Genomic DNA, 57,671 nt, shown 5'->3' on the forward strand with positions numbered 1-57,671 from the left:
CAGGGCGAGCTTGGCCAGGCTGTTCTTCGCCACCTTGTACGCGGCGCCGGCCTCGCGCATCTTGGTGCGCAGGGCGGTGGACTGGGCCACCGTCATGCCGAGGTTGCGGGTGACGACCACCACGCCGACCTCGTTGAAGATCGCGCTGAGCTGGGCGACCGATTCGGCTTTCTGCGAACGATCCATGCCGTACTCCTTCACAAATGGCCGCGACGGCGGGGCTGCCGCGGCCGGCTACGCACATCGCGTCCGACACCGGCAGCGGCGGGACGCGCTTGAAGTCCGTGAGGGGGAAGGGACGCACGGCGGCGCCTGAGCACGACGCGGCCCTCGGCGGACCGCAGAAACTCGTCTCCCCGTCTCGGCCGGAAGATTAAGCCGGGGACAGGATCCCGTGGCACCGGCGGTCTCGGACGGAACCGGCAAGCAAAAAGGCCCGCCGGCGAGGCGGGCCTTTAGGCGTTGTCGCGGGCGAGTCAACCCCGCCCGATCGAAACGGTCGACTTACTGCGCCGGGGTGGCGGTCGCGGTGGTCGTGGTGGTGGTCGTGCCGGTCACGCCCGGAGCCGGGGTGGCGGTCGCCGTCGCCGTGGTCGTGGTGGTGCCCATCGCGTCCGTGGTCGGCGTGGCGCCCGGGGTCGCCATCGGATCGGTCGTGGTGGTGCCCATCGTGCCGGCGCCCGTGCCCATCGTGTCGGTGGTCATGGTGTCGGTCGTGGTGGTGGTGGTGGTGGCGGTGGTGTCGGTCGCCGGGTCGGTGTTGTTCCCACCGCAAGCCGCCAGAGCCATCACCAGCGGCAGAGCAATCAAGGCAGTCTTCTTCATGATCAAATCCCTTTCGCGAGGAGTGTGCCACTAAATCGCCACATTTCGTTAGAGTCCCTGAAAGTTTTTGCAAGCGGAAATTGTGCCGCGGCGGCACGGTCGCGTCACGAACCGTGGCGCAGGAGGCCTTTGCCGAACGCGAGAAGCCGCATCCCGGCGCCAACGCCGACGGTGGTGGCGGGACCTTCGGCATTTGCGCGGACGAACGCACCCCTCTCCTCGACCATGCTGACAATGGGGGAAGCGCTCCGGGCGGCTGACGCGGCGGGCAACCGTTTGACACGCGGCGCCAGAGGATTATATGCGCGCTCTGCCGACCGCTTCGAGCGACGCCGGCCCGTGCGCGGGGGCTGGTGACTGGATGGAAGCGGCATCCCTTCACGCGACGCAGCAGCGGCCTCGAGTCGCCGGACCCTGTGGCCGTCCGGCGCTGCCGCGCTGGGTCGCCGGGCCGGCGTCCACGCGATTGCACGTTCACAGCGCCGGCCGACCCGCACGGAGCGGCGGCGGGCGCGGCGAGGAAAAGGTCAGGCACGCATCATGGCAACCAAGGCAAGGACACCCCGCACGGCCGGGACGGCGAAGAAGCGCATCCGCAGGATCTTCGGCGACATTCACGAAGTCGTGCAGATGCCCAACCTCATCGAGGTGCAGCGCGAGAGTTACGAGCAGTTCCTGCGCTCGGACAAGGCGACGGGCTATGTCTCCGGTCTGGAAAAGACGCTGCGCTCGGTGTTTCCGATCCGCGACTTCGCCGGCACGGCCGAACTCGACTTCGTGCATTACGAGCTCGAGGATCCCAAATACGACATCGTCGAGTGCCGTCAGCGCGGGATCACCTACGCCGCGCCGATGAAGGTCACGCTGCGCCTGATCGTGTTCGAGGTCGACCAGGAAACCGAGACGCGGTCGGTGCTCGATATCAAGGAGCAGGACGTCTACATGGGCGACATGCCGCTCATGACGGAGAACGGCACCTTCGTCATCAACGGCACGGAGCGGGTGATCGTCTCGCAGATGCACCGTTCGCCGGGCGTGCTGTTCGACCATGACCGGGGCAAGACCCACGCCTCGGGCAAGCTGCTGTTCGCGGCCCGGGTCATTCCCTACCGCGGATCGTGGCTCGATTTCGAATTCGACGCCAAGGACATCGTCAACGTCCGCATCGACCGCAAGCGCAAGCTGCCGGTGACGGCGCTGCTCTATGCCCTGGGCATGGATGCCGAGCAGATCCTCGACGCCTTCTACGACACCGTGGTGTGGGAGCGGACCGGCGATGGCTGGAAGCTGCCGTTCCATCCCGAGCAGTGGCGCGGCGCCAAGCCGGCCTTCGCCCTGGTGAACGCCGACACCGGCGAGGAGGTGTTCCCCGCCGGACAGAAGATCAGCCCGCGCGCCGCCAACAAGGCGGCCAAGGACGGTCTGGCCAGCCTGCTCATCCCGACCGAGGAGATCTTCGGCAGCTACTCCGCCCGCGACCTCATCGACGAAAGCACGGGGCGCATCTACATCGAGGCCGGCGACGAAGTCACGCCGGACAATCTCGAGGCGCTCGACCGGGCCGGCATTTCCCGGCTGGAGCTGCTCGATATCGACGACGTCAACACCGGGCCCTGGATCCGCAACACCCTCAAGGTCGACAAGGCGGAGAACCGCGACGAGGGGCTGGAGGCGATCTACAAGGTCATGCGGCCCGGCGAGCCGCCGACGAAGGAAACGGCGGAGGCGCTGTTCGAGGGGCTGTTCTTCGACCCGGAGCGCTATGACCTGTCGGCGGTCGGCCGCGTCAAACTGAACATGCGGCTGGGACTGGAGGTCGAGGACACTGTCACCACCCTGCGCAAGGAAGACATCCTGGCGGTGGTGCAGGAGCTGGTCCGTCTCAAGGACGGCAAGGGCGAGGTCGACGACATCGACAACCTCGGCAACCGGCGCGTGCGTTCGGTGGGCGAGCTGCTGGAAAACCAGTACCGCGTCGGCCTGCTCCGCATGGAGCGTGCGGTCAAGGAGCGCATGTCGAGCGTGGACGTGTCCACCGTCATGCCCAACGACCTCATCAACGCCAAGCCGGCCGTCGCGGCCGTGCGCGAGTTCTTCGGCTCCAGCCAGCTCTCGCAGTTCATGGACCAGACCAACCCGCTCTCCGAGGTGACGCACAAGCGGCGCGTCTCGGCACTGGGTCCGGGCGGGCTGACGCGGGAGCGGGCCGGCTTCGAGGTGCGCGACGTGCACCCGACGCATTACGGCCGCATCTGTCCGATCGAGACGCCGGAAGGGCCGAACATCGGCCTGATCAACTCGCTGGCAAGCTTCAGCCGGGTCAACAAGTACGGGTTCATCGAGACCCCGTACCGGAAGGTGGTCGACGGCCGGGTGACGGACGAGGTGGTCTACCTGTCGGCGATGGAGGAGCAGCGGCACACCGTGGCGCAGGCCTCCGCCGAACTGACGGACGAGGGCGCCTTTGCCGACGAGTTCGTGTCGGCCCGTCACAACGGCGACAACCTCATGGCCCCGCGCGAGCAGATCACCCTGATGGATGTCAGCCCCAAGCAGCTCGTGTCCGTGGCCGCCTCGCTCATCCCGTTCCTCGAGAACGATGACGCCAACCGCGCGCTGATGGGCTCGAACATGCAGCGCCAGGCGGTGCCGCTGGTGAAGGCCGAGGCGCCGTTCGTCGGCACCGGCATGGAGGAGACGGTGGCGCGCGATTCGGGGGCGGCGATCGCCGCGACGCGCGGCGGCATCGTCGACCAGGTGGACGCCACCCGGATCGTGATCCGCGCCCTCGGCGATGTGGAGCCGGGCCAGTCGGGCGTGGACATCTACACGCTGCAGAAGTTCCAGCGCTCGAACCAGAACACCTGCATCAACCAGCGGCCGCTGGTGAAGGTGGGCGACGTGGTTGAGCCGGGCGACGTCATCGCCGACGGGCCGTCGACGGACCTCGGCGAGCTGGCGTTGGGGCGCAACTGCCTCGTCGCCTTCATGCCCTGGAACGGCTACAACTACGAGGACTCCATCCTCATCTCCGAGCGGATCGTGAAGGATGACGTGTTCACCTCGATCCACATCGAGGAGTTCGAGGTGATGGCCCGCGACACCAAACTCGGGCCGGAAGACATCACCCGCGACATCCCCAATGTCGGCGAGGAGGCGCTGCGCAGTCTCGACGAGGCGGGCATCGTGTTCATCGGCGCCGAGGTGCATCCGGGCGACATCCTGGTCGGCAAGATCACGCCCAAGGGCGAATCGCCGATGACGCCGGAGGAGAAGCTGCTCCGGGCGATCTTCGGCGAGAAGGCGAGCGACGTGCGCGACACGTCGCTGCGCCTGCCCCCCGGCGTGTCCGGCACGGTCGTCGAGGTGCGGGTGTTCAACCGCCACGGGATCGAGATCGACGACCGCACCCGGGCGATCCAGAACGAGGAAATCGAGCGGCTGCGCAAGGATGCCAGCGACGAACGCGCGATCCTCAACCGCGCCACCTGGAACCGGCTGCGCGACATGCTGATCGGGCAGACCGTCTCCGCCGCGCCCAAGGGCGTGAAGAAGGGCGCGGAGATCACGCCCGAACTGCTCGACGGCGTGGACCGGCACGAATGGTTCAAGTTCGCTGTCGCGGACGACGCCCGCCAGGAACAGCTCGAGGCCGTGAAGAAGCAGTATGACGATGCGGTCAAGGTCATCGACGACCGCTTCGAGGACCGGCGCGAGAAGCTCGAGCGCGGCGACGAGCTGGCCCCGGGCGTGCTCAAGATGGTCAAGGTGTTCGTCGCGGTGAAGCGCAAGCTGCAGACCGGCGACAAGATGGCCGGACGCCACGGCAACAAGGGCATCATCAGCCGGGTCCTGCCGGTGGAGGACATGCCCTTCATGGAGGACGGCACGCCGGTCGACATGGTGCTGAACCCGCTGGGCGTGCCCAGCCGGATGAATGTCGGGCAGATCTTCGAAACCCATCTCGGCATGGCGGCCCGCGGCCTGGGCCAGCAGGTCGCCGCGGCGCTGGAGGAGTGGCGTGCCGCCAATCCCGACGCGTCCGCCGCGCAGCCGCCCGAGGCCGTGCGCGAGCGGCTGAAGGAGGTCTATGGCGAGCCTTACCATGCCGATCTCGACACCCGTTCGGCGGCGGAGCTGGTGGAGCTGGCCGGCAATCTGACCAGCGGCGTGCCGATGGGCACGCCCGTCTTCGACGGCGCGCGCGAGGCGGATGTGACGGCCATGCTGGAGCAGGCGGGCCTGCCCGGTTCGGGTCAGGTGACGCTGTATGACGGGCGTTCGGGCGAGGCGTTCGACCGGCAGGTGACGGTGGGCATCATGTACATGCTCAAGCTGCACCACCTCGTCGACGACAAGATCCACGCCCGTTCGATCGGCCCCTACAGCCTTGTCACCCAGCAGCCGCTGGGCGGCAAGGCGCAGTTCGGCGGCCAGCGCTTCGGCGAGATGGAGGTCTGGGCGCTGCAGGCCTACGGCGCGGCCTACACGCTGCAGGAGATCCTGACAGTGAAGTCCGACGACGTGATCGGCCGCACCAAGGTCTACGAGGCGATCGTCAAGGGCGACGACACCTTCGAGGCCGGCATTCCGGAGAGCTTCAACGTGCTCGTCAAGGAGATGCGGTCGCTGGGCCTCAACGTCGAGTTGAAGAACCTGGCGGACGCGGACGACGAGGATGGCGACGGCCTCGCCATCGCGGCCGAGTAACCCTTCTTCCCTCCCGGCAGCGGGAGGGGCCGGGGGTGGGCCGCCGGCTCACCCGCTCAGACCCACCCCGAACCCCTCCCCCGGCGGGAGGGGGATGAGGATGAGACAAGATGAACGAACTGACCCGTTTCACGAACCAGCTCGCGAAGCCCGAGACCTTTGACGAGATCCAGATCGGCATCGCCAGCCCCGAGCGCATCCGTTCGTGGTCGTTCGGCGAGATCAAGAAGCCCGAGACGATCAACTACCGCACCTTCAAGCCGGAGCGGGACGGGCTGTTCTGCGCGCGCATCTTCGGCCCGGTGAAGGACTACGAGTGCCTGTGCGGCAAGTACAAGCGCATGAAGTACAAGGGCGTCGTCTGCGAGAAATGCGGCGTCGAGGTGACCGTCACCAAGGTCCGCCGCGAGCGCATGGGCCACATCGAACTGGCCGCGCCGGTCGCCCACATCTGGTTCCTGAAGTCGCTGCCGAGCCGCATCGGCCTGCTGCTCGACATGCAGCTCAAGCAGCTCGAGCGGGTGCTCTACTTCGAGGCCTACATCGTCACCGAGCCGGGCCTGACGCCGCTGGAGAAGTACCAGCTCCTGACCGAGGACGAACTCCTCGATGCGCAGGACGAGTACGGCGAGGACGCGTTCAGCGCCGCCATCGGCGCCGAAGCGGTCAAGACCATGCTGATGGACCTTGACCTCGAGGCCGAACGGCAGGCGCTGCTCGACGAGCTGGAGACCACCAAGTCCAAGCTGAAGCCGGCCAAGATCATCAAGCGGCTGAAGGTCGTCGAAAGCTTCATCGAATCGGGCAACCGCCCCGAATGGATGATCCTCGACGTGGTGCCGGTCATTCCGCCCGAGCTGCGCCCGCTGGTGCCGCTGGACGGCGGCCGGTTCGCGACCTCGGACCTCAACGACCTGTACCGCCGGGTCATCAACCGCAACAACCGTCTGAAGCGCCTCATCGAGCTGCGCGCGCCCGACATCATCGTGCGCAACGAGAAGCGCATGCTGCAGGAATCGGTGGACGCGCTGTTCGACAACGGCCGCCGCGGCCGGGTCATCACCGGCGCGAACAAGCGGCCGCTGAAGTCGCTGTCCGACATGCTGAAGGGCAAGCAGGGCCGCTTCCGCCAGAACCTGCTCGGCAAGCGCGTCGACTATTCCGGCCGCTCGGTGATCGTGACCGGGCCGGAACTGAAGCTGCACCAGTGCGGGCTGCCCAAGAAGATGGCGCTCGAGCTGTTCAAGCCGTTCATCTACGCCCGCCTCGACGCGAAGGGTCTGTCCATGACCCTCAAGCAGGCGAAGAAATGGGTCGAGAAGGAGAAGCGCGAGGTCTGGGACATCCTCGACGAGGTAATCCGCGAACACCCCGTGCTCCTGAACCGCGCGCCCACGCTGCACCGCCTCGGCATCCAGGCGTTCGAACCCGTGCTGATCGAGGGCAAGGCGATCCAGCTTCACCCGCTGGTCTGCGCCGCCTTCAACGCCGACTTCGACGGCGACCAGATGGCCGTGCACGTGCCGCTGTCCCTCGAGGCGCAGCTTGAGGCGCGCGTGCTGATGATGTCCACCAACAACATCCTCAGCCCTGCCAACGGCAAGCCGATCATCGTGCCTTCGCAGGACATGGTGCTGGGCCTCTACTACCTGTCCATGGAGCGGCAGGAGCGCACGCCCGAATTCGTCGAAGGCGAGGACGGCACCCGCACCGAGCGTCTGCCGATGTTCTCCGACATGGCCGAGGTGCATCAGGCGCTTGAAAAGAAGGCGGTGACGCTGCACACCCGGATCATCGCCCGCGTGCCGCAGGCCGACGAGCAGGGCACGATCGTCATGAAGCGGTTCGTGACCACGCCGGGCCGGATGCTGATCGGCGAATGCCTGCCGCGCAGCCACAAGGTGCCGTTCGACATCGTCAACCGCCTGCTCACCAAGAAGGAGATCGGCGACGTCATCGACCAGGTCTACCGGCACACCGGGCAGAAGGACACGGTGCTGTTCGCCGACGCGATCATGGGCCTGGGCTTCCGCCACGCCTTCAAGGCCGGCATCTCGTTCGGCAAGGATGACATGATCATCCCCGACGCCAAGGACCGCCTTGTCGAGGAGACGAAGGCGCTGGTCGCCGATTACGAGCAGCAGTATCAGGACGGCCTCATCACCCAGCAGGAAAAGTACAACAAGGTGATCGACGCCTGGAGCCGCTGCGGCGATCAGGTCGCCGACGCGATGATGGACGAGATCCGCGCCCGGCCGGTCGACGAGAACGGACGCGAGGCGCCGATCAACTCGATCTACATGATGAGCCATTCGGGTGCGCGCGGCTCGCCGGCGCAGATGAAGCAGCTCGCCGGCATGCGCGGCCTGATGGCCAAGCCGTCGGGCGAGATCATCGAGACGCCGATCATCTCGAACTTCAAGGAAGGGCTGTCGGTCCTCGAGTACTTCAACTCGACCCATGGCGCGCGCAAGGGCCTTGCCGACACGGCGCTCAAGACGGCGAATTCGGGCTACCTCACCCGCCGTCTCGTCGACGTGTCGCAGGACTGCGTGATTGTGGAGACCGACTGCGGCACCGAACAGGCGCTGGAGATGCGGGCCATCATCCAGGGCGGCTCGACGATCGCCTCTCTGGGAGAACGCATCCTGGGCCGCACCACGGCCGAGGACATCGTGAACGCGGCCACGGGCGAGGTGATCGCTCCGGCCGGCACGCTGCTCGACGAGCAGGCGATCGCGGCGATCGAGGCGGCCGAGGTGCAGGTGGCCAAGATCCGCTCGCCGCTGGTGTGCGAGGCCAAGCAGGGCGTGTGCGCGACCTGCTACGGCCGCGACCTTGCCCGCGGAACGCCGGTCAACATCGGCGAGGCGGTGGGGGTCATCGCCGCCCAGTCGATCGGCGAGCCGGGCACGCAGCTCACGATGCGGACCTTCCACATCGGCGGCGCGGCGCAGCTCAACGAGACCAGCCACCTTGAAGCGATCTCCGACGGCAAGGTCGTGTATCACGACATCCAGACGATCAAGGACAAGCGCGGCCGCATCCTGTCGCTGGCCCGCAGCGGCCAGATCGCCGTGGTGGACGCCGAAGGGCGTGAACGCGAAATCCACCGCGTGCCCTACGGCACGGTGCTGATGCACGAGAACGGCGCGGCGGTGAAGCAGGGCGACCGGCTGGCCGAATGGGATCCGTTCACTCTGCCGATCATCACCGAAACCTCCGGCACGGTGAAGTACCAGGATCTCGTCGACGGCAAGACGCTGGAAGAGCGAGTCGACGAGGCGACCGGCATCGCGCAGCGCGTGGTCACGGAAAACCGCGGCAGCCGGGCCAAGAAGGACGACCTGCGGCCCCGGCTGACCCTGCTCGGCGAGAGCGGCGACGCGACCGAGGCGGCCCGCTACATGCTGGCTCCCGGCACGACGCTGTCGGTCGACGACGGTCAGCAGGTGGAGGCCGGCGACATCCTCGCGCGCGCCTCGCGCGAGGCGGCCAAGACCCGCGACATCACCGGCGGTCTGCCGCGCGTGGCGGAGCTGTTCGAGGCGCGCCGGCCCAAGGACGCGGCCGTGATCGCCAAGGTCGGCGGGCGGATCGAGTTCGTCCGCGAGTACAAGGCCAAGCGCAAGATCGCGATCATCCCCGAGGAAGGCGCGCCGGTCGAGTATCTGGTACCCAAGACCAAGGTGATCGACGTGCAGGAGGGCGACTTCGTCAAGAAGGGCGACACGCTCATCTCCGGCTCGCCCGATCCGCACGACATCCTCGAAGTCATGGGCGTCGAAGCGCTGGCCGAATACCTCGTGGACGAGATCCAGGAAGTGTACCGGCTCCAGGGCGTGAAGATCAACGACAAGCACATCGAGGTCATCGTCCGGCAGATGCTGCAGAAGGTGGAGATCACCGACGGCGGCGACACGACGCTGCTGCCCGGCGAGCAGGTCGACCTCGAGGAGATGAACGCGGTCAACGCCCGGCTCGCCAAGGGCAAGGAGCCGGCCAAGGGACAGCCGGTGCTGCTCGGCATCACCAAGGCGTCGCTCCAGACCCGGTCCTTCATCTCCGCCGCCTCCTTCCAGGAGACGACGCGCGTGCTGACGCAGGCGGCCGTCGAAGGGAAGAAGGACACGCTGATGGGGCTGAAGGAGAACGTCATCGTCGGCCGGCTCATTCCGGCGGGCACGGGCGCGGGCATGAACCGCCTGCGGGTGACGGCATCCGGACGCGACGCCGCGCTGAGGGCGTCGTGGCGGGCATCCCAGGCGGCGCTCGTCGCGCCCAATTCGGCCGAGGAGGAGCACGCGGCCGAGCTGGCGCAGGGACCGGAAGCGGCCATTGGCGATGATCCGCTGGCGATCATGGAGCCCGAAGGGTTCGGCCGTGACGAGGATGCGGGCGACTACCTGCTGACACCGGAGCCGGCCGACGGCGCGGCAGAGGCTGCGGCCGGCAACGACGCCGAGTAGCCCCGGCTGCTGAGCACGATGAAAAGGCCCTGCCGGCACGCACCGGCGGGGCCTTTTTCGTGCGCACGGCAAGTGCCGCGAAGGGGTGCGCCGCGCCGTCGTGTTGCTCGGGCTTGCGGCACTCACTAGCGTGAATACGCGCGCCGGGTGCGGGAGAATGCGTCCATGCTTTACATCGTCGACAACGCCGTCCCCATTCTCGCGGCCGCGCTGGCGGCGGTGCTGTTCGGCGCGGCCTGGTATGGCTGGCTTGATCGGCGATCCGCTCCGCATGGGGGCGCGGCACGGGAGGGGCGGGCCTTCTCGTCCGCGACGCTCGTCCTCGCCCTGCTTGCCGAGGCGTGGATGGCGGCCATCCTTGCGGGCGCGCTGATCCTCGCGCCGGTGGAGGCGGGGCGCTGGACGGTCGCGCTCGGCAGTGCGGGCATCATCTGGGCCGGGTTCGTGCTGCCGGTGGTGGCGGTGACTCACGGTCTGCGCCGGCTGGGGTGGCGGCGTTTCGCAATCGACGCGGTCCACTGGCTCGGCGCGATGCTCCTCATGGCCGCCGTGCTCAGGGCCATCGGCGTGGCGGCACCGGCTGCGGCAGCCACCCTGCCGGCGCCGTCCGCCGCACCCGGGGGCGGCGTGACGAGCCTTGCGGGCGAATGGCGGGTGGCGGGCGTCGACGGCGCGCCGTTCGACGAGCCCTACGGTCTCGCGCTGAGCGCTGACGACAAGGAAATCTGGTGGGAGCCGCGCTGCGCCGGGCTGGTGCGGCGCTACACGCTTGCGGGCGAGCGTCTTGCCGTGTCGATGCCGCCGGCGCAGGCGTCCCGGGCCGCTGCGGCCCCGCCGTCGGTGCCCGTCTGCGCCCTTGCGCCGCCGCCCGCGCTCGCCGGCGTTCGCCGCGCTCTGGATGCGGCGCAGACCGCGCGGCGCACGCCGGAGAATGGCCTGCTGCTGTCAGGCGGCGGACACAGCCTGCTGCTGTTCGCGCAATAGGGCGGGCGCGGCGCTGCGCCGCGTCAGCCGGTGGCGGCGAGCTGGGCGCGGATCTCCTCGCGCTTGCGCGCAACCGCCTCGAGCAGATTGTCGAACGAGGTGACGAACTGCGCCACGCCGTCGGCGGCGAGTTGCGCGGTCATGGCATCGAGGTCGAAGCCCGCTTCGGCAAGGCGGGCCAGCACGGCTTCGGCCTCGGCTGCGCCCTCGTTCAGGCTGGCGCGCACCGCGCCGTGGTCGCGGAAGGCGGCGAGCGTTGCCGGCGGCATGGTGTTGACCGTATCGGGGCCGATCAGCTCCTCCACATACAGGACGTCCGAATAGGCCGGGTTCTTGGTTCCGGTCGAGGCCCAGAGCAGGCGCTGCGGCCGTGCGCCGCGTCCGGCCAGCGCGCGCCAGCGGTCGGTCCCGACCAGCTCGCGGTAATGCGCATGGGCGCGCTTGGCATTGGCGATCGCGACCTTGCCCTTGAGGTCGCGCCATGCGGCCGCCCGTTCGGGCGGGAGGGCGTCGATCGCGTCGTCGACGAGCGTGTCGATGCGGCTGAGGAAGAAGCTCGCCACGCCGGCGATGCGGTCGATCGGCTGTCCGGCAGCGATCCGGTCCTCCAGCCCGCACAGATAGGCGTCGGCGGCCGCCTTGTAGGCGTCGACGGCGAACAGCAGCGTCACGTTGACGTTGATCGCCTCTGCCGTCAGCCGGCGCAGCGCCGCGACGCCGGCCGGCGTGCCGGGCACCTTGACCATGAGGTTGGGGCGGTCGACCGCCGCCCACAGGCGCCGCGCCTCGTCCACGGTGCCGTCCTCGTCACCGGCGAGATGCGGCGACACCTCGAGGCTGACATATCCGTCCCGCCCGTCGAGCCGTTCGTAAACTGGCATCAGGTCGTCGGCGGCGCGCCGGATGTCCTCGACCGCCATGGCCTCGTAAAGCTCGGCCGGGGAAAGGTCGGTCCGGCGAAGCGCGTCGCGCATGGCGGCATCGTAGGCGTGTCCCTGACCCATCGCCTTCTCGAACAGCGACGGGTTGGAGGTGACGCCGGTCACGGCGTCCTGCGCGACCAGCTGGCGCAGTTCGCCGCGTTCGAGAAAGCCGCGCTCGACGAAGTCAAGCCACACGCCCTGTCCCGCCTGAGCAAGGAGAGCAAGACGGCCGGGGCTGGATTCATGGTGTTCGGTCATGGGGGGGCTTTGCCACAGCCGCCTTCCAAAGGCGATGGCAAAGCACGCGTCCACTCGGTTGCCCATGCCGCCTGTCAGCGGCGTCGCAGTCCGTCCCGCAGCAGGCGGCTGGCTGTCCAGGCCACCTCGTCAAGCGGCCGGTCGTCCGACCAGATGGCAAAGCGCAGGCCGAGGAACACGTTCATGCCCATCACCGCCCAGGCGTGCACATCCTCGACATCCGCCCGCACCGCTCCCGCCGCCGCCCCCTGCTGAAGCCGGTCGAGAATGCGCCGCGCCGTGCGTTCGTAATGCGTCCGGTAGCTGTCCGGGTCGACGAACTCGGCCTCGTCGATGATGCGGTAGATGACCTTGTGTTCACGCGCGAACATCAGGAAGCTTTCCAGCGCCGCCCGCTCGGTCGCGAAGGCGTCCATCTCCGGCCGGAGCGCGGCGCCGGCGCGTTCCTTCACCCGTTCGCTCAGATCCTGGACCAGTGTGCGGAACAGCTCCTCCTTCGATCCGAAGTAGGTGTAGAACGTCCCCAGCGCGGTTCCGGCGCGCGAGGTGATCCCGCTGATCGAGGCGTCGTGAAACCCCTTCTCGCCGAACTCCGCCGCCGCGGCGTCGAGCAGCCGTGCCCGGGTGCGTGCGCCCCGCCGCGTGCGCGGCTGCCGCCCCTTGATGACCTCTGCCGCCGCCCCGTCCATGAGCGCCACGCTAACCCAAGCCCCCGCCCGCTCCAACAAGAAGTTGAAAGGGGATTCAGGTTTCAGTAGTGTGCGGGCAAGAGGATGCAGGGAGGATTGACAATGACGCGAGCGGCACAGCGAGTCGGCCACGGGGTTATGCGGGCCGCCATGGCAGGGGTGGCGCTGGCCGGTATCTGCGCGCCGGCCATGGCGCAGACCCAGCCCGAGCCGGCCGGAACGGAACAGCAGGCGTCCGACGCCAACGTCATCGTGGTGACGGCCCGGCGGCGCGAGGAGACGCTGGTGGAGGTGCCGATCGCGGTCACCGCCTACAGCGGCGAGGCGCTCCAGCAGGCAGGCGCGCTCGACATCACCGATCTGGCCCAGACGACGCCCAACACCACGCTGGAGGCGAGCCGCGGCACCAATTCGACGCTGACCGCCTTCATCCGCGGCGTGGGGCAGCAGGATCCGGTGTCCGGTTTCGAACAGGGCGTGGGCATCTATCTCGACGACGTGTATCTCAACCGGCCGCAGGCCGCGGTGCTGGACATCTACGATGTCGAGCGGATCGAGGTGCTGCGCGGACCGCAGGGCACCCTGTATGGCCGCAACACGATCGGCGGGGCGGTGAAGTATGTCACTCGCCTTCTGCCGCAGGATCCCTCGTTCAGCGCGCGCCTGACCTATGGCACCTACAACCAGCTCGACGGCGTGCTCAGCGCCTCGGTGCCGCTGGGCGATCTGGTGCGGGTCGGCGGCGCCGTCGCGCGGCTCACCCGCGGCGGCTTCGGCCGCAATCTCACCACCGGCGAAGACAATTACGACAAGGACGTGTTGGGCGGGCGCCTCAGCTTCGAGCTGGGCGGGCATGGCCAGCCGGTGCTGGTCCGCATCACCGGCGACTACACCAAGGACAACAGCAGCGCCCGTGGCGGCACCCGCCTGATCCCGAGTCTCGTGTCCCGCGCCCCGGTGCTCGACAACGTGTTCGACACGCGCGGCGGGCTCATCGACCCGCGGCAGGAGGTCGAAGCCTACGGGCTGGCCATGAATGTCACCGTGGACCTGTCGGACACGCTGACCTTCCGCTCGATCAGCGCATGGCGCAAGGACGACTCCGCCTCGCCGATCGACTTCGACGCCTTGCCGGCGGTCGATCTCGACGTGCCCGCCTTCTACCGCAACGAGCAGCTCAGCCAGGAGCTGCAGCTGATCTACGAAAGCGGTCCTCTGAACGCGCTGCTCGGGTTCTACTACCTCGACGCGCAGGCCGACACCCAGTTCGACGTGCGGCTGTTCACCACCCTCAACGGCCTGACGGCCTTCACCGAGGCCAATGTCGACACGCAGACCTACGCGGTGTTCGGCGATGTCACGCTGGACATCACCGACCAGCTCAGCGTGTCGGTTGGGGGGCGCTACACCTGGGACCGGCGCACGGCCGACATCCTGCGCCAGAACTATCTGGGCGGCGGCTCGCCGGTGTTCGGCGGCGCGGGGGTGGCGTTCGGGGCGCCGTCGACCGACTTCACCGGCAGCCGCGACTTCAACAAGTTCACGCCGCGCGTGTCGGTCAGTTTCCGGCCTACGCGGGATCACAATTTCTACGCCAGCTACGCGCAGGGGTTCAAGGGCGGCGGCTTCGACCCGCGCGGTGTGGGCATCAACGCCCCGGCCGCCATTCCCGGACGCCCCACCAACGACGAGGTGGCCGCGTTCCTCAGCTTCCTGCCCGAGAGCGTCGACAGCTACGAGATCGGCTACAAGGGGAACTGGCTCGACGGGGCGGTGTATGTCGCCCTCGCCGGGTTCTACGCCGATTACACCGACGTGCAGATCCCCGGCTCGGTGGGCTGCACCACCTTCGTCAACGGCCAGCCGATCCAGTCCTTCTGCGGCATCGTCACCAACGCCGGCGCGGCGACGTTCAAGGGTCTGGAATTCGAAGGGACGGCGCGGCTGGGCCGCGATCTCGCCACCCCCGGCGACCGGCTGACGCTTGCCCTGTCGGCCGGCTACATCGACGCGCAGTACGACGAGTACGTCACCAACATTCCGGGGCGTGGCCCGGTGGACGTGGCCGAGTTCCGCGAGGTCCAGAACACCCCGCGCTTCACCGGCAGCGCGACGCTCGGCTACCTGACGCCGGTGGGTGACGGCGAACTCAACTTCACCACCACGCTCGCCTATCGCAGCCGCACCTACCAGTTCGAGATTCCCAACCCGTTCCTCGACCAGGAAGGCTTCGCGCTGCTCGACGCGAACCTCGTCTACACCGGTCCCAACCGGCGCTGGTCGCTGGGACTGCACGGGCGCAACCTGCTCGACAAGGAATACAAGACGAGCGGCTACACCTTCGTCGTGGCCGATCCGGTGACGGGCGCCATCGCGACCGGGCCGAACGGGCTGCCGATCCCCTCGCTGGGCCGGGAAGGCACGCTGACGGCGTTCTACGGCAATCCGCGGCAGGTGTTCGTCACCGCCACGCTGCGCTACTGAACCGGCCGCCAGGGAACGGTTGTCCGCGCAAGCGGGTGCGTTGCCGAGGCGCAGCGCACCCGCCGCCTCTGCCGCCGGCGTCAGGACGACCGCGCCGAAGCCCGGATCGCCAGCGCCAGATCGCGGTCGAGCGGAACGCAGATCCGCAGCAACCCTGCCGATGTCGTCACCTCCTGCACCGGTCCGGCAACCCCTTCTTCCGTGTCGAAGCACGTCACCCGGTAGCGTCCCTCCGCCAGACCGGGCACGGTGACGGACACGGGGCGGGGCTCGCGCCGCGCAAGCCGTCCATCCGGGCCGACGCCGCTCGTGCGCAGCAGCCAGACCACCGCCTGCGCGGCGTCGCCGCATCCGATGGCGGCCGTGTCGGCGGCGTCGCAATGCAGCCGGGCGGCAAGGTTCCTTCGCCGGAAGCACGTCCAGTCGATCAGCGGGAGAAAGGCGGCGAGGCTGCGCTGCGTGCGGCGCATGCCGGGCGTGAGCACGTGCGGATGGCGGTTGGGCCAGCGCATGCCGCCGCCGGCCCCGCCGCTCGCCAGATGCGCCCATTGCATGTGGCGGAACATCTCGTCGTCGAAGGGTTCGGGCAAGGTGACGTGCCGGTCCTTGAAGCTGTGGATCGGGCCATGCTCGCTGTCATGCACCGGGCGTCCGTCGCTCGCCTCCTCGACGGCGGCCTGCATCAGCCGGGCGGTGGCAAGCGCGGGGGCGACCGTGTCGCGCGGATCGTCGATCGTCCCGGCCTCGTAGAGGTGGGTCGAGGCGAAATCGAGCAGCGGGTGGCGGAAGATCGGGTCCACCGTCGCCGGCTCGTCGATGAGGTGCGGTCCGAAAATCGAGACGGTCTGCGGGTGCGCGCGTCCGTACAGGCGCAGCTCGCGTTCGCGCAGGAAGGTGCCCAGGTCGCTGATGAACGGGGCAAGGGCGGCCGGGTCATCCTCGCCCTTCGAGGTGTGGATCTCGTTCCACAGGTCCCAGGCGAACAGCGCCCCGCTCCCGCCCCAGCGGTCCGTGGCGAAGGCCAGCCGGCGTTTCACCGCGGCGCGCATCTGCGGACAGGTCAGCCACTGCCGCCGTGTCCGGCACGGACCGCCATTGCGCGCATTGTAGGGGTGGTGGCGCCAGCGGTTCGACATGAAGAAGGTGTCGAACGGGGTCAGCAGGACGCGGATGCCCGTGCGCTCCAGCATCGGGAACAGGTCGTCCCAGAAGCGGACCATGTTGGGCGCGAAGGTGCCGACCCGCCGCTCGAGGTAGCGGTGATCCCCTTGCGCGTATTCGAGCATCAGCCGGATGCAGGTCACCCCGTGCGCCGCAAGCCAGCGGAGATGCCGCTCGACCGCTTCGGGATCACGGCGGCGGAACAGCGGCGCAAGTTCCGGCCAGGACACGGCGTCGTTGGCCCCGATCGGCGTCCAGGCGGCGCCGTCCTCGGTGACGAAGTAGGGCAGCCCCGGACGGGTGGTGACCCACGGCATGCCGCCCGGTGCCTGCGCCGCCGGCCGGAGCGCGCCGCGCGCGCCCGGCCCGGCGTCGAGCGGCTTCATGCAGCCGTGGCGCTGGCCCGCGCAGGCTCTGCCGCCGCGGTGCCGCCGCGCCGCTCCATCAGCCGCCGATAGGTGGCGAGCGCCTGCCCCACCACCTGATCCATGTTGTAGTAGCGGTAGGTCGCCAGCCGGCCGACGAAACTGGTCGCCTCCTGCTCCGCCGCCAGCGCCGCGTAGCGCTTGTACAGCGCCTGGTTCTCGTCCCGCGGAATCGGATAGTAGGGATCGCCATCGGCGCTCGGATATTCGTAGGTCACGCTGGTGCGGTCGGCTTCCTGCCCGGTCAGGTGCTTGTACTCCGTCACGCGGGTGTAGGGCACGTCGGGGTGCGGGTAGTTGATCACCGCCACCGGCTGCAGCCATTCCCGGTCCAGCGTGCGGTGCTCGAAGCGCAGCGAACGGTACGGCAGCTTGCCGAAACGGTGACCGAAAAACTCGTCGATCGGCCCGGTGAACACCAGGTGATCATAGGTCAGCCCTGGCCGCGCCTCGTCCCAGTCGACCCCAAGTTCAAGGGTGATGTTGGGATGATCGAGCATGCGCGCGAACATCCGCGTGTAGCCCTCGAGCGGCATGAACTGGAACCGGTCGGTGAAATAGCGGTCGTCGGTGTTCGTCCGCGTCGGCACTCGCGCGGTCACCGCCTTGTCGAGATCCGACGGGTCGATGCCCCACTGCTTGCGGGTGTAGCCCTCGAAGAAGAGGCGGTAGAGGTGTTCGCCGACGGCGGAGACGACGACATCGCGCGAGGTGCGGATCACCGGCACCGGCTCGGCCCTGCTGGCCAGGAACTCCGCCGCTTCGACGTCGCTGGCAAGCTCCAGTCCGTAGAGCCTGTTCAGCGTGGTCCGGTTGATGGGAATGGGCAGCAACTGTCCCTCGACCTCGGCGAGCACGCGGTGCTCGTACGGCCGCCAGCGGGTGAAGCGCGACAGATAGGCGAAGATGTCGGGCGCGTTGGTGTGGAAGATGTGGGGCCCGTACTGGTGGATGAGGATGCCGGCCTCGTCATGGTGATCGTAGGCATTGCCCGCGATGTGCGGCCGGCGGTCGAGCACGAGCACCCGCTGGCCCGCGTCGGCGGCGAGCCGTTCCGCCATCACCGACCCGGCGAACCCGGCGCCCACCACGACCACGTCGTAGTGCCGCGACGGGCGGATCATCGGCATGGACGACACCGCGGACACCGCCGCCTTGCCGGAGGACTGCGCCTTGGCGATCAGCGCCGCCATGGCGCTTTGCGTGGCGTCCCAGCTGTTCTGCGACAGCAGCGCATCCGCTTCGGCGAGCCAGTCGTCACCGAGGCTGCGCGACAAGGCGAGCGCCTCGTCGCACCGGGTGACGAAATCTGCCGGGTCGGCCGCGATTCGTACCGCCTGCGTCTGGCCGTACTGTCGCAGCACGTCGGTGATTGCGGTCGACACGACCGGAAGCCCCGCGGCAAGGTATTCGGGCGTCTTGGTCGGACTGATGAAGCGCGTCGCCTCGTTGAGCGCGAACGGCATCAGCGCGACGTCCCAGCCGCGCATGATGGCCGGCAGCTCGTCATAGGGCCGCCCGCCGAGGTAATGGAGGTTCGGCCGCTGGGGAAGGGTGGCCGGATCGATCTTGACCACCGGACCGACCATGACGATCGACCATTGCGGGCGCGCGCGCGCCAGCTCGTCGAGCAGCTGAAGGTCGAGGCGCTCGTCGATGACGCCGCAATAGCCCAGACGGGGTGCAGGCAGATCGGCCACCTCCGCCGGCACCGGGCCGGGCTGGCGCGCCACGGCAAAGTGCCGGCGGTCGATGCTCGAGGGGAAGCAGTGGACCGAAGGGTGCCGCGACCGCTTTGCATCGTACAGGCTGGCGCCGCCGGTGAAGACCAGGTCGGCCCGCTGGAACAGCTCGTCCTCCAGCGTCAGCATGCCTTCAGGCGCCCCGGCAAAGGCCGACAGCTCGTCCATGCAGTCATAGACCACGCACGACGCGTCCAGTCCGCGGGTGAACGGCAGCATCATGGGGGTGTAGTACCACAGCACGGCAGGGGTGCGCCCCTGAAGCCCCTCTGCCAGCAGACGGGCCAGAGCCTCGTTCTGTCCGGCGGCGTCCAGCTCCTGCGGCAGGTAGGGCGTGAGCACCTGCACCCCCGTCCGCTCGCACCGCGCCCGTTCCAGCCGCGGAGCGGCGCCCGGTTCCGAAAGGAAGATCGGTTCTTCCCAGAACAGGACGGTGTGGTCACGCGCGAAGCGTTCCATGAGGTGCTGAGGCCGCTGGGTGACGAAATTCCAGCGCAGATGGCTGAGGCAGAGAAGAATTGGCGCAGCATCTCCAAGCGGGCCCGAACCCGCCTTCCAAGCCTCAGGTTTCATTGGTGATCCTTCAGAAAACGTTGGATCAACGGCGTGGCACGGGGTTGGTTCCACAGCAGCAAAGAAGCTGCCTGCGGCGCACTTCGCTGCTCGCGCAGGAACCTGCCCGCCAAGCGGCGCGACCTTCGCCGGGCGGGGTCGACACGAGCCGGGTGACGCGCGGCCAGCGCAGCGCACCCGGCCGCCTGAGGCTCAGAGAGACCAGTAGCGCATGCCTTCAGGCACGAGATCCCGGCCGATGAACGAGCGCACGTCGATGACCGCGCCCTGCGGCCGCACGACGCGCGCGAGATCGTTGGCCCAGCCGCGGAACTCCTCGTGCGGCACCGCGAGAACCAGCGCGTCCAGATCGGTGAGAGCGGACGCCTCCTGCAGGCGGATCCCGTATTCCTCCATCGCTTCCTCGGCATCGGCGCGCGGGTCGTGCACCAGAACGTCGGCGCCACCCGCCATCAACGCCGCGATCACGTCAGGCACCTTCGAATTGCGCAGATCGGGCACGTTTTCCTTGAACGTCAGGCCCAGCACGCCGATCCGCGGCGTCGCGGCGGTCTGCCCGACCAGATTCAAGGTTTTCGCGGCGATGTGTCTGCCCATGCTGTTGTTGATCCGCCGTCCGGCAAGGATGACCTCCGGGTCGTAGCCGGCCTTCTCGCTCGCATGGGTGAGATAATAGGGATCGACGCCGATGCAGTGTCCGCCGACGAGACCGGGCGAGAACCGCAGGAAGTTCCATTTCGTCCCCGCCGCGTCGAGCACGTCGCGCGTGCTGATCCCCAGCCGGTCGAGAATGATGGACAATTCGTTCATCAGCGCGATGTTCAGATCGCGCTGGGTGTTCTCGATGACCTTGGCCGCCTCGGCGACCTTGATCGACGGCGCCTCGTGCAGGCCGGCGGCGACGACCGAGCCGTAGACCGAGCGGAGCCGGGCCAGGGTGGGCGCGTCTTCCGCGGCAATGATCTTCACGATCGTGTCAAGGCGATGCTCCTTGTCACCCGGATTGATGCGTTCCGGCGAATAGCCGAGGAAGAAGTCCTCGCCCCGGCGCAGCCCCGACGCCGCCTCGAGACGCGGCGCGCACACATCGTCCGTGACGCCGGGATAGACGGTTGATTCGAACACCACCGCCGCGCCCGGCGACAGTCGGGGACCAAGCGTGTCGCAGGCCGCGAGGACCGGGCCGAGGTCGGGTCGGTTCTGATCGTCGATCGGGGTCGGCACCGTGACGATGAAGAAGGTGCTGTCGGCCAGTTCGTCAGGATCGTCCGTGAAGCGGAGAGTGGTTGCGGCAAGATCGGCGTCCTCGATCTCGCCCGTCCAGTCGTGGCCACGGCGAAGCGCCTCGACACGGCGGGCGGAGATGTCGAAACCGATCACGTGTTCGTGCTGACCGGCGAGCGCCACGGCCACCGGCAGGCCGACATAGCCCAGCCCGATCACCGCGATTTTCTCATCCGCCTTCTTCATGCCTTCCGATCCCGAACGAAGTTGATGTACCAGGGCATCGCGCTGCCGAGGCCGCGCACCAGATCGTGGCTCGGCGCATAGCCAAGCAGGCGGCGCGCCTTGCCGATGTCCGCAAGGCTGTGACGGACATCGCCGGGCCGCTCGGGTCCGTGGACGACATCCGCCCGGCTGTCGAAACCGTGGTGCCGCAGTTCGGCGGCGATCGCCTGCTGCAGGGCGTTCAGCGATGTGCGTTGCCCGAAGGCGACGTTGTAGACCTGCCCCCACGCCTCCTCGGCGGCGAGCGCGGCGCGGAGGTTCGCCTGCACCGCGTTGTCGACAAAGCAGAAGTCGCGGCTTGTCTCGCCATCCCCGTTGATGCGCAGGGGGTCGCCTTGCAGCATCGCCTTGATCCACAACGGGATCACGGCAGCATAGGCTCCCTCCGGATCCTGGCGGGGCCCGAAGACATTGAAGTACCGCAGGCCGATCAGGCGTGCGCCATAGGTTCGGCCGAACACGTCGGCATAGACCTCGTTGAACGCCTTGGTGGCGGCATAGGGTGACAAGGGGCGCCCGATCCGGTCCTCGACCTTGGGCAGGCTGCGTTCGTCGCCGTAAGTGGAGCTGGACGCGGCATAGACGACGCGCGTGTCGCCGCCACGCCGCGCAGCGTCGCAGACGTTGACGAACCCGGACACGTTCACCTCGTTGGTGGTCACCGGGTCTTCGATCGACCGCGGAACAGAGCCCAGAGCGGCCTGGTGCAGGACGATCTGCACGCCCTCGCAAGCCATGCGGCAGATGCCGGGATCGCGGATGTCCCCTTCGATCAGCTCGAAACGGGACCAGGCGTCCTCGCCGACTTGTGCGCGAACCTCCTCGAGGTTGCGCCGGTGACCGGTGGCGAAGTTGTCGAGGCCCCGGACACGCTGGCCGAGGACGAGCAGGGTTCCGGTGATGTTGGAGCCGATGAAACCGGCCGCGCCGGTGACAAGCCATGTCCGCTGCTCGGCCTTGATCCGGTCGGTGAAACCGGGATCCTCCTGCAGCCACTCGGGTAAGGTATGCACGCACGCTCCCACGCTGTTCCGCGGCTGCCTAGGCGAAGGCTTGGGCGCTCGCCAGTCGAAAAGCGGGCCGCGCCGCCACTTCGCGTGCGCGGCATGGTCTCTCCGGCGGAGCCGATGCTCCCCGCCGCTCCCGCCTTCGTTGCGGTGGCAGCGGGCGGCATCTATGGCGGGCCTGACTGGAGGCGCTCGGGATGTGCGGATTAGCAGGATTCGTGACGGCTGGTCCGCTTGGCCCGGATGCCATGACGGCGCTGCGGCGCATGACGGGACGGATCGCGCATCGCGGACCGGACAGCGACGGCCACTGGCTCGACGAGGCTCGCGGCGTTGCGCTGGGTCATCGCCGCTTGGCGATCCTTGATCTGTCGGAGGCGGGGCACCAGCCGATGCGCTCGCCAAGCGGCCGGCTGGTGCTGGTATTCAACGGCGAGATCTACAACCACCGCGAGCTGCGGGCCCGGCTCGAGCGCGAAGGCGAGGCGCCGGACTGGCGCGGCCATTCGGACACGGAAGTCCTCCTTGCATGCATGGACCGCTGGGGCGTGCGCACGGCGCTCGAGCAGGCGAACGGCATGTTCGCGCTTGCCGTCTGGGATCGCCGGAGTGGCGTGCTGACGCTCGCCCGCGACCGCCTTGGCGAGAAACCGCTTTACTACGGCTGGCAGGACTCCACCTTCTTCTTCGCGTCGGAGCTGAAGGCGATTGCGGCCCATCCGCAGTTCGCCGCGGAGGTGGACCGCGACAGCCTGGCCGCCTTCATGAGCTACGGCTATGTGCCGGCGCCGCTCAGCATCTGGAAGGGCATCCGCAAACTTCCTCCGGCGCATCTGGCGGAGGTGGAGCCGGACCGGTGCGGGTCCGAACGGGTCGAGCGTTACTGGGATCTGGCGGCCATCGCGGTGCAGGGTGCCTCGGCGCCATTCGACGATACGCCCGAACTGGTGGACCGCCTCGACGCGCTGCTCCGCGACGCGGTCGGCTTGCGGATGGAGGCGGACGTGCCGCTCGGCGCGTTTCTCTCCGGCGGTGTCGACTCCTCCCTCGTCACGGCACTCATGCAGTCGCTGGCGAGCCGGCCGGTGAAGACCTTCTCGATCGGGTTCGACGAACGCGGCTATGACGAGTCCGCCCATGCGCGGGCGGTGGCGAGGCATCTTGGCACCGACCATTGCGAATTGCGGGTCGCGCCTCGGCAGGCGCAGGAGGTGCTGCCACGCCTGCCGACGATCTGGGACGAACCGTTTGCCGATTCGTCGCAGGTGCCGACGTTCCTCGTCAACGCGCTGGCGCGCGAGAAGGTGACGGTGGCCCTGTCGGGCGACGGCGGCGACGAACTGTTCGCCGGCTACAATAGGCACGTCCTTGGCGCGCGCATCTGGCAACAGGCGGCGCATCTGCCGCTCATCCTGCGACGCGGGATTTCCGCGGCCCTGGCGGCTCCGCTCACGGCTCGCGCCGTCAGCAGTGTGGCGCGTGCGGTTCGCATGGACGGCCGGATTGCCGGCCTCGCCGAACGTCTGCCCAAGGTCGGGGCCGTGATCGCCGCCGGCGCGCCGGGGGATTTCTACACAGCGCTTGTGTCGCAATGGCCGGCGCAGCAGAACCCGGTGCTCGGCGTCACGGACGGTCGCGCGATGACGTCGGCCCCCGCCTTTGCGGACTTCCGCAACACCATGCTCTATTTCGACGCGACAACCTACCTGCCCGACGACATTCTCGCGAAGGTGGACCGTGCCGGGATGGCGGTGAGCCTCGAGGGACGGATCCCGTTTCTCGATCACCGGGTGGTGGAGTTCGCCTGGCGCGTGCCCCTGTCGGCCAAGATCCGCGACGGGCGGGGCAAGCACATCCTGCGCCAGGTGCTCTACCGCTATGTGCCCGCAGCGCTCATCGACCGGCCGAAGGCAGGGTTCGCGGTGCCGATCGGCGCATGGCTGTCAGGCCCGCTGCGGCCGTGGGCCGAAGCGTTGCTCGACCCGGCGGCCATGCGCGCGCAGGGCTTTCTCGATGACCGGCGGGTCACGCAGACCTGGCAGCGGTTCCTGCGCGGTGACAAGCACCTGCTGACCCGCCTCTGGTGCGTGCTGATGTTCCAGGCCTGGCTGCAGGAACAGCAGGACCAGCGCACCCTTGCCCTGCGGGCCGCGGCCTGAGCCGCACCGTGCTCTAGGCCGCGGACAGGCGCGCCTCGACCCCAAGGGCGGCGCGGATGCGGTTGGGAATCTCGGCCAAGGGGAAGCGCCGCCCCTTCGCCGCCGCCTGTCCGCTGTCGGTGAAATAGCCGACGCCGTCATGCTCGCCATTCTTGATCGCGACGAAGGCGACGTGACGGCGCAGATCCTCGATCCTTTCATTGCCGACCGTCACACCCAGTCCGGCTGGAATGTCATTCGGGTAGGTCAGCATGACGAAGAGATCGGTGCCGCGGTTGTCCACCGTGAACAGCGGAACACCGTCATCCGCGCGGGCCATCAGCAAGCGGCGCTCCGCCTCCGCTGCCTCTTCGCGCGAGGCGCAGCACACGAGCAGATCGCGCGACATGCGCGGCTCCACGGAGCGGAACGGGACGCCAAGCAGAGTGAGGAACTCCGCATGCTTGACCAGCCGCCAGTAGAAGGCTGTGCGCCCGTAGGGAACCTGGTGCAGGCCGGTGGCCATCATGATCCGCGCCCGGGGAAAGGCGCGGCGCACCTGACCGAGAATGCGGTCATAGAGCCGGTAGACATCCAGCACGGGATCGCTGCCCGGTTTGACGTACCAGTCCGGATTGCGGTGCGACCCGTCATAGGCGGACGAGTTGAACATGTAGTGGTGCTGGATATGGGCGCCCGCGTTGAGGAAGAGCGACGCGAAATCCGGCTTGTGGCTGCGGACCAGACGGATGAACATGTCCGTCAGCACTTGGTCCAGGAACAGCGCCTTGAACCATGGCTTCGCGCGGGCGCCAGCCACCAGTGTCGCGTAGCGCGCATAGTTCAGCGGCGAGGCGTTCTGCAGTCCGCCGACGAGGAAGTCGAAGGCTGAACTCTTGCTGAGGCCGCCGGACGCGTTGTCGTTCACCGCCTGCCGGACCGCTTCGAAGAAGCGCCTGTCGACCGGACCGGCATGCACGCCCGTGTCCGTCCACGGATCGGGGATGAAGAACGCCGGCGCGCGGAGACGGCACTTCGCGTTCATTGGACTGACGGCGCCCACCTTCAGTCCGGCCCGCTCGTGGCTTTCCCAGATCTGGTCCAGATCCGTTCGCACGATGTCGCCGAGCCGGAACATGCCGTGCTCCGGGTAGGTCAGTCCGGTGCGGGCAGTGACCCACTGGATCCACGGCTCAAGCTCCTCGTACCCCCGCTTCGACTCGGTTTCCTAAGTCGTGACGCGCCAAGACTTCGCCGAAGTTCGGCCGCTCGCCGCGGGCGATGTCATGCTCGAGAAATGCGAAGTTGATCTCGTTGAGTTCGAGGAACAGCAGTTGCGTCGCTGTAGAAACCGAGGGCGTTCCCGTGCTTGCGGCAGGAATGCTGCTCCTAGCACCATCGTCCCCCAGGCAGAAGCGAGGGAAACGAAAAGGCGGCGTGGATCACACAAATCAGCCGAAGCCCATGACCTTCAGCATTCCGTCATTGATGCGGTGCACGTCGAACCGCTCCTCGGCGAGGGCGCGGCTTTCGCGGCCCATGCGCGCGATCAGGTCCGGGTTCTCGAGGAAGCGCCGCATGGCAGCCTCCAGCGCGCGGGGGTCGCGGACCGGCACCATGTAGCCGTTCACGCCTTCCTCGACGGTGTCACGGCATCCCGGCGCATCCGTCGTGATGACCGGACGCGCCATGGCCATCGCTTCCTGTGTGCTGCGAGGCTTGCCTTCGCGGTAGGAGGGCAGCACGAACACGCTGCTGCGCGCGAGCCAAGGGCGGATGTCGGCGACCTGCCCGGGCCACTCGATGACGCCTTCCGCAACCCAGGACGCCACCACCTCGCGGGACAGCGCGCCCGGATTGGTGTCGAGGCCTCCGGCAAGGAGGAAGACCGTGTCGGGATTGGTCGCCTTGATCCGCCGTGCTGCCTCGGCATACTCCACGATGCCCTTTTCCCGCAGCAGCCGGGCGACAAGAATGAAGGTGACGGGCGCCGTCACCGGATCGGCCGGCGGAAAGTGCGCCAGATCGACACCCGATCCCCGGACCATCGCCAGCTTCGCGCGCGGCAGCACTCCGCCCCCGCACAGCACGGCGGCGTCGTCCTCATTCTGGAGGAACACCCTGTGGCAGAGCCGGAAGGCGATGCTGTAGAGCCGCGTGGCCGCCATCCGCAGCGCGCGTCGCTTGAGCGTGTCAGCCGACCCGTCGGAGGTGAAGACGTATCCGAGTCCGGCAACCATGGCAAAGCGGCGCGGCACGCCTGCCAGCGTCGCCGCGAGGGTGCCATAGATCACCGGCTTGATGAAATAGGCAAAGGTCATGTCTGGACGCAGTCGCCGCAAAGTGGCGACCAGCCTCAGCATGTCGACCATGTCGCGCGCCGGCCGCAATCCGGTCCGCTCGAGCGAAATGTCGATCGGCTCCGCGCCGAGCGCCCGGACTTGGGCGCGGGTCGTGGCGTCGTGATCCGGGGCGAGGGCATACACGCGGCATCCGCGTTCCACGAAACGCCGGATCAGCGGTCCGCGAAAGTTCGCCAGTGAACCCGCGCCGCTGGTGATCAGCGCGATCGACCGGCTCTCGCCCTGCAGAACGCCGGGCCGTCTCTGATTGTCACCCATGCCGCGACTCCGCCGCCTGCTTCAGCGCGGCGGCCACGCGCGGGGCCTGCGAGGCAAGGGAATAGGAACGCACCACCTTCTCGCGCCCGGCGGCGCCCATGGCTGACCGCAATCCCCTGTCGCTCAACAGGCGGTCCAGCGCCGAGGCCCACTGGGCGCCGGTCTGCGCGACGAAGCCTTCCTTGCCGTCCGCGACGAGATCGACGTTGACGCCGACCGGAGACGCCACCGTGGCGGCTCCGCAGGCCATGTACTGGATGAGCTTGTAGCCGCACTTCCCGCGCGCCCACGGCTCGTCGGGCAGAGGCATGATGCCGATGTCCATTGCCTGCACTTCGGCGATTTCCTGCTCCTCCGACCAGGCCACCGCGGTGACGCCGGGGACGATCGCCGCGCGGGGGGCGGCGCCCACCGCCCGGAAGAGGGCGCCGTGGTTGCGAACCACCGGCAGGATGTCGGGAAGCACCGGTTCGACATAGCGCCAGGTGCTGGGCGAGCCGATCCACCCGACCACCGGCGGCGCATCGTCGCGCAGCCGCGGAACATACGCATCGGTGTCGACCACTGTCGGGACGACCTCGGCATGGCCCCCGGCCTGCGCCACATAGCTGGCAAGATAAGCGTTGCCGCACAGACAGACGGCGGCGCGGCGCATCAACGGAACGAGCTTGCCGCCGAGCAGGTGCCGGACCGCAGCCGAGCCGGCGCTGTCGTACATGTGGAAGATGGCGTCATCGATGTCGTAGACGATGGGGATCCTGACGAGCCGGGCGAGGATGCCGTCGATCACCGGCAGGAAGGGGAACAGCTCGTACTGGACCCACAACACGTCGAAGGCGCCTGCGGCGGCAACATCGCGCAGGCGTCTGGCATAGGCGGCAGCGATTTCCAGCCGCGGATGCGGTTCATCCACGGCCAGTCGTTCCATGTAGCGGTCGTCGAGCAGCGGACGCACCTCGATCTCGACACCATGCTGGCGGAGATGGGGCGCGAACTGCAGCAGCCGCTGCCGCGTGCTCGCCGCGCGGGCGCTGTATTTCGTCAGTGCCAGAACACGCATGACGAGGCTTACCGCCCGCCTTTCGTTCGCCGGCCGGCCATGTCGGCCAGCAGCATCCTGTAGGCACTGAGAACGGCGCCGGCATCGTCAAGCGAGCGCCGCAGCACCGCCTGGGCGAGGCGGGAGACCGGCTCGACCGCGAGCGTGGCTGCCGCGGTCACCACGAAGCCGGCCGGCGAAAAGTGGCGGCGTGCATAGATCAGCCGGCTGCGAAGGGAATAGAACAGGCGCCGCGCCTTGACCTTCTCGGATGTCCCGCCGCCGTAGTGATAGCCCGTGGCGCTGGCCAGGTAGAAGGTGTCCCAACCCGCCTGTTTGGCTCTGAGGGCGAAATCCACCTCTTCGAAATAGACGAAGTAGCGTTCGTCGAACCCGTTCAGCTGCTCGAAGAGCGGCCGCCTGACCAGGAAGAAGGCGCCGATCACCTGGTCGACCACCCGGCTCTCCAGATGATCGAAGCTGCGCATGAAATGGGGCGTGAACACGCGCGGCAGCCGGTCCGCCAGGCCGAGCGCCTGACCCACATAGGTCGACGGGTCGGTGAAGTTGGCGCAGTGGCGCTCGACCGCGCCGGTTCTGCCCAGCAGGCGCACGCCGCAGATGCCTACCCGCGCACCTTCGGGCGAGGTCATGAAGCGCAGCGCCTCGGGCAGGCCGCCGGCAATCAGCTGCGCGTCCGGATTGAGGAACAGGATGAAGGGCGCCGTGCACCGCGCGGCGCCGCGGTTGCAGGCTGCGGCGAAGCCGAGATTCTCGCCGGCGGCGTCGAACTCGATCCAGTCTTCCGCATGGCTCTCGGGAGCTAACGATCCGTCGGTCGACCCGTTGTCGACGACGATCACCCGGTCCACGCCTTCACGGTTGGTCCTGATCGAGGCGAGGCACTCCGCCAGCAGGTGTCCGGAGTTCCAGTTCACGATCACGATGTCCGCCCGCGCGCTCATGACCCGAGCGTTCCTTCGACCGTGGCGCGGTAGGTGAACCACAACCCGTTCACCAGCAGCAGGCTTGGCATCACCAGCGCCATCAGCGGCGTGGTCGGGCGAAGCGCATAGAACAGCGTCGAGAACAGCAGCAGCTCGCTGAAGCGGAGCGCAATGACCGGCGAGTCCCTGAACACGAACAGCGCGGCGATGCCGCCGATCGACAGGAGCAGGAAGGTCCGGCCATACGCTCCCGATTGCGGCACACGGAAGTAGAAGCCGGCCGCGATGGTGAGCATGAAGAGAATGTTCGACACCGAGAAGGCGTTGATGCTTTCGGATGCATTGGCGTTGTCGATGTAGCTGAACACGAGCGGATTGAACTGCGCGAAGAGCTGCGCCAGATCCTGTCCGCCGATGCTGTAGGCCAGCAGGAGAACCCCGCCGATCGCCGCCGCGCCGATCAGGGCAACGCGGCCGGGCAGGAGCATCAGGGCCAGGCCGAGCGAGGTGAGGATCACCGTGCTGGAGTGGAAAAAGAACGCCGCCACCGCCAGCAGGACCGCCACCACGAACCGCCTCTGCCAGACGAAGTGGATGCTGGCGTAGCCGAGAGCGATCGCGAGCGACGCCCGGATCTGCGTGTATTCGAGGATCGGGTAGAACAGCAGGATGTAGATCAGGGCGGCGAGCAGGGGATAGCGGAGGTAGCGCTCGAACAAGGCGAACTTGATTGCGAGGGCCACGAAGGCGGTCACCGTGTAGAAGGTGGGAAAGCTTGCCGAAAGCGGCACGGCGAAAACCCAGGCGGCGATCTCGTAACCCAGCTCGAAGCGGGATGCGCCGTAGAGGAAGGACGGCGAGATCAGGTTGTAGGCGGCGTAATACTCCTCGTAGTCACGCCCCCAGCCCAGCCAGCGGTTGCCTGCGGCAAGGGCGAGAACGACTGCCAGCGCGGCGAGAACCAGGCGCCTGACCATCACCGCCGTGCGGTCGAGCACCTGATCTTCGGCTTTGGGTTGAAAGGGTTCTGAGCGCAGCATCAACATGGTGGTGTCCGGCTCTCGGTCTTGCTCAGCCGCTTGCGCACTGCGCGCGTCAGGCGCCTCGCGAGTGTGATCGCCAGTGCCGGGTTCGGATAGTGCGCAAAGGCCGACAGCAGCAACCGCGCGGCCCGTGCAGGACGTCTCTCATTTAGATGGATCAAGCCGATGTCCGTGTACACGTTCGCCCGCGCGCGGCGTCGTAGCGGAGGCTGCACGAGCGTGTCGACCACTTGCAGACATATCTTGAGCTGCCGGTCGGTATTCCGATGAACGCCTCCCGCGTGGAGTCGATACCGACACAACACTATGTCATCAATGAACTCCATTTTGACGTGGTGCCTTGTCGCGCGCTCGGCGATCCGCAGAAAGGTTGGCCAGTCGTCGAGAACGTTCTGATCGCCCCATGCTCCAGCGCTCCGCAGCAGGTTTGCGCCAAAAACGGTCGACTGCAGCAGAAGAGGCTTGGGAAACGAGAGGCTCAGCAGACGCAAGCGCTCCTGCGGCTCTGATCCGATCAGGTCAGCCGTCTCTCGGCCATAGACAGGTTGCCCGTCGCGTTCCTCCATATATGCCGCCTGGCATATCCAGCACAGGTCATTTGCAGGCTGCGCCACCAGCCGCCGAATGCACTCGTCGAGACCGGAAGGCACATAGCAGTCGTCAGACGCGATGAACGCGACATAGTCGGTTCGCGTCTGCTTCAGACCAAGTGCCAGAGAGTCGGTCAAGCCGGCATTGGCTTTAGTAAAGATGCGAACGAACAATCGCGGGTCAAATGTTCGTTGCAAGAAAAACTCATCCGATCCGTCGCGAGATCCATCGTCAACAATGATGAGTGAAATCAGATGCAGGTAATTGCTGTTCTCAATCGATTGAAGAAGTTCGTTAACGTATTCCAAATGATTGTACGAGCACAAAACAAGCGTCAGAATGCGCTGATCTTGATCTTCTCCCACCATCCGGGCTGGTTGCGGAGAACGAGGTGAATCCTGCCCGCTTTGTCCGTTCGCTGTCATACGTTGCTCAGCCGCGTTTGTGAGCCGGAATATCGGACAAGCACGATGTACCACATTGCCCCAAGATACAGGATGTAGCTGATCAGATATGCCGCCGATGCGCCCTCAAATCCCATAATACCCGTCAGAGCGACAGTCAGCATCCAGAGGGCAATGGCAAACAGTGTCTCCGTTACGATGAAGGTCTTCACCATTCCGCGACCAAGCATGACGAACGAAATGACCCAGCTCGCGATCTTGACGACATCGCCGGCTGTTTGCCACGCAAACAGTTGACGCATGGGAGCAAACTGATCCGTGAACAGAACGGAGATGATCATGTCACGCGACAGGAAGATTGCTGCCGAAAGTACTGCCGACGCCGGGACGACGATGCTGAAGGTCTTGAGGATCTCTGTTCTGAGTTCGTCTGCAAGTCTGATTTCGGCCAAACGGGGAAGATAGTATAAAGTAAGAGTGGCCGTGATGAAGGAGAGATAGATGGTGCTGATCCGGTTCACCGCATCCCAGAAGCCGGCGTAGTCCAGGCCGAATTCCTGACCCAGGTAATTGCGAATGGCGATGTGGCTGATCGGCGTCACGACAGCCGTCGTCCCAGCCATCGCCACAAACCCGAGCAATCCGCGAAAGTGCGTGACGCTGAACGGGCCGAACAGATCGGTCCATCTGAACCAGGACGTTGTCGAAATCTGTTGCAGAGTGACGATGATGACGACCGCTTGATTGATGCTCAGGGCGATCAGCGCACCATAAAGACCGTTCGTGTAGGCAAGCGCGCCGGTCAGGCACAATCCAAGGATCGAGCCAGCGATGTTGCTGACCACGTACCGGCGGACCTCCTTTCTGCCGTTGAGGATGGACAGCAGGAGGGCATTGAAGCTCAGGAAGAACAAGCCTGCGGCAAGCCACAGAAAAATGCTGGAAAAATCCTCGCTGTGCAGAAGTTCCTGAGCGAGCCAATGACGGGAGAAGATCAGGACTATTGCTGTCGCAAGTGTGGCGCCGAGCGTCATGATCGCTGCGGTCCGCCAGACAGCCCTCTGTTCGTGTTCTGAATCGAAGAACTGCGCGGTAAACTTCGTCACTCCCGTTCCGGTCGCGGCGGTTGCGAAGGTATTCGCCATCGAGATCAGATTCTGGAACTGGCCGATCACCGCATAGCCCGCTGGTCCGACATAGACGGCGAGTATCTTGTTCAGCAGGAGCGCTGTGCCCATTCTGATCGCGACAGCGGCGCCGTTGAGAGCACTGGTGCGGATCAGGGTCATGTGCGCAACGTCTTAGAATTTGCGGATCGTCTTCACGACGTGGTCGACATCGGCCTCGCTCATGAAGGGACTGATTGGCAGGCTCAGCACCTGTTGGTGAAGCGTCTCGCTCAACGGGAACGCTCCTGACTGCCAGCCAAGGTGCCGGTAGGCGGGCTGGAGATGCGGCGGCACGGGGTAGTGCACACCAGTCTCGACGCCATGGGCCTTCAGGTGTGCCGCCAACCTGTCCCGCTCGGGGTGCCTGATGACATAAAGGTGCCAGACGGGTTCAGCCCATGTCGGCACCATCGGCGTGAGAAGATCGGTATGTGGCAGTTCCGAATTATAGTATGCGGCGACGTCGCGCCTACGGGCATTGTCACGATCCAGTCTAGTCAATTTGACGATCAGGAAGGCTGCCTGGATTTCGTCCAATCGACTGTTGACGCCAATCGCTTCATGACAATACTTGCGGTGTGACCCGTAATTGCGGAGCATGCTGATGTTTTGTGCATGCTCTTTGCTGCATGTGACCGCTCCCCCGTCACCGAGCGCCCCAAGGTTCTTGCCGGGGTAAAAACTCCATGCCGCCACGGACCCAGGGTCGCTGCCGATGCGCCTGCCTTTGTACCGCGCACCGTGAGCCTGGGCTGCATCCTCAATCAAGGCAAGGCCATGGCGCTCGGCCAAGGACCGAAGAGGATCAAGGTCTGCCGGTTGACCATACAGATGCACCGCGATCAGAGCCCGTGTCGCGGGCGTGATGGCCATTTCGACACGAGCCGGGTCCAGGTTGTAGGTCTCCTCGCACGGCTCCACCGGAACGATTGTTGCGCCGACGTGGGTGACGGCTAGCCATGTGGCGATGAACGTGTTGCTTGGAACGATGACCTCGTCGCCCGGCCCCACACTCGCCGCGGTGAGTGCCAGCGAAAGCGCGTCCAAGCCGTTGCCCACTCCGACAGCAGACGGAGCGCCGCAATATTCCGCAAAAAGCCTTTCGAACTCCTCGACCTCTTTTCCGAGGATGAACCACCCCCGGGACACGACGCGTTCCGCGGCGGCGAGAAGGTCACGGCGCGTGGCGTCATCCACCGCTGCAAGATCAAGAAAAGGAACCCTCATTCATTCACCGTTGAAATGCCGATTGTTCTGGCGAGCCTCTATGTACTGGTCGTAGTCTCTGTAATAATCCGCCTCGTCGAATGCATTCGATGCGAGAACGAGGCACACGGAACCGGAGCTGAAGTTGCCAAGCTCACGCCAGATCATCGGGCAGATGAGAAGCCCCTGGTACGGCCGATTGAGGTGAAAGGTCGTCTTTCGCAAACCATCGTCCAGCCCGACATCGAAACTGCCAGCAACCGAAATGATGAGCTGGCGCAAATCCTTGTGGGCGTGACCGCCCCGTTCTGCCCCGGCAGGAACATCGTACAGGTAGTAAATCCTCGAAATCTCGAACGGCAGATGCCGCACACCTTCGACAAAGGTAAGATTACCGCGTGCATCCGCGATTTTGGGAAGCTCGATGATCGTGCAGAGATGCAGGAGAGGTGTCATGCTCTGTCACGCCTGACAATACGGGCCGGATTGCCCACCACGGTCGCGAAGGCGGGGACGGACCGTGTGACCACCGCGCCGGCGCCGACCATCGCCCGCTCGCCGATGGTGATCCCGGGAAGGATCGTGGCGTTGGCGCCGATGGAGGCCCCGCGCTTCACCACCGTGCGCGCGAAGCGTTCGGGATAGGCCTTGGAGCGGGGGCGCAGGTCGTTCGTGAACGTCGCATTCGGTCCGACGAAGACATCGTCTTCGAGGGTGATCCCGTCCCAGAGCTGCACCCCGCTCTTCACGGTCACGTTGTCGCCGACAACGACGTCGTTCTCGATCAGGACGTGGGCGCAGATGTTGCAGTCGCGCCCGATCCGCGCCCCGGCCATGATTACGCAGAACTGCCACACCCGCGTGCCGTCACCCACGGACGGGCTCTGGACCTCTGCGGACGGGTGGACGAAGGCTGGCATGTCGGAAGAACTCTCGTCGCAAGGGTGACTGGTGGGCCGGCGATCCTCATCGCGCTCCGAAGCCGGTCACCATAGTGCGTATGGTCCGCACCACAATGAGCAGATCGATCCACGGAGAGTACTGCTTGATGTAGTAGAAATCGTAATGCAGCTTGCTCCGCACCGCGTCCACATCGGCGACGTGCCCTTGGCAGACCTGTGCCCAGCCTGCAATGCCGGGCCGCACGATGTGACGGTAGCGGTAGAACGGGATTTCCTTCTCGTACCACCGGGACAGCACCACGGCTTCGGGCCGGGGTCCGATCAGGCTCATCTCCCCGCGCAGCACGTTGATCAGCTGCGGCAGCTCGTCGATGCGCGATTTGCGCAGGAACCGGCCGAGCGGGGTGATCCGGTGGTCCCTGTCACGGGTGATGGCAAGATCCCGCTCGTCGCGGTCATCGCCGTCCGCGACCCGCATGGTCCTGAACTTGTAGACCCAGAACGGGCGGCCTTGGTAACCGATCCGCTGCTGGCGGAACAGGGCAGGGCCGTCCGACGTGAGCCGCACGAGCAGACCGACGAGGAGCAGCAGAGGGAGAAGCAGGAGCCCGAGAACCGCCGCCGCGAGCCAGTCCAGCACAGCCTTGAAGACCATGTAATCCTGCCGCGGGGCGAGCGAGCCGAAGCTGTTCTCCGACAGGTGCTCGAGTTCCACCCGGCCGGTCAGCGATTCAATCAGATGCTTCACATGGAAGACCGACACCCTGTTCAGGGCATAGTCGGCCAGGCGGCGGTCCCATTCGCTCGGCAGATCGATCCGCAGATCGGCCGCGATGGCGTCGAGGTCGCTGATGTCGTCGTCGGGCGAGGTCAGCATGCGCCATGACACGTTCGGGATGTCGTGCAGCTGCCCGACCTGCCCGAAGGGGAGAACGCCGATCGTCAGCCGCTGCCGGCGCTGCGCCAGCACGGCCATGATGAAGAACCACAGCAGGGAAATGGCAAAGCCGGCCGAAAGGTTGACCCGGTTGTAGGGAATGCGCCCGAAGACGTAGACGATCAGGAGCGCGCCAAAGGCAGCCCCGAAGGCCGGCAACGTGTAGGCGAGCGCCTCCGAGCCGGGATAGGTGGCCACATTGCGCATCAGCCACGCGCCGAGCACGATCGCCACCATGGTGCCGGCGAGGGTGTTGTTCAGAACGCCGATGTCGCCGGGTTCCGCATCGATGGCCAGCCGCAGGAGATAGGGCAGCACCGCCGCGAGCAGCACGCCCACGGGGATCTGGAAGCGGAGGCGGGTCCAGAAGCTCGCTCGCAGGGGGCGAAGAGCCGTCATCTCGGAAGAAGCCGGTCCGGGCGCGGCGCCGGTGAGGCCTCGCGGGGTGACAAGGCCCGCCGAACGCCGATCGTCTCGAGGAAAAGAATCGAAAAAGTCACGATGACCCGGACAGCGTTCCAGAAGGCATGCGGATTGGCAGCGCGGCGCAATAGCGGTTGTTCCGGCGGACGTGAATAGCTAATGGCCGCGCCAATGTCGCCCGGCACCGTTCGCATCATTTCTCCTGTTCGTCACGGCGATGCGCGTGGCTGGCTGTCCGAGGTGTGGGTGGAGGAGCGCTGGCGCGATTACGGTGTCGACTGCCGGTTCGTGCAGGACAATCACAGCTATTCCGCCGCGCAGTTTACCTTGCGCGGGCTCCATTTCCAGACGCCGGACCGGGCGCAGGCCAAGCTGGTCCGTTGCGTGCGCGGCCGGATCTTCGACGCGGTCGTGGATGTGAGAGCGGGTTCGCCCACCTTTGGCCAGTGGGTCGGCGCGGAACTTTCGGCGGACAACGGCAAGCAGCTGTTCGTGCCGGAAGGCTTCGCGCACGGGTTCCTGACCCTCGAGCCGGACTGTGAGGTTCTCTACAAGGTGTCCGACACCTTCGCGCCGGCACACGACGCCGGCGTGCGGTGGGACTCGGCGGGCATCGCCTGGCCGCTGCCGCCGGACGTCATGCCGACGGTGAGCGACAAGGACGCCCGCCTGCCGGTGCTTGCCGATTTCGATAGCCCGTTCACCTATGGCGGCGGTCCACTCACTCTTGTCCAGCAGGACTGAACTTCCCATGCGCATTTTCGTCACCGGCGGCGCCGGATTCATCGGCTCGGCCCTCGTGCGGCATCTCATCCGCCACACCGGCCATCACGTGCTCAACTTCGACAAGCTGACCTATGCCGGCTCGCTCACGACGGTCGAGGAAGTGGCGCATTCGGACCGGTACCGCTTCGTGCAGGGCGACATCTGCTCGGCCGAGGCGGTGCGCAGCGCCATTGCCGAGTTCCGCCCGGACGTCATCACCCATCTGGCCGCCGAGAGTCACGTCGACCGCTCGATCGACGGACCGGGCCAGTTCGTGCAGACCAACCTCGTCGGCACCTTCGTGATGTTGTCCGAGGCAAGGCACTTCTGGTCGCAGCTCGACGAGGAGGCAGCCTCGCGCTTCCGGTTCCACCATATTTCGACGGACGAGGTGTACGGGTCGCTCGGGGAAAGCGGGCTGTTCACCGAAGACACCTGCTACGACCCGCGTTCGCCCTATTCGGCGTCCAAGGCCGGGTCCGATCATCTCGTTTCCGCATGGGGGCACACCTACGGACTGCCGGTGATCATCACCAACTGCTCCAACAACTATGGTCCCTACCACTTCCCGGAAAAGCTCATCCCGCTGTTCATCGTCCGTGCCCTGGCCGGGGAGTCGTTGCCGATTTACGGCAAAGGCGATCAGGTGCGCGACTGGCTGTTCGTCGATGACCATGTCCGGGCGCTGCAGGCGGTGTTCGAACGCGGCGCCATCGGGCGCACCTACAATGTCGGCGGCAATTGCGAGAAGCGGAACATCGAGGTCGGCCAGGCGGTCTGCGCGATCCTCGACCGGCTGCGGCCGCGCGAGGACGGCCGCTCCTACGCCGAACAGCTCACGCACGTGCCTGACCGTCCGGGGCACGACAAGCGCTACGCCATCGACGCGTCACGCATCACCCGGGAGCTCGGCTGGTCGCCGGCCGAGACCTTCGAATCGGGGCTGAACAAGACGGTGCGGTGGTATCTCGACAACGAGGCATGGTGGCGCCCGCTCGTCGAGAGGCGGGCCGCGGAGCGACGCGGCCTGCTTTCATAGTCATGCGGCCGATCCTCGTCACCGGTGGCACGGGCCAGGTCGGCCACGAGCTTGCGCGTCTCGACTGGCCCGAAGGGTTTCGACCGGCCGTGCTCTCCCGTGCAGAGGCCGACCTCACCGATGCCGCGGCGCTGCATCGGCTGGTGACAGGACAGCCGTGGGCGGCGGTGATCAACGCCGGCGCGTACACGGCCGTGGACGCGGCTGAAGGCGACCCGGCGACGGCCTGGGCCGTGAACGCCTTGGGGCCTGAGGCGCTGGCGCAGCTTTGCCGCGACCGCGCCATACCTCTCGTGCAGGTGTCGACCGACTACGTCTTCGACGGCACCAAGCAGGAAGCCTGGTGCGAAGACGATCCCGTCGGCCCGCTCGGCGTGTATGGAGCCTCGAAGCTTGGAGGCGAGCTGGCGGTGCGCGCGTCCGGAGTTCGCCACGCCATCGTCCGCACGGCCTGGGTGGTGAGCGCCCACGGGTCGAACTTTCTCAAGACGATGCTGCGTCTCGCCGGCGAAGGAAGGGAGCTGGCCGTCGTGGCCGATCAGCGCGGCAGCCCCACGGCGGCCGCCGACCTTGCCGCCGCTCTCGCCGCGATGGCCGTGCGCCTCGCCACCGACGGGTCGGCGCCGTCCGGCACCTATCATTTCGCCAATTCGGGCAGCACGACCTGGCACGGTCTTGCCGAGCACATCTTTGCCGGGGCCGCCGCGCGCGGACGGCCGCAGCCGGTTCTGCGCGCCACGACCACGGCAGACTACCCCACGCCGGCCCGCCGTCCGGCCAACTCGCTGCTGTCGACGCGGAAGATCGCCTCGGATTACGGGATCGCGCCACGGCCATGGCAGAGCGGGATCGACGCCATTCTCGACGAACTGATTGGAGAGCCAAGGTGAAAGGCATCATTCTTGCCGGGGGATCGGGAACGCGGCTGCACCCGGCGACGCTGGCGATGAACAAGCAGTTGCTGCCGGTCTACGACAAGCCGATGATCTACTATCCGCTCTCGGTGCTGATGCTGGCCGGCATCCGCGAGGTGCTGATCATCTCGTCGCCGGAGTTTCTCGACAATTACCGGCGCATGTTCGCGGACGGCTCCGCGTGGGGACTGGCCATGTCCTACGCCGAACAGCCGCAACCGGACGGTCTGGCGCAGGCGTTCACCATCGGTGCCGATTTCATCGGCAACGAGCGGGTCGCGCTCGTGCTTGGCGACAACATCTTCTTCGGCGCTCATCTGGTCGACCTTCTGGCGTCGGCCCGCCAGCGCGAAGTCGGCGCCACCGTGTTCAGCTACCGCGTGGAGGACCCGGAGCGGTATGGCGTGGTCGAGCTCGGGCCGGACGGCCGGGCCGTCAGCCTGGAAGAGAAGCCGGCCAAACCCCGCTCGAACTGTGCGGTCACCGGGCTCTACTTCTACGACAACCGGGTGGTGGACTTCGCGCGCACGCTGAAACCGTCCGCCCGCGGCGAGTACGAGATCACGGATCTCAACGCCATCTACATGGAGCGGGGTGAGCTTCATGTGGAGCAGATGGGCCGCGGATACGCGTGGCTGGACACGGGAACCCATGACTCGCTGCTCGAGGCGAGCGAATTCGTGCGCACCATCCAGCACCGCCAGGGGGTCCAGATCGCCTGCCTCGAGGAAATCGCCTTCCAGCAGGGCTGGATCAGCGCCGATGCGGCGCGCTCCCGGGGGGAGCAGCTGAAAAAGACGGCGTATGGCCGCGCCATCCTGGACGCCGTGGATCACGCTTGAAGCGCCCACGCCGCGCAAGGCCGTTGCCCCATCGGGAGGCGCGCGCAGTTCGGGTCTGAAGACGATCGGCAGGCGCCGCGATGGATCAGGAGTGGCGGGACGGAGGGATTCGAACGTCTAAGCCACGGCGTTGAAATTGCAAGACTTCTTCACTACGCGAAACTTTACGCCCACATTTACGCCCACACTTTCACAAAGTGTCCGTGAATCCATTCAGAATCAGACGCTCCCGGCAACGTCCGGGGGCAGAGAGACCGGGCGGCGATCAAATAGCGCCCGCGCACCTTCTTGCCAATCTCCTGTGAACACCTGGCGACCCGTCCGGACGGGTTTTGCCGAGGCTTTCATCGAGGCAACTCAGCAGGTGCATGGGAGCGGGTGATCGCGGCGGATGGTGGGAGACAGCTTGCATATCTCTGTTGAGCTGCCCCTGCGGCCGCTTGTTACCAATTCCGGATGCCGCACCGATCATTGCCGGGAGCTCGGGTCGAACATCCGGGAGCAATATCCCGGACTCGATGACCCAATGGCCAAACCGCTCCCTCTCCTTTCGCTGCTAGGCGGCTACGGACTCCGTCGGGTGAAGGCGCAGATCATCGATTGAAAGCAGGTCCCTCAATTGCCCGACCGCCGCCTTGGGATTGGAGAGGGACAGTGTCGCGACGCCGATCCTGCTGTCGTCGGTCCCGTTGATCCGATGCACGCAGGTCAGCCCGGCGGCCTCAGACCCCAAGCCTCCGTGGTGCGGGTAGAGGAGCAGCAGCCGTGCGCACTGGTAGACGTGGGCATAGGCCATCATCTGGTAGACGTCGGCCTGGCCGACACCGTACTTTGGATCGTCGATGGCCCCCTTGAGGCGTTTCCACTTGGTGTCGATGACGAGCACCGGGGCGCCTCGGCTGGCTATTGTGATGTCCGGCTTCGTCGCGAAGCGGTTTTGGCCTGAGTGCAAGTCAGCTAAGGCATAGCCCCGGGGACCCTGCAGGCGGACCTCAAAGCCCGTTCCAGACAGGGCGCGAGCAAGGCTCCGTCCGACGAACTCCTCGAACAGCTTGTTCATCTCGAAGAGGAGGGAGAAGCCCCTAACGTCACCACTGCTCGTCGTCTGGAAGCGGTCGCCGAGAAGCAGCTTAGCCAAGGAAAGTAGTTGCGCCCACGAGCGGTTGGTTCGGTCGATAACGACCTGGTGCCACGGAAGGGCTTTGACGGGCAGCGCGGTGATGTCGGCGAAGGCAAAGCTAAGCTCCGCCAGTCGCCGCTGGTTCTCCGGCGCCCTCGCAACCTTGGCGAGTTTCATCACCGCTGCTTTCATGATCTGGTTGAGGGCGATATCGGCGCTCAGCTCGTCATAGCGGCACGCCAATCGCTGCGGACTGGCTGCAAGCACTGTGAATTGCCGCTTGACGTCCAACCTGCCCCGGAGGGCCGCGAGGTCATCTTCATGCGGCACGTAGCGGCGGGGAAGACCGCGGTGGAGCGCCTCGAACAGACGGTCGCAGAACAGCCGGATCAGGATTTCGAGCAGGTCGTCCCGCTGCCATCCGAGATCCGTCAGGGCGCCCTCGACGATGTCAAGATCGAGCACGACCGCGAGCATGTGGACTAGGCTTCGACGCGCGGCTGCGTCGCTTTCGTTGCCGTCGATCTTTGGGAGGATCTCAAGCGTCACGTCATCGGCAGCGATGACGCCGACGACCTGCTGGGCGCGCAGCTTCTTTGGATGGTTGACCAGGATGCGCTCGCCATCGAGGCCGGCCGACCGAACGGCGGCCGCGCATTCGACGACGCGGTCCGCGGCCGCCCTGCTGAAGGAACCTGGGCCGGGCTCCTCGATCGGGATATAATCCCACTCGCGGACGCTTCGGCGGATCATCCCGTCAGCTGCCGGTAGGCTTCATGGCTGAACGTGTCGCGGACGGTGTACCGCCACCGCTCGTTCACGTAGTCGCCTTCACCCGCAGCGAGCGGGGCAAGCTTCCGGCGGACGATGAAGCCGCCATCGTCTTCGATTTCCCCGAGCGCCTGCCGGACCCGCTCCCAGTTTTCGTAGAAATATTCCGCGAGCAGCGGGATCACCTTTGCCCGCATCACCTCATCGACTCCCTCCTTGGTCGCACAGCCAAGGAAGTAGGCGTGGCCGATCTGGTGCTCGCGATCGAAAAGATACTCGATGCGATCATTCAGGGCCTGGAGGAGACGTCTCACGTTGATACCCTCGACATCGTCGGACACCAGGTCAGGGTTCGGCATCAGCTCCTTGAAGCGGAAGCGCCGCCTCAGTGCCGTGTCCAGAAGCGCGATGGACCGGTCTGCCGTATTCATCGTGCCGACGATGTGCAGGTTCGCCGGCACGCCGAACGTGTCGCCGGAATAGGGTAGCTTGAGCCGAAGCTCGTTGCTTTCGCCAAGGCGTTTGTCGGGCTCGATGAGCGTGATCAGCTCGCCGAACACCTTCGAGATGTTGGCGCGGTTGATCTCGTCGATGATGAGCACGAACTGGTCGGGGGCCCAAGGAACAGCCGGCGTGTCGCTGGGAAGGAGGCGGGAAAGAGCCTCCTTTTTGACCTTCGCCTCCTTGAGCAGGTAGCACGATTGCATCGTCAGCGCGCCGTCGTAGATCGTGTCGATCGGCAGCGCCTCGTCCAGGACGAGAAGCCAACGCACCGACCGGCGATGATTGTAGGTCCGCTCGCCGGTCGGCTCGTAATAATAGGGTCCGGTGATCTCGCCGATCGCCCGGAAGTGCGAATTCCCTTCCGATACGATGACAATGTCGCCCTCGCGCATGCTGCCGCGGAATCGCCAGACCTGGGAGATATTGCCGCTGTTGCCTTTGGTGCCGGGTTCGATCTCGTTCCACTTGTCGAAAACCGCTTGGTAGTCCTCGTAGCGCGGATCGGACCAGTCGACCTCTCCGCCCCATCCGAGCACGATGTAACCGCCCTCTATCGCGGCATCGTAGATATGATCCTCGGCGCCGGCCCGGCCGAGCGACATCTTGAAGAACTGGCGATTTCCGAGGTCATAGCCGCCCGAGCGCCCGGCGCTTTTGCGCGCCTGCTCGGCGAGCGCCGAGATCTCGCGGAAGACGCCCTTGCGGGGCTCGAGCCTGAATCCGTCCGCTTGGCTGTCATAGCCGTCCTCGTCGCCCGTTGCCGGCCGGAGGCCTTCCACGAAATCCTCATAGGCGTAGGACTGGTGGAAGGTGACGAAGCCAATCTGCCCCGCTTCCATCAATGCGTCGTAGCGCGCCTTGAGATCTTCCCTGCTGTCGGGAACAGCCCCGTCGCAAAGCCGCACCGCCTCCTCGGCCGTCGCGAAGGTCTTCCCGGTGCCGGGCGGCCCGTAAAGAATGAGGTTGGTCGGTCTGGTCACAGTCACTCCCCCGCCGGAGCCCGTGCTCGCGGCGTTGTCCAGTTGAGGGTTTTCAGCCCGATTTACTGCCCAGATGAAGCCCTGGACGTCCCAAAGGTCGCGCGGCTTCCAGCCCCATTCACGATCCATCACGTCGCGAATGGCGCCCATCAGGTCGAGCACGTTGCGATACTCGTCCGCGCTGAGCGGGTTGTAGGTCAGGACCGGCTTGCCGAGGAGCGCGCGAGCGGTCTTCATCACCGGATCCGTGTTGATCCCGTACGCTTCAGCGGGGCGCGCGAAGGCCGCAATCATCGTCGGGATGTTGCGGCTTTCGCTGTACGGAAGGTTCTTCTCCTGGCCTTCCTTGAGAACTGGCCAAGTCTCGTTGACGAAAGCGGCTACCGCGTCAGCGAGGTCGCCTGACGACCTTGCGAGCTGCCCCGCCTGCCGCTCTAGAACGCCGGGGTGCGCCGTGCGAAGGTTCTTGATCCGGGCGTCGGTGCGCCAGCCGAGCAACCCGGACTCCGGCCCCGTCAGCAGGTCGAGAAAGGCCGCGCCGAGCGCCTCATCATCGAGCGGCGGCTCCTTACGAAGCGCCTCCTGGGCCCGCGCCAGAAGCGCGTCCTTGTAGCGTCGCTCCTCTTCAAAATAGCCGCCGCTGCTGGCTGTGAACCCCTCCGGCTCGAAATCGGGGTATCGACCAAGAAACACGGCCTTGAGCCTCTCGAGCGCTTCGCGGTTGAGACCGCTTCCTTGGCCATCATACCAGTCGAGAACCTTGAGCAGTTCTCCGTCGTTCGCTGCGCGGACGCTGAGGACCGGCTTCGGAAATCCGGCGTTGCGAAGATCGGAGGGCGGAGCATGGCTAAGACGGCCGGGCAGATTGGAATGACGGCCCTTATCGGCCGCATATGAGTCCACTTCCTGTGCCGGCGGCGCGCCGGCCCGTTCGTCGTCTTCAAACCATAGCTGGACCTTGGAGATGTCTTTCTGGAGCGCGACCGCCCGCCCGTCCGCGAGCGTGAACGAAACCATCTTCTGGCTGTCGACGTCAGGATCGCCATAGCGCCCGCGCAGGATCGCCTCGGCGCGGGAAACGTCGAAGCTCCCGCTCGAAACCGTTTCGAAGGTGAATTCGGTGGTCGAGCTGTTCTCCGGCCCCTCGCGCCGCACCAACCGAACACCCGCCAGGGCCTGGAACTTCGTGCCGCCGACGGCGCTGCAAACGGCCGGCATGGCGTCCTGCAAACCCATTTGCTTGTGAACGTCGCCCGCGCGGACGACAAAGCGGCTCTCGCCCGCACGGCGGGCAGGTTCGATGATCTTCTTCAGCACGAATGCGCGGATTCGGTCGGCCTGTGACTGCCCGGCGCTCGGCCCGGCGCCGTTCTCGCGGAACTGGCGATAGACGGAGAGCGCCGACCGGTATGATGCCAGGCTCTTGTACGGGTCACCTTCAATCTGGATCTTCGAGGTGTTCGGCTTGCCCGCGGCGTTATCTTCGGCGGAGTAGGCGAGATCCTCCAGGATGGCCGCAAAGCCATCCGCTTCGTACGCATCGTCGAGATCGCCGTAGTGCCTCTCGACCCTGCGGGCAGGGTCTCGCTCTCGCGGACTAGATTGCCGCCGGGCCATTCCCTCAAGCGGGGCGGGGCTCGCTCGATAAGATCCACGGTCGCCTGGTATCGATCGCTCACCGGCACTCCGGATGCCCGGAGCTCGCGCGTCAGCTCGTTGTCGCCGGTTGCCAGATACTCAGCGACCCTCAGAACGGCGCCTTCGAGAACGTCCGTGTCGATCGGCCACCCAGGGATGATTGAGCCGCCCGCTTCTTCGCGCGGCGGTGGAAATCGATAACGTGCGCGAGGAGCTCCCGGCCACGCTCGGACAGCCCGGTTGCCTGCTCGCGAACAAGCCGGCGAAGCCGCTCGCGCCGAAGTTCGGCGGGGTCCTGCTCGACCGGCGCCACCGGCGCAGCATCCCGGCGCGACCACCATTCGATTCCGCCCGGCCTCAGCTCCAGCAGCCAGTTCCGCAGGCCTTCGGTGTTTTCGCAATCGACCCGGTTATGGGAAGCCGCCACGCTGGAGTCAGTTTAAGAAGGGCAAGTCCGGCAATCCCAAAGGCCGGCCGAAGAAGACGCCGGCGTCCATTGCGATCTCGGAGAACCCAACGCTGGAAGCGTTGCGAGCTGAGCTTGGGCGAAAGGTCAAGGTGACCGAGAACGGCGTCACCCGCGAACTGACGGTGCGGGAGATCCAGCTGCGCGCGCAATCGCGCAACGCCATGATCGGCAACGCGCAAGCCCAGCGCGACATGTACCGCCAGGCCCGTGAACTTGACGAGTACGATGCAAAGCTGGCGCAGGAAGCAAAGGCGCGGCGCGCGGACCTGTATAAAGATCACCAGGAGTGGCACGCCGCCATGGTGACAATTTACCAAAGCGCCGCACAGCACGGCTTGGAGCCGAAGATCGTCTGGCCGCATCCGGATGATTTCGTGTTCGATGATGGTGCACAACGGTGCCGTATTCGTGGGCCGATAAGCGAGCGCGACGTGCCGCTGTTCGAGTGGATGCGGGCAGAGCGCGACGCGTTGTTCGTTCGCTCAGCGTTGTGGCTGAAGCGCCCGTCCAAGGCACGCTGCATGCAGATAAACATCTTTGACTGTTTGTGGATTTGTTACGATGTCATGCTGCCTCTTAGATGGCAGACTTGCGGGAACGCGGCGACGCTTCTTGCAGTAATACGCAAAATCTCGCGCCGCGAATTGGAAGAATCTACGAAACACTACGCTGCCAAAGCTGACACGCTGAGGGCGCAGCTGAACTTGCCCTCGCCCGGCAAGGCGGAGTACAAGGTCGCCAATACAATTATGAAGACTGTGGCGCAACGGCTCGGCTATCGCTCGCTTGCGCATCTTGAGGCTGAGCTAGGCGAATCCGGGATCGCGGTCGAGGCGTATTGCGGCTCTTGATCGACACGCCTCTCACCTCAAACGATCATTTCTCTCTGGACTACGGTCGCCGTTGACCCTCATGCTGCAACGTAGAACTTCGGCTGGTTGCATGGGCGCTGCGTCAGAAGCCAGTGAATTGTGTTCTGATCACAAGTGCCCGATGAAGTGCTTCTTCGCCGCGGTGCGTTAAAAGGTTAACGCAATTGACAAAGCGCGCATAGCTGTTGCAACATGTATTTAGCTAGCCTGCTGGAGCCTTTTGATGCGGATGCATTTGTTCGCCGCAGCTGCATGTGCAAGCATCGTTGTGCCAACAGGCGCGGCCTCTCAGCAGGTAATCATCTATGGCTATGATGCACTTGGTCGGCTCACCAGCAGTCAAGGGCAAGGTGGCCAAGTGCAGAACGACACTCGTTCGTGGTGTTATGATCAAAACGGAAATCGGCTCCATGTTCGCGCCGAAATAAGCGGCACGCCAGTTATTTGTCAGGTGCCGCCTAATGTTGCTCCGCCGTCGCCTCCTCCGCCTTCTCCTCCGCCTCCCCCACCAGCGCCGCCCGGCAATACGCCGCCTGTCACGCAACTTGATCAATTCGCTGGCGAGTGCAATGCGAGCGCCACCATCAATGTGACCGCGAATGACTATGACGCCGAAGATGCGCCCAATTTGCCAACGCTGGTAAGCATCAGCAGCAATGGCGATGGGGGCGCCACGGCCCATGTTGTGTCGAGTAGCGCGGTGGTGGCGTATTTGGGTCCAGCAGGCGATTTGACGAGTTTTACATATGTGGTGCAAGACACAGCTTCTGCGACAGCCACGGGCACTTTGATCGTGCATTCGATGTCGTGTGGCGGGATGGTTGACCCGATGTGAGATTCAGTTGCAAGCGCCCAGGAGAGACGGAGGCTCCCTGCAGTAACGCAAGAGCAATGGGAGTGTAGCATGAAATCACAGGACAATTTGCGCCGACCGTGCGTCCCGCTGTGGATCTGCGCTCTGAGCTTGGTGATCGGGGCGCCTGCGCAGGCGCAAATGGGGCAGCTCGGCAACGGCGACGCAGCCGCGCCCGATCCTGATGCCGCCGCAGTATGTATGCGGGGGCAATTGCGCGCCGCTCCACAAGCTGCGCGAGCGTCGCGAGGTAAGCCGCTTGTGGTTGTGGTGGCGCAGCACGACTCAGCACAGTTGGAGGCCGCGGGCTTTCGGCAGGTCCCATGCGGTGCCGTGCCAGCGGCACGAGAGCAAAACCTGGCAGCATATCGCGACGAGGTTTGCTCCTTGGCCCGCAGCGGGAATGAGGCTGTGCAAAATCAGCTGGAACGCGCGCTCGGGGTTCGTCCGGCGCTGCTGTGCGGCAGCGCGGAACTGATCGCAGGTTCGTGGCGGGGTCAGCAAGGGCGCAAGGATCGATAGCGCGGTGGTCTGATTGCGCAGCTTGGGGGGCGAGGCGATGACAAGAAGGTGGTGGCTGCTGCTCGGAACCGCGGTGATGCCGCCAGCCTTGTCCAGCGCGCCGGCCGTCGCGCAATCAGTGACGCTGGACCCGCCGCCTGTCCGTCTTCCGCTCGATGAGCACGGCGTTGACTTGTCAAGCGGCCGGGTCGTGGTGCCCTCATCCAGCGTGGCGATCGGGGGCGACAATGGCCTTGTTCACACCCGTACGCGGGTCGGCAACGGCTGGCGCCACAACTACATCCTGTCGGTCGCGCGGTTCGTGCAAAACGGCAGCGAAATGCGTCGGGTGCAGTTGGGCGGCTCGGCGCATGTGTTCCGCAAGCAGGGCTCTTCGTTTGTGCCCACAAATGGCGAACGCGGATCATTGAGCGAAGATGCGCAAAGCTACACCTACATCGACGCGTCGGGAGCAGTCTATCGATTCGACAAGGCGCCGGTCGCCAACGGCGAAAGTTACTACGAAGCGGTCCTGGCGGTCGGCACTCGCATCACCCGTCCTGACGGGTTCGTCACCACGCTGACCTACGGCTCGGGCTCGTACGAGATGCCGATCTGGAACGGCACGGAGTATTTGACGCTGTTCACCACCCGGCTGTTGTCGGTGAACACCAACACGGGTTATCAGCTCAAGTTCACCTATGCGAGCAGCACACCTGGGTCGTCGAGCCAGGCCGATGAATGGTACCGGATCATTCGGGTTACAGCGATCAACAATGCCGAGGAAGCTTGTGCGCCGAATGCCGACGCCTGCTCGCTGTCACTGCAATGGCCGTTCCTGGCCTATGGCACGCATGTTGAAGGGTTAGAGCGTGTTGAGACGGTCACCGATGTTCTGGGCCGTGCCGCCCGCTTCAGCACCGATGGGGCCAATCGCCTGCGAGGCATCAGGCGCCCCAGCGAAACGAGTGACGGAGTGCGGATCGACTATGATCCGCACTCCCGGGTCAGCACAATCACGCAGCCAGGCACATATCAGCGCCAGTACAGTTGGAGCGTTGATGGCGGCGGGATGCTCACCTCGCAGGCGACCGATGCTCTAGGCCGCACCGTGACCAGCCTGGCCGACCCGGCGCTGGGCGTCGTACGTCGCCAGCAGGACGCGCTGGGCAATGTGACTGAATACGGCTTTGATGCTGGCGGGTTGTTGACCCAAGTCACCCGGCCCGAGGGAGATCGGACGCTGATTGCCCGAGACGCGCGTGGCCGCGTGACTCAAGTGGACCAGATAGGCAAGGGCGGCCAAGGCACCATCACGACCCGAGCGAGCTATCCCGCCCTGACGAACACGGCGCTGGGCACCTGCGAGAACGCAGTGGTCTGTGATCGGCCACACACAACCACCGATGCTCGCGGCCAGGTGACAACCTACCACTGGAACCAGGCAACCGGGCTCATCGATCGGATTGAAGAACCCGCTGCAGCCGATGGCCAGCGCCCCACAACCGTGTTCGGATACACCGCCGTGTCCGCCCGCTACCAAAGTGCACCGGGCGTGTGGGTTCACGCGTCAACGCCGGTGATCAAGCCGTTGTCCATAGCCCGGTGCCGCACCGCGGCCACGTGCAGTGGGTCGGTTGACGAACTTGTGACGGCTTTTGCCTACAACACCGCCGTGGCGCCGGGTACGCAGCCGGTCACGATCGTTCAGCGCCAAGGGGATGGTGGCGGTGTTCAGCGCATCGATCTGGCCTACAACTGGTTGGGGGATGTCCGTTCTCTTGACGGCCCGCTTGCTGGCAGCGACGACACCACGGTTTACCGGCATGATGCTGCTGGCCAAGTCGTCGGTATCGCTCATCCCCGGCCGTTCAGTTGGGGGAATTTCGCGCGCCGCGCTGAGCGCATCACCTACAATGCCGATGGGCAGGTCGCGCGCCGCGAGCATGGTGCTTTGCCCGGTGCGAACGACAGCGACTGGTTGAGCTTTGCCCCGCAACACGAAACGGTGACCGAGTTCGATGCGCGCGGCCGCGTCTTGCGACAACGCCATCTGGAAGCGGGCACCATCAACCAGTTCTCGCTTGTTCAGTATGGCTACGATGCCGCAGGACGCCTAATTTGCACGGCGCTGCGCATGAACGCTCACAACGTGCACCACGGCGTGCCGGCGGACGCGTGCGAGCAGGGTGTGCCAGGTCCCCATGGGCCCGACCGGATCGAGCGGCGGGTGTACACCGCGCGTGACGAGGTCGCGCAGGTTTGGTCGGGCTGGGGCACGGTGCTGCAGCAAAAAACGGCCGAGTTCGCCCACAACCCCAACGGCACGGTTGCTTGGATGGCGGATGCACGGGAGAACCGAACCGCCTTCGACTACGACCCCTTTGATCGCAACTGGCGCATTCGTTACCCCGACCCGGCAACGCCGGGTGTGGTGAGCGCGGGCGATTTCGAGAGCGCGACCTACGATGCTGCCGGGCATGTGGTCGCGCACCGGACGCGCGCGGGCGATACGATCACCTACGCCTATGACAATCTGGGGCGACTGGTGCACAAGGTGGTGCCAGAGCGCGCCGACCTGCATCCGGCGCACACCCGAGATGTGTTCTTCGGGCACGATCTGCTCGGCAACCTTGCCTTTGCGCGGTTCGATGGTCCGGAAGAATGGCGCGATGGCATCGGTTTTGTTCACGACGCGTTCGGGCGCAAGACACGCGAGACGTCAACGCGTAACGGGGCGATTCTGCGGCTCGCCGCGACCTACTATGCCACCGGCGACCGTTGGCAACTGTTCTACCCCGACGGCAACTACGTTTCTTATCATTACGATGTGCTGGGGCGCTTTCACGTGTCTTTGCTGAACGATGTGTCTTACCTGACGCACGATTATCATCACGAGGGCCACACCTTGACCTCGCGCCACCGTGCGCATGTGGGTGGTCTGGGCTGGTGGGAGAACGCGTCGTCGTTTGGCTATGACAAGGCCGACCGGCTGCAGCGGATCGAGCATGGCTTTGTCGGGTCGGCCCACGACACTGCGTCTTCTTTTGTGCGCAACATGGCCGGGCAGATCGTCACGCGCACGCAGTGGAACGCGGCGTTCACCTGGCGTGGTGCGGCCTCGCTGGAGCGTCACTACCAGGCCAACGGCCTCAACCAGGTCACCGCCGCGGGTCCGGCGACCTTCACCCATGATGCCAACGGCAATCTCACCTCGGACGGGACGTACCGCTTCGCCTATGACGCGGAGAACCGGCTGGTGCATCGCAGCGGCGGCGCCGGGGGTGCGGTGGGGCTGGTCTACGATCCCTTGGGCCGGTTGTGGGAGGTGAACACGGCTGCGGGCGGGGTGACCCGGTTCCTTCACGATGGCGAGGAGCTGGTGGCCGAGACCGATGCGGCGGGCGCCCTGTTGAGGCGGTATGTGCATGGGGGCCGCGCGGGGGTGGATGATCCGCAGGTGTGGTTCGAGGGTCCGGGTCTGGGCGAGGGGGCTAGGCGGTATCTGGTGGCGGACGAGCTGGGGTCGGTGCAGGCGGTGACCGATGGCTGGGGCCAGGTGCTCGCCGCCAACACGTATGAGGAGTATGGCATTCCCGGGGCCGGCCATCTGGGCCGGTTCGGCTACACTGGCCAGGTGTGGTTGCCCGAGCTGGGCATCTATCACTACAAGGCCCGCATGTACTCCCCCACCCTTGGCCGGTTCCTGCAGACCGATCCCATTGGCTATGGCGATGGGACCAACCTGTACCGCTACGCCGCCAACGACCCGGTGAACAACGTCGATCCGAGCGGGTTGGCGACGTCGGGCGTTTGCACGGGCACGCGCATTCCGGGGAACTGTCCGGAGAATGGCGGCACCTCCCCCATGTACTCGTCCACCAATGTCTTGGCGACGCAAGGCGGCTCCTGGGAGCTGGAGATCGGAAGCGGCGCCAGCCGGATCGGCCGCAACGGCGAGATCATCGTCGCTCGCACCAGACAGTGGGTGTGGCGGCCGTCGAATAGCGGGGGCGGTGGCAGAGTAGCCGTGAGCGGCGGCCGGACAACGGCAGGGCCGCAAAAGGATGAGCAGCCAGCCAGTGATATTTGCGGCTCGCCAGGAAACTCACAGCACATCCCGGAAGGTATGTCCGCAACATCATTTCAAGGAGCCTGTCGCAAGCACGACCGCTGCTATGGAACCTTGGGAAACACTCAGGAGCAATGTGATCAACAGCTTGGGCAAGATATCCTTGATGAATGTAAAATTAGAGGTGGGTGGCTATGCTCCCTATCGGCATATGTTTATTATCGCGCATTGGCGGGTATCCCAGGAATCATCACTCCGGGCAAAGCAGCTTTTGACAATGCGCAGAACGCAGCTCGTTTGCGCCTACGAGGCGGAATAAGGCCATGAAGGGCGGCGACATTTGGTCCATTCTTGTTCTGTCCTGGGCCGGTCTTACGTTACCAGTCTATATCTTGGCAGCATTGTATCTTGGCTCGTGGGAAAATTTCCTAGCTTCGTTGGATTTTGAGAATATCGGGTCAATGGGGCTAGCGGATATTGGAGTCGCACTTTTCTTTCTTGGGCCGTGGGTAATAATCATAGTTTTTCTAGTGAGAAGATTGATTTCGCGAAAAAGTTAATAGCCGCAAAGGGAAGAGCCAGGAGAAGATCGTAAGCCGCCAGATTTTTGCGGCTCTGCAGGAAATGGTGGGTTAGTCCCTGAGTATTTTCCGAATGAGTGTAGAGCTCATGATTTCTGTTACGGCAATCAATCCATGTCCCACTTAAGCTGCGACAATAAGTTTCGGGACGACATGCTCAGAAATTGTGCCAGTCGAGGTTCATCTCCGATCTGTGTTATAACGGCTTATGTTTATTATCGTTTTGTTCGAGAGCTTGGGGATGACCCTTACCTCGATGCACAACGTGATCATAGGCGGCGGAGATAGGAGCGTATTGAATGACACGATTTCTCCGCTGGCTCGCAATCTTGGGCTTGGCCTCGCTTAGTATCGCTACATTCCTTCTGGCGTTGGGTTTTAGCGGAACCTTCGTAGGCATGTTGACGCCACCGCAAGATCGCGGGGTGACGTTGGGTTTTCTGATAATTTGGGCAGTCATCATCGTTCCATGGTTGCTCATTTTTTGGATCATCAGATCAGCAAGAGCTGGACAAAGCACGGACTAATCGCCGCAAAGTGTACTGCTCGATGATATTCGCGATGCTGCGCGAGACCTCTACTGCTCGCTTCCGGCTATAGAACTGGACTCCACCGCATCGTTTTACGAAGGCCTTGGCGGGGTTTCAGTAATGAGATTGCTTTTGATCCTTCATCAGGTCGAGTGTAACCGCTGTTTTCAGGCCACGGCGGTCCAGGGCATGAGATCGCCAACGCTGTTGGCGGGGTGACCGTTGGCGAGCCTGGTGAGGGTCCCGGTCAGCCATTCGTGGGGGTTGACGCCGTTGAGCTTGCAGCACTCGATGAGCGTGGCGATCACGGCCCAGTTGTCGCCGCCCTCGTCGGATCCGGCGAACAGGGCATTCTTGCGATTGAGCGCGAGCGGCCTGATGGATCGCTCGACGGCATTGTTGTCGAGGTCGATGCGCCCGTCATTGAGGAAGCGTGACAGGCCGTCCCAACGGGTGAGCGCATAGCGGATCGCCTCGCCGAGCCGGCTCTTGGCGCTGAGCTGGCGGAGCCGGGCTTCGAGATACTGGTGGAGATCGTTCACGATGGGGCGGCTGCGCGCGGCGCGCGCGGCGCGCCGCTGCTCGGGGGATGATCCGCGCACGTCCTCTTCGACGGCATAGAGCAAGGCGATCCGGCGCAGCACCTCGGCCGCGACCGGCGAGCTATCGACCAGCTCGTAGAACTTACGCCGGACGTGCGCCCAACAAAAGGCGAGCATGACCTGCTGGCGCCGGCGGCCCAGCGCGACATAGCCGCCATAGCCGTCGACCTGCAGGATGCCGGCGAAGCCCCCGAGATGGGCATCGGGCCGTTCCGCCTTGCGATCGGCGGCATAGACATAGGCGACCATCGGCGGATCCATGCCGCCCCATGGCCGATCGTCGCGGGCATAGGCCCATAGCTGGCCGGTCTTGGTGCGTCCGCGCCCGGGATCGAGCACCGGGGCGGTCGTCTCGTCCGCGAATAATCGTTCGGATCGTCGCAGCCGCTCCAGGATATGGTCACGCAGCGGCCGCAGATACCATGCCGCGCGTCCGACCCAGTCGGCCAGTGTCGAGCGGTCCAGCTGGACGCCCTGCCGGGCGTAGATCTGGGCCTGCCGGTAAAGCGGCAAGTGATCGGCATACTTGGCGACGAGCACCTGGGCGATGAGCGCCTCGGTCGGAATGCCGCCCTCGACGATACGCACCGGCGCCGGCGCCTGGACCACCGCACCCTCGCAAGCGCGGCAGCCATAGCGCGGCCGGCGGGTGACGAGCACCCGGAACGTGGTCGGCACCACGTCGAGCCGCTCGGAGACATCCTCGCCGATCTGGTGGAGGTTGCCACCGCAGCAAGGGCAGGCCGTGTCCTCGACACCGACCACCTGCTCGATCCGTTCGAGATGGGCGGGCAAGGCGCCACGGTTGATCTTGCGCGGCCGCTCATCGCGCACGCGACCTGCCCTTGCTTCGCTTGCGACCTCGGCTTCGGCGAGCGCGGTCTCGGCATCCTCCAGGCCCAGCAGCAGCTGATCGGGATCGAGCTGCTCGGAACGGCGGCCAAAACGATGCCGCTGGAATGCCTCGATGATCGCCCTCAGGCGCTCGACTTCGGCATCGACGCTCTCCAGCTTGCGGGTCTGCTCGAGGACGAGCGCGCGCAGCGCGTCAACGTCGTCGGGAAGGTCGGCTGCCATGAGCATGGGAGCAGTGAATCAACCGGTCGCGTCCCCGTCAACCGGCAATCTGCGGTGCCTGTGGCCGGCGTCCGCCATGGACCCGGCGCCAATCCAGGCCCTCCAGAAGCGCGCCGAGCTGGGCGGCCGTCAAGCGCATCACGCCGTCCCTGATCCCGGGCCACTTGAAGCTGCCCTGCTCGAGCTTCTTGGCCATCAGGCACAGGCCGGTGCCGTCCCACCAGACCAGCTTGACCCGATCTGCCCGCTTCGCCCGAAACACGTAGATCACGCCCGAGAACGGCTTGCCCCCATACTCGGCGGCAACCAGCGCGGCCAAGGAATCCGCACCCTTGCGAAAGTCCACCGGACGCGTCGCGACCATCACGCGGGTGCCCGCGCCAGGGGCGATCACCGCGTCGCCCTGAGCGCTTCGATCACTGCCAAGATCAGCCGCTTGTCCGCGCCGGGCGCGATCTTCACTGCGATCCCGTCCATCTCCAGCTCAACCACGCTCGCCTTCGATCGACGCTGCTGACGCCGCCGCTTGGGCCCGGGAGCGATCACGCTCGCGGACACAGGCTCGACGACGGCGGGCACGAAGCATGCTGGCACGTCCGGCTTGGTGATCGGTGGGGCGGCCTGGGCTTCCATGACCTTGCGATGCTGCTGGCGCCATCCGAACAACTGGGAAGGATCAAGACCGTGCCGCCGCGCTACAGCGCTGACGCTCTCCATCCCCGAATAGCTCTCGGCGACAATCGCCGCCTTCAACTCCGGCGGCCACTCACGCCTGCGACCTGCGCCCGTGAATACCTCGAACCGCTGGACAACCTTGGTGGTAGGATCGTCACCTGTCATCATCATACCACCAGCACCCCTCACGATCAGGGCGCGGAAGATCGGCGCTACGCGTCAACGCCGCAATGTGGCGCCGGAACAGCGGTTACCATCTACCACTACAAGGCCCGCATGTATTGTGGCTGCGCCACAGCTGCGCTTCCTCCCACCCTTGGCCGGTTCCTGCAGACCGATCCCATTGGCTATGGCGATGGCACCAACCTGTACCGCTACGCCGCAAACGACCCGGTGAACAACGTCGATCCGAGCGGGTTGGAGGGCGAATAGGTCTGAAACAATGAGCCCTGGTCGATACCCTAAAGGGGCCGGACGTCTCGTGAAGGTTTCCCTCACAGTCGCGACCCAAAAATCTCCTCCCCAAGTGAACTTAACCAGTACTTGTAAACTGCCCTTTACCTATCATCGCGCAGCGAGGCGCCCGCATATGGATCGTAGGTGGAGGGCGCAAGCGCTTCCCGCGCAGCAGCGCTCGAGACGCCCCTTTCAGCAGAAAGGACTCCGCTCCCTCGTGCTGTCTCGCCCATGGCCAGAAAAGCGGCCGCGATCGCCGGCGCACCGAGCAGGACGAAGCAGCCCAAAATCACTGCCGCGCCGCGCCAGAGGGGCAGTCGCCCGCTCAGCATGGATAAGCCAATCACCGCCACAGCGATGATGCACAGCCCCACTGCCAACTCACCCAGCAGCGTCGCTGTCAGCCACCCGGCCGAAGCCTGGAGCGGCTCCGGCTCCCGCGCTGCGAACGGTGAGTACATCACGCCTCCTTATTCCCGCACCATCACCTGTGCCACGCGCCGGCGGCCATCACGTCGCTCCAATTGCACGAACACGTCGATGCTCGCCTGAACATAGTGCCGCACATCCTCACGCGACAGGCGCGAACCGGTCTGCAGCACCAGCAGCGCCAACTGTTCGACCGCTCGGGCGGGCGTGTCCGCATGGATGGTGGTCATAGAGCCAGGGTGCCCAGTGTTTACGGAACGCAAGAACGTGAACGCCTCACTACCGCGCAGCTCGCCCAAGATGATCCGGTCAGGCCGCATACGCAAGGCCGCGATCAGCAAGTCCTCGGCTGTAATTTGCGCCTCCGCCAAGTGCCCGCGCGCCGCGATGAGGCCGACCGCATTGGGGTGAACGAGCCGCAGTTCCTCGGTGTCCTCAATGAGGATCAGGCGCTCGGCCCGCGGGATCTCGCCAAGAAGTGCGGTCAGGAACGTCGTCTTGCCGCTCGAGGTGCCGCCGGCCACCAAGATGTTCGCGCGGGCGCGTACCGCCGTCCGGAGAGCCTCCGCCGCGTGCTCAGCTCCGAGTGCGCAGAACGGGCGTTCGTCCTTCAGGGTTAGCGCGCCCGCTGCAAGGGAGTCGAACGCACCTGCTTCTTCCCAGTCGCGGAGCCTGAGGTCAGAGGTCACATGCCGGCGGATAGCGAACGCGTGCCCGCCGCGCGTCGCGGGCGGCCCCACCACCTGCACCCGTGCCCCATCGGGCAAGCTTGCAGCGAGCAGCGGCGCCTCCCGGCTGATCCCTTGTGAGGAGAGAGACGCGATCTGCCGGGCAAGCCGCGCGAGGAGCGCTTCGTCTAGGCCAAGCTCCTCATGCCGCGCAACGCCGCCACCAAGCCGCTCGACCCATACCTCGCCCGGACGGTTGATCCAGATGTCGGTGATGTCGGCCTGCGCCAGATAGGGCGCGAGCGGAGCCAGGAAGCTGTCGAGGTAGGTGCCGGTGTTCACAGGGCCTCTCAGCCCTCGACGCTCGAGAAATCGAGGTCCTTGGCCACGAACACGGACACACTGGTGCCGTGGCGCACGCGCAAGGTGGGCTGGATCTGCCGGTTGTCCGTCACCTGCGGCGCTTGCGCCCGCCCCGCTCCGGGCAGGGCGACGATAATCCCGTTTGTAACAGCGGCTGTTGCGACACCGACACCCAGATCGAGCGCGGACTGGAGGATGGCGTTGCCGAACCGGGCGAGGAATTTGCTGTCGATCTTGCCTGTCACCCCAGCGCGGCCCAAGGGATCGGAGGCGGGGCTGGCGAGCGCGATCATCACCCCATCAGGACGCATCAGCCGCTCCCAGGTGACCAGCGCGCGCTTCTGGCCCCGCTCGAGCGCGGCGTCATAGACGCCATAGAGGCGAGAGCCGCGCGGCACGAGCACACGTGCGCCATCGAACCCGCGCACATCGTGCTGCACCAGCGCGCGCACGGCTCCGGGGCGGGTGCTGTCAAGCGCGGTCTCGAGCACGGCGGGAATGACCGTGCCTTTGGGAATGGTGAGCGACGGGTTGGCGAAAGGTCGCGCAAGCACGCGGTCGGGATCCTCAGGCGGCGTAGGTGCGGCGGGGCTGCGCTCGGCCACATCGTTGCGGATGGGTTCCGGGTAGTAGGTGGGCGGAGGCGTGTATGCTGGTTGGCCCGAAGGAGGAAACACTGCGGGCGCGGGTGCGCGCGCCGCGGTGCTCGGCCGCTCGGGCGGAACAAAGGCGGCCGGCGCGTTCGCCGGTGCGGGATAGAGCCTAGACGGGTATGGCTCGCGCACGGGCGGGAGGTCAGAGCGCGCATAGCGGGCGTACTCTTCGGGAACGCTGAGGGGCGGCGGCGACACAATCCGCTCGCCCGTGGTGACCGTGCGCTTCGCCGGCGCACCAGCATCCTCACGGTTGCTAGCGAGAAGCGCGAACAGGCCGGTGCCGCCGGTGAGCAACACCGCCAGGAAGACGTAGAGACCGACGTCGCGCGATGGGGGAGTCGCCACCAGCGGCATGACGTCGTCGTCCGGCGGTGCTGCCGCGGGCGGAGCGGCCGTACTCATGGCGCAGGCGCGGCGTCGGGCAACCTGCGCGCGGTCGCCCGCGCGCGGTCGATGCGAAACACAAGTTGGTCGTGGATGCGGTCAATCACATAGGCGTCCCCGCGCATGTAGCCGTTGACGACCAGCTCCTCGCCGGTCGGGCCGATCGCAAACACCGCCGGGAGCGCCTGTTCGGGCGCGAACGCGACCGTAGTGCGCACGCCGTCGTCGGTGACCCGCAGCGGGCGCACCGCGCCATCGCCGCTCAGGCGGTAAAGCCGGGCCTGTGGCAGCGCCGGCTGCGGAGGAAGCGGCATGGCGGCGGTGGCGAACGGATCGAGAGCAGGAGCAGGAGCGCCCAGGATCCCGCTGGGTGGATTTGCGCGGCCGCCGGCGCAACCCGCCATCAGCAGGACAGCGGCGAGGGCAGTGATACCTGTTTGGCCGCTCGACGAGGCCCACTCCGTCGGCTTAGCCAGATCAGCGGCGGTATGGGGCGCGGAGTTCATGGCGCTTGTCCCGGCACCTGGCGCCGTACCGAAGCCGGCGTCGATAGAGGCGGACCCGCTGCGTCGGCGGCGACGCCCCGCACCACTTCTGGCAGCGTCTCGGGGTCCTTGCGATAGCGCGTGACTTGGAAGCCCAACGGATTAAGGAGCCGGTCGTCCGCGCTCATCTCCGCGTCCGAGTAGCGCCAGTCTATCACCGCCGCCCAGTGCTCCTCCAGCACCGCC

The 57,671-nt window shown here is 65.8% G+C and carries 43 protein-coding genes and 1 pseudogene (2 of these 44 running past the window's edge); 14 read left to right on the forward strand and 30 right to left on the reverse strand.

Annotated elements, in window-relative coordinates:
- Both rplJ and ETO60_RS08705 read right to left on the reverse strand, forming a co-directional pair.
- A protein-coding gene (rplJ, locus tag ETO60_RS08700) for a 50S ribosomal protein L10 (RefSeq protein WP_130004809.1) crosses the window boundary here: on the reverse strand, positions 1-186 show its start. 330 nt of this gene lie to the left of the window's left edge; the window shows 186 of its 516 coding nt (coding positions 1-186); it begins with the start codon at positions 184-186; its stop codon lies off the left edge, out of view.
- A 318-nt stretch (positions 187-504) separates the two neighbouring features.
- Positions 505-825, reverse strand: a complete 321-nt coding sequence (locus ETO60_RS08705) for a hypothetical protein (RefSeq protein ID WP_130004811.1) — start codon at positions 823-825, stop codon at positions 505-507.
- Positions 826-1,365: 540 nt separating this feature from the next.
- On the opposite strand from ETO60_RS08705, the gene rpoB reads away from it, so the two are divergent.
- The 3 genes from rpoB to ETO60_RS11300 all read left to right on the forward strand — a co-directional run bounded on the left by rpoB (position 1,366) and on the right by ETO60_RS11300 (position 10,988).
- A complete protein-coding gene (rpoB, locus tag ETO60_RS08710; protein ID WP_130004813.1) occupies positions 1,366-5,535 on the forward strand; it encodes a DNA-directed RNA polymerase subunit beta in 4,170 nt (1,389 codons plus the stop codon).
- A 110-nt stretch (positions 5,536-5,645) separates the two neighbouring features.
- The gene (gene rpoC / locus ETO60_RS08715) at positions 5,646-10,004 is read left to right on the forward strand and encodes a DNA-directed RNA polymerase subunit beta' (RefSeq protein WP_130004815.1); all 4,359 of its coding nucleotides are present in this window, start codon (positions 5,646-5,648) and stop codon (positions 10,002-10,004) included.
- 165 nt (positions 10,005-10,169) lie between these two features.
- The gene (locus ETO60_RS11300; RefSeq protein ID WP_199798861.1) at positions 10,170-10,988 is read left to right on the forward strand and encodes a DUF1761 domain-containing protein; all 819 of its coding nucleotides are present in this window, start codon (positions 10,170-10,172) and stop codon (positions 10,986-10,988) included.
- 23 nt (positions 10,989-11,011) lie between these two features.
- Here ETO60_RS11300 and tal read toward each other — a convergent pair whose 3' ends face one another.
- The gene (gene tal / locus ETO60_RS08725) at positions 11,012-12,169 is read right to left on the reverse strand and encodes a transaldolase (RefSeq protein ID WP_130004817.1); all 1,158 of its coding nucleotides are present in this window, start codon (positions 12,167-12,169) and stop codon (positions 11,012-11,014) included.
- 74 nt (positions 12,170-12,243) lie between these two features.
- Positions 12,244-12,858: a TetR/AcrR family transcriptional regulator gene (locus tag ETO60_RS08730; RefSeq protein WP_130004890.1), complete on the reverse strand. Its 615-nt coding sequence runs from the start codon at positions 12,856-12,858 to the stop codon at positions 12,244-12,246.
- A gap of 150 nt (positions 12,859-13,008) precedes the next feature.
- On the opposite strand from ETO60_RS08730, the gene ETO60_RS08735 reads away from it, so the two are divergent.
- On the forward strand, positions 13,009-15,342 hold the full coding sequence (locus tag ETO60_RS08735; RefSeq protein WP_390612731.1) for a TonB-dependent receptor: 2,334 nt from the start codon (positions 13,009-13,011) through the stop codon (positions 15,340-15,342).
- Positions 15,343-15,422: 80 nt separating this feature from the next.
- Here ETO60_RS08735 and ETO60_RS08740 read toward each other — a convergent pair whose 3' ends face one another.
- The 4 genes from ETO60_RS08740 to ETO60_RS08755 all read right to left on the reverse strand — a co-directional run bounded on the left by ETO60_RS08740 (position 15,423) and on the right by ETO60_RS08755 (position 21,765).
- Positions 15,423-16,889 carry a hypothetical protein gene (locus ETO60_RS08740; protein WP_199798862.1) on the reverse strand — a complete coding sequence of 489 codons (1,467 nt, stop codon included), beginning with the start codon at positions 16,887-16,889 and terminating at the stop codon, positions 15,423-15,425.
- Positions 16,886-19,243: a UDP-galactopyranose mutase gene (gene glf, locus ETO60_RS08745; RefSeq protein ID WP_234026407.1), complete on the reverse strand. Its 2,358-nt coding sequence runs from the start codon at positions 19,241-19,243 to the stop codon at positions 16,886-16,888. The genes ETO60_RS08740 and glf overlap by 4 nt, the downstream gene beginning before the upstream one ends.
- 192 nt (positions 19,244-19,435) lie before the next feature.
- Positions 19,436-20,713: a nucleotide sugar dehydrogenase gene (locus ETO60_RS08750; protein WP_130004819.1), complete on the reverse strand. Its 1,278-nt coding sequence runs from the start codon at positions 20,711-20,713 to the stop codon at positions 19,436-19,438.
- Positions 20,710-21,765, reverse strand: a complete 1,056-nt coding sequence (locus ETO60_RS08755; protein WP_234026408.1) for an SDR family oxidoreductase — start codon at positions 21,763-21,765, stop codon at positions 20,710-20,712. The genes ETO60_RS08750 and ETO60_RS08755 overlap by 4 nt, the downstream gene beginning before the upstream one ends.
- Before the next feature lie 191 nt (positions 21,766-21,956).
- On the opposite strand from ETO60_RS08755, the gene asnB reads away from it, so the two are divergent.
- The gene (gene asnB, locus ETO60_RS08760; protein WP_130004821.1) at positions 21,957-23,918 is read left to right on the forward strand and encodes an asparagine synthase (glutamine-hydrolyzing); all 1,962 of its coding nucleotides are present in this window, start codon (positions 21,957-21,959) and stop codon (positions 23,916-23,918) included.
- Between the two features lie 13 nt (positions 23,919-23,931).
- On the opposite strand, the gene ETO60_RS08765 is transcribed toward asnB, so the two are convergent.
- The 11 genes from ETO60_RS08765 to ETO60_RS08815 all read right to left on the reverse strand — a co-directional run bounded on the left by ETO60_RS08765 (position 23,932) and on the right by ETO60_RS08815 (position 35,155).
- A complete protein-coding gene (locus ETO60_RS08765; RefSeq protein ID WP_130004823.1) occupies positions 23,932-25,035 on the reverse strand; it encodes a hypothetical protein in 1,104 nt (367 codons plus the stop codon).
- Between the two features lie 313 nt (positions 25,036-25,348).
- Positions 25,349-26,518 carry a glycosyltransferase family 4 protein gene (locus ETO60_RS08770; protein WP_130004824.1) on the reverse strand — a complete coding sequence of 390 codons (1,170 nt, stop codon included), beginning with the start codon at positions 26,516-26,518 and terminating at the stop codon, positions 25,349-25,351.
- On the reverse strand, positions 26,511-27,578 hold the full coding sequence (locus ETO60_RS08775; protein ID WP_130004826.1) for a glycosyltransferase family 4 protein: 1,068 nt from the start codon (positions 27,576-27,578) through the stop codon (positions 26,511-26,513). The genes ETO60_RS08770 and ETO60_RS08775 overlap by 8 nt, the downstream gene beginning before the upstream one ends.
- 8 nt (positions 27,579-27,586) lie before the next feature.
- Positions 27,587-28,522: a glycosyltransferase family 2 protein gene (locus ETO60_RS08780; protein WP_130004828.1), complete on the reverse strand. Its 936-nt coding sequence runs from the start codon at positions 28,520-28,522 to the stop codon at positions 27,587-27,589.
- Entirely contained in the window at positions 28,519-29,544 is a 1,026-nt protein-coding gene (locus ETO60_RS08785; RefSeq protein WP_165362155.1) for an EpsG family protein, read from the reverse strand. Before ETO60_RS08785 ends, ETO60_RS08780 begins: the two co-directional genes overlap by 4 nt.
- Complete coding sequence (locus ETO60_RS08790; protein WP_165362156.1) at positions 29,544-30,506, reverse strand: glycosyltransferase family A protein; 963 nt, start codon at positions 30,504-30,506, stop codon at positions 29,544-29,546. The genes ETO60_RS08785 and ETO60_RS08790 overlap by 1 nt, the downstream gene beginning before the upstream one ends.
- A 53-nt stretch (positions 30,507-30,559) precedes the next feature.
- On the reverse strand, positions 30,560-31,831 hold the full coding sequence (locus ETO60_RS08795) for an O-antigen translocase (RefSeq protein ID WP_130004834.1): 1,272 nt from the start codon (positions 31,829-31,831) through the stop codon (positions 30,560-30,562).
- A gap of 12 nt (positions 31,832-31,843) precedes the next feature.
- On the reverse strand, positions 31,844-32,938 hold the full coding sequence (locus ETO60_RS08800; protein WP_130004835.1) for a DegT/DnrJ/EryC1/StrS family aminotransferase: 1,095 nt from the start codon (positions 32,936-32,938) through the stop codon (positions 31,844-31,846).
- Positions 32,939-33,373, reverse strand: coding sequence for a sugar 3,4-ketoisomerase (locus tag ETO60_RS08805; RefSeq protein ID WP_130004837.1), 435 nt, complete (start codon positions 33,371-33,373; stop codon positions 32,939-32,941).
- A complete protein-coding gene (locus ETO60_RS11510) occupies positions 33,370-33,837 on the reverse strand; it encodes an acyltransferase (RefSeq protein WP_130004839.1) in 468 nt (155 codons plus the stop codon). The genes ETO60_RS08805 and ETO60_RS11510 overlap by 4 nt, the downstream gene beginning before the upstream one ends.
- Before the next feature lie 46 nt (positions 33,838-33,883).
- A complete protein-coding gene (locus ETO60_RS08815; protein ID WP_130004841.1) occupies positions 33,884-35,155 on the reverse strand; it encodes a sugar transferase in 1,272 nt (423 codons plus the stop codon).
- A gap of 195 nt (positions 35,156-35,350) precedes the next feature.
- Here ETO60_RS08815 and rfbC point away from each other — a divergent pair, with 195 nt between their 5' ends.
- The 4 genes from rfbC to rfbA are packed head-to-tail and all read left to right on the forward strand — an operon-like array spanning position 35,351 to position 38,739.
- Complete coding sequence (rfbC, locus tag ETO60_RS08820) at positions 35,351-35,923, forward strand: dTDP-4-dehydrorhamnose 3,5-epimerase (protein WP_130004843.1); 573 nt, start codon at positions 35,351-35,353, stop codon at positions 35,921-35,923.
- A gap of 7 nt (positions 35,924-35,930) precedes the next feature.
- Positions 35,931-36,983 carry a dTDP-glucose 4,6-dehydratase gene (rfbB, locus tag ETO60_RS08825; RefSeq protein WP_130004845.1) on the forward strand — a complete coding sequence of 351 codons (1,053 nt, stop codon included), beginning with the start codon at positions 35,931-35,933 and terminating at the stop codon, positions 36,981-36,983.
- 2 nt (positions 36,984-36,985) lie between these two features.
- Entirely contained in the window at positions 36,986-37,873 is an 888-nt protein-coding gene (gene rfbD, locus ETO60_RS08830; RefSeq protein ID WP_130004847.1) for a dTDP-4-dehydrorhamnose reductase, read from the forward strand.
- Positions 37,870-38,739: a glucose-1-phosphate thymidylyltransferase RfbA gene (gene rfbA, locus ETO60_RS08835; protein WP_130004849.1), complete on the forward strand. Its 870-nt coding sequence runs from the start codon at positions 37,870-37,872 to the stop codon at positions 38,737-38,739. The genes rfbD and rfbA overlap by 4 nt, the downstream gene beginning before the upstream one ends.
- Before the next feature lie 556 nt (positions 38,740-39,295).
- Here rfbA and ETO60_RS08840 read toward each other — a convergent pair.
- From ETO60_RS08840 to ETO60_RS08850, 3 genes are all read right to left on the reverse strand, one after another.
- A complete protein-coding gene (locus ETO60_RS08840) occupies positions 39,296-40,612 on the reverse strand; it encodes an McrC family protein (protein WP_130004851.1) in 1,317 nt (438 codons plus the stop codon).
- Positions 40,609-43,731, reverse strand: coding sequence for an AAA family ATPase (locus tag ETO60_RS08845; RefSeq protein ID WP_130004853.1), 3,123 nt, complete (start codon positions 43,729-43,731; stop codon positions 40,609-40,611). The genes ETO60_RS08840 and ETO60_RS08845 overlap by 4 nt, the downstream gene beginning before the upstream one ends.
- Before the next feature lie 130 nt (positions 43,732-43,861).
- Positions 43,862-44,179: a hypothetical protein gene (locus ETO60_RS08850; RefSeq protein WP_130004855.1), complete on the reverse strand. Its 318-nt coding sequence runs from the start codon at positions 44,177-44,179 to the stop codon at positions 43,862-43,864.
- Here ETO60_RS08850 and ETO60_RS08855 point away from each other — a divergent pair.
- From ETO60_RS08855 to ETO60_RS11515, 4 genes and pseudogenes are all read left to right on the forward strand, one after another.
- Positions 44,092-45,072, forward strand: coding sequence for a DUF5681 domain-containing protein (locus tag ETO60_RS08855; RefSeq protein WP_234026413.1), 981 nt, complete (start codon positions 44,092-44,094; stop codon positions 45,070-45,072). The genes ETO60_RS08850 and ETO60_RS08855 overlap by 88 nt on opposite strands.
- A gap of 244 nt (positions 45,073-45,316) precedes the next feature.
- A complete protein-coding gene (locus ETO60_RS08860; protein ID WP_130004859.1) occupies positions 45,317-45,928 on the forward strand; it encodes an Ig-like domain-containing protein in 612 nt (203 codons plus the stop codon).
- A 577-nt stretch (positions 45,929-46,505) separates the two neighbouring features.
- Entirely contained in the window at positions 46,506-50,846 is a 4,341-nt protein-coding gene (locus ETO60_RS08865) for an RHS repeat-associated core domain-containing protein (protein ID WP_130004861.1), read from the forward strand.
- A gap of 329 nt (positions 50,847-51,175) precedes the next feature.
- Positions 51,176-51,388, forward strand: a pseudogene (locus tag ETO60_RS11515) (phospholipase A2); the annotation flags it as partial.
- 409 nt (positions 51,389-51,797) lie between these two features.
- On the opposite strand, the gene tnpC reads toward ETO60_RS11515, so the two are convergent.
- From tnpC to tnpA, 3 genes are read right to left on the reverse strand one after another with little or no spacing between them, the layout of a single operon-like run.
- Positions 51,798-53,315, reverse strand: a complete 1,518-nt coding sequence (gene tnpC / locus ETO60_RS08875; RefSeq protein WP_130004863.1) for an IS66 family transposase — start codon at positions 53,313-53,315, stop codon at positions 51,798-51,800.
- A 31-nt stretch (positions 53,316-53,346) separates the two neighbouring features.
- Positions 53,347-53,703 carry an IS66 family insertion sequence element accessory protein TnpB gene (gene tnpB / locus ETO60_RS08880; RefSeq protein ID WP_130004865.1) on the reverse strand — a complete coding sequence of 119 codons (357 nt, stop codon included), beginning with the start codon at positions 53,701-53,703 and terminating at the stop codon, positions 53,347-53,349.
- Entirely contained in the window at positions 53,700-54,155 is a 456-nt protein-coding gene (gene tnpA / locus ETO60_RS08885; RefSeq protein WP_130004867.1) for an IS66-like element accessory protein TnpA, read from the reverse strand. Before tnpA ends, tnpB begins: the two co-directional genes overlap by 4 nt.
- A gap of 84 nt (positions 54,156-54,239) precedes the next feature.
- On the opposite strand from tnpA, the gene ETO60_RS08890 reads away from it, so the two are divergent.
- Positions 54,240-54,416, forward strand: a complete 177-nt coding sequence (locus ETO60_RS08890; RefSeq protein WP_255416996.1) for an RHS repeat-associated core domain-containing protein — start codon at positions 54,240-54,242, stop codon at positions 54,414-54,416.
- Positions 54,417-54,541: 125 nt separating this feature from the next.
- Here ETO60_RS08890 and ETO60_RS08895 read toward each other — a convergent pair whose 3' ends face one another.
- The 5 genes in view from ETO60_RS08895 to ETO60_RS08915 are tightly spaced (at most 9 nt apart) and all read right to left on the reverse strand, a layout consistent with a single transcriptional unit that may run on beyond the window.
- Entirely contained in the window at positions 54,542-54,901 is a 360-nt protein-coding gene (locus tag ETO60_RS08895; protein WP_130004871.1) for a TrbC/VirB2 family protein, read from the reverse strand.
- A gap of 9 nt (positions 54,902-54,910) precedes the next feature.
- Complete coding sequence (gene virB11, locus ETO60_RS08900; protein WP_130004873.1) at positions 54,911-55,879, reverse strand: P-type DNA transfer ATPase VirB11; 969 nt, start codon at positions 55,877-55,879, stop codon at positions 54,911-54,913.
- Between the two features lie 8 nt (positions 55,880-55,887).
- Positions 55,888-56,958: a TrbI/VirB10 family protein gene (locus ETO60_RS08905; protein ID WP_234026410.1), complete on the reverse strand. Its 1,071-nt coding sequence runs from the start codon at positions 56,956-56,958 to the stop codon at positions 55,888-55,890.
- Entirely contained in the window at positions 56,955-57,446 is a 492-nt protein-coding gene (locus ETO60_RS08910) for a TrbG/VirB9 family P-type conjugative transfer protein (protein WP_130004874.1), read from the reverse strand. Before ETO60_RS08910 ends, ETO60_RS08905 begins: the two co-directional genes overlap by 4 nt.
- Positions 57,443-57,671: the final stretch of a virB8 family protein gene (locus tag ETO60_RS08915; RefSeq protein ID WP_130004876.1), read on the reverse strand. The gene runs 545 nt beyond the window's last position; only the last 229 of its 774 coding nucleotides appear in the window; its start codon lies off the right edge, out of view — the gene reads right to left on this strand; it ends in the stop codon at positions 57,443-57,445. The genes ETO60_RS08910 and ETO60_RS08915 overlap by 4 nt, the downstream gene beginning before the upstream one ends.

Source organism: Qipengyuania thermophila, assembly GCF_004153605.1.
Lineage (GTDB): Bacteria > Pseudomonadota > Alphaproteobacteria > Sphingomonadales > Sphingomonadaceae > Qipengyuania_B > Qipengyuania_B thermophila.

Excerpts from the sequence above, each read along its gene's own strand:
- rpoB (WP_130004813.1), top strand. The coding sequence starts at position 1,366 with ATGGCAACCAAGGCAAGGACACCCCGCACGGCCGGGACGGCGAAGAAG.
- rfbD (WP_130004847.1), top strand. The coding sequence starts at position 36,986 with ATGCGGCCGATCCTCGTCACCGGTGGCACGGGCCAGGTCGGCCACGAG.
- ETO60_RS08815 (WP_130004841.1), bottom strand. The coding sequence starts at position 35,155 with ATGACGGCTCTTCGCCCCCTGCGAGCGAGCTTCTGGACCCGCCTCCGC.
- tnpA (WP_130004867.1), bottom strand. The coding sequence starts at position 54,155 with ATGATGATGACAGGTGACGATCCTACCACCAAGGTTGTCCAGCGGTTC.
- ETO60_RS08910 (WP_130004874.1), bottom strand. The coding sequence starts at position 57,446 with ATGAACTCCGCGCCCCATACCGCCGCTGATCTGGCTAAGCCGACGGAG.
- ETO60_RS08765 (WP_130004823.1), bottom strand. The coding sequence starts at position 25,035 with ATGTTCCGGCTCGGCGACATCGTGCGAACGGATCTGGACCAGATCTGG.
- ETO60_RS08860 (WP_130004859.1), top strand. The coding sequence starts at position 45,317 with ATGCGGATGCATTTGTTCGCCGCAGCTGCATGTGCAAGCATCGTTGTG.
- ETO60_RS08705 (WP_130004811.1), bottom strand. The coding sequence starts at position 825 with ATGAAGAAGACTGCCTTGATTGCTCTGCCGCTGGTGATGGCTCTGGCG.
- ETO60_RS08780 (WP_130004828.1), bottom strand. The coding sequence starts at position 28,522 with ATGAGCGCGCGGGCGGACATCGTGATCGTGAACTGGAACTCCGGACAC.
- ETO60_RS08735 (WP_390612731.1), top strand. The coding sequence starts at position 13,009 with ATGGCAGGGGTGGCGCTGGCCGGTATCTGCGCGCCGGCCATGGCGCAG.
- ETO60_RS08805 (WP_130004837.1), bottom strand. The coding sequence starts at position 33,373 with ATGACACCTCTCCTGCATCTCTGCACGATCATCGAGCTTCCCAAAATC.
- ETO60_RS08795 (WP_130004834.1), bottom strand. The coding sequence starts at position 31,831 with ATGACCCTGATCCGCACCAGTGCTCTCAACGGCGCCGCTGTCGCGATC.
- glf (WP_234026407.1), bottom strand. The coding sequence starts at position 19,243 with ATGAAACCTGAGGCTTGGAAGGCGGGTTCGGGCCCGCTTGGAGATGCT.
- ETO60_RS11510 (WP_130004839.1), bottom strand. The coding sequence starts at position 33,837 with ATGCCAGCCTTCGTCCACCCGTCCGCAGAGGTCCAGAGCCCGTCCGTG.
- rfbC (WP_130004843.1), top strand. The coding sequence starts at position 35,351 with ATGTCGCCCGGCACCGTTCGCATCATTTCTCCTGTTCGTCACGGCGAT.
- ETO60_RS08840 (WP_130004851.1), bottom strand. The coding sequence starts at position 40,612 with ATGATCCGCCGAAGCGTCCGCGAGTGGGATTATATCCCGATCGAGGAG.
- ETO60_RS08785 (WP_165362155.1), bottom strand. The coding sequence starts at position 29,544 with ATGCTGCGCTCAGAACCCTTTCAACCCAAAGCCGAAGATCAGGTGCTC.
- asnB (WP_130004821.1), top strand. The coding sequence starts at position 21,957 with ATGTGCGGATTAGCAGGATTCGTGACGGCTGGTCCGCTTGGCCCGGAT.
- rpoC (WP_130004815.1), top strand. The coding sequence starts at position 5,646 with ATGAACGAACTGACCCGTTTCACGAACCAGCTCGCGAAGCCCGAGACC.
- ETO60_RS08730 (WP_130004890.1), bottom strand. The coding sequence starts at position 12,858 with ATGGACGGGGCGGCGGCAGAGGTCATCAAGGGGCGGCAGCCGCGCACG.
- ETO60_RS08905 (WP_234026410.1), bottom strand. The coding sequence starts at position 56,958 with ATGAGTACGGCCGCTCCGCCCGCGGCAGCACCGCCGGACGACGACGTC.
- ETO60_RS08895 (WP_130004871.1), bottom strand. The coding sequence starts at position 54,901 with ATGTACTCACCGTTCGCAGCGCGGGAGCCGGAGCCGCTCCAGGCTTCG.
- ETO60_RS08845 (WP_130004853.1), bottom strand. The coding sequence starts at position 43,731 with ATGGCCCGGCGGCAATCTAGTCCGCGAGAGCGAGACCCTGCCCGCAGG.
- ETO60_RS08775 (WP_130004826.1), bottom strand. The coding sequence starts at position 27,578 with ATGCGTGTTCTGGCACTGACGAAATACAGCGCCCGCGCGGCGAGCACG.
- ETO60_RS11300 (WP_199798861.1), top strand. The coding sequence starts at position 10,170 with ATGCTTTACATCGTCGACAACGCCGTCCCCATTCTCGCGGCCGCGCTG.
- ETO60_RS08740 (WP_199798862.1), bottom strand. The coding sequence starts at position 16,889 with ATGAAGCCGCTCGACGCCGGGCCGGGCGCGCGCGGCGCGCTCCGGCCG.
- tal (WP_130004817.1), bottom strand. The coding sequence starts at position 12,169 with ATGACCGAACACCATGAATCCAGCCCCGGCCGTCTTGCTCTCCTTGCT.
- ETO60_RS08770 (WP_130004824.1), bottom strand. The coding sequence starts at position 26,518 with ATGGGTGACAATCAGAGACGGCCCGGCGTTCTGCAGGGCGAGAGCCGG.
- ETO60_RS08750 (WP_130004819.1), bottom strand. The coding sequence starts at position 20,713 with ATGAAGAAGGCGGATGAGAAAATCGCGGTGATCGGGCTGGGCTATGTC.
- ETO60_RS08865 (WP_130004861.1), top strand. The coding sequence starts at position 46,506 with ATGACAAGAAGGTGGTGGCTGCTGCTCGGAACCGCGGTGATGCCGCCA.
- tnpC (WP_130004863.1), bottom strand. The coding sequence starts at position 53,315 with ATGCTCATGGCAGCCGACCTTCCCGACGACGTTGACGCGCTGCGCGCG.
- ETO60_RS08800 (WP_130004835.1), bottom strand. The coding sequence starts at position 32,938 with ATGAGGGTTCCTTTTCTTGATCTTGCAGCGGTGGATGACGCCACGCGC.
- ETO60_RS08790 (WP_165362156.1), bottom strand. The coding sequence starts at position 30,506 with ATGGTGGGAGAAGATCAAGATCAGCGCATTCTGACGCTTGTTTTGTGC.
- rfbB (WP_130004845.1), top strand. The coding sequence starts at position 35,931 with ATGCGCATTTTCGTCACCGGCGGCGCCGGATTCATCGGCTCGGCCCTC.